The organism is Acinetobacter sp. 12966 (genome assembly GCF_031196995.1).
In the GTDB taxonomy this organism is placed as follows: domain Bacteria; phylum Pseudomonadota; class Gammaproteobacteria; order Pseudomonadales; family Moraxellaceae; genus Acinetobacter; species Acinetobacter geminorum.
Genome location: NZ_JAVIMC010000136.1, coordinates 171,694 through 229,364 on the forward strand (window position 1 = coordinate 171,694; position 57,671 = coordinate 229,364).

The 57,671-nt window shown below is 38.8% G+C and carries 54 protein-coding genes (2 of these 54 only partly in view); 26 read left to right on the forward strand and 28 right to left on the reverse strand.

Annotation, left to right across the window (positions count from 1 at the left end):
* The 5 genes from purH to RFW85_RS19745 all read right to left on the reverse strand — a co-directional run.
* A protein-coding gene (purH, locus tag RFW85_RS19725) for a bifunctional phosphoribosylaminoimidazolecarboxamide formyltransferase/IMP cyclohydrolase (protein ID WP_025465553.1) crosses the window boundary here: on the reverse strand, positions 1-543 show its beginning. 1,032 nt of this gene lie to the left of the window's left edge; 543 of the gene's 1,575 nt are visible here — the first part of the coding sequence; the start codon lies at positions 541-543; its stop codon lies off the left edge, out of view.
* An 85-nt stretch (positions 544-628) separates the two neighbouring features.
* A complete protein-coding gene (gene fis / locus RFW85_RS19730) occupies positions 629-898 on the reverse strand; it encodes a DNA-binding transcriptional regulator Fis (protein ID WP_001086304.1) in 270 nt (89 codons plus the stop codon).
* Positions 899-1,274: 376 nt separating this feature from the next.
* On the reverse strand, positions 1,275-2,120 hold the full coding sequence (locus tag RFW85_RS19735) for a zinc-ribbon and DUF3426 domain-containing protein (protein WP_170249589.1): 846 nt from the start codon (positions 2,118-2,120) through the stop codon (positions 1,275-1,277).
* A 16-nt stretch (positions 2,121-2,136) separates the two neighbouring features.
* Positions 2,137-3,036, reverse strand: coding sequence for a 50S ribosomal protein L11 methyltransferase (gene prmA / locus RFW85_RS19740; RefSeq protein WP_170249588.1), 900 nt, complete (start codon positions 3,034-3,036; stop codon positions 2,137-2,139).
* 154 nt (positions 3,037-3,190) lie between these two features.
* Positions 3,191-3,421 (reverse strand): hypothetical protein, encoded by a 231-nt coding sequence (locus tag RFW85_RS19745; RefSeq protein ID WP_002119672.1) that lies wholly within the window; start codon positions 3,419-3,421, stop codon positions 3,191-3,193.
* A 232-nt stretch (positions 3,422-3,653) separates the two neighbouring features.
* On the opposite strand from RFW85_RS19745, the gene mnmG reads away from it, so the two are divergent.
* Complete coding sequence (mnmG, locus tag RFW85_RS19750) at positions 3,654-5,534, forward strand: tRNA uridine-5-carboxymethylaminomethyl(34) synthesis enzyme MnmG (protein WP_017385460.1); 1,881 nt, start codon at positions 3,654-3,656, stop codon at positions 5,532-5,534.
* A gap of 376 nt (positions 5,535-5,910) precedes the next feature.
* On the opposite strand, the gene RFW85_RS19755 is transcribed toward mnmG, so the two are convergent.
* Positions 5,911-6,918, reverse strand: a complete 1,008-nt coding sequence (locus RFW85_RS19755; protein WP_199976093.1) for a YafY family protein — start codon at positions 6,916-6,918, stop codon at positions 5,911-5,913.
* A 225-nt stretch (positions 6,919-7,143) separates the two neighbouring features.
* Between RFW85_RS19755 and RFW85_RS19760 the strand changes: the two genes are divergently transcribed.
* From RFW85_RS19760 to RFW85_RS19775, 4 genes are read left to right on the forward strand one after another with little or no spacing between them, the layout of a single operon-like run.
* Positions 7,144-8,694, forward strand: a complete 1,551-nt coding sequence (locus RFW85_RS19760) for a circularly permuted type 2 ATP-grasp protein (protein WP_170249587.1) — start codon at positions 7,144-7,146, stop codon at positions 8,692-8,694.
* Positions 8,695-8,715: 21 nt separating this feature from the next.
* Complete coding sequence (locus tag RFW85_RS19765; protein ID WP_170249586.1) at positions 8,716-9,312, forward strand: alpha-E domain-containing protein; 597 nt, start codon at positions 8,716-8,718, stop codon at positions 9,310-9,312.
* Between the two features lie 2 nt (positions 9,313-9,314).
* Positions 9,315-10,094 (forward strand): transglutaminase family protein, encoded by a 780-nt coding sequence (locus RFW85_RS19770; RefSeq protein ID WP_170249585.1) that lies wholly within the window; start codon positions 9,315-9,317, stop codon positions 10,092-10,094.
* Positions 10,095-10,110: 16 nt separating this feature from the next.
* Positions 10,111-10,845 carry a proteasome-type protease gene (locus RFW85_RS19775; RefSeq protein WP_002119721.1) on the forward strand — a complete coding sequence of 245 codons (735 nt, stop codon included), beginning with the start codon at positions 10,111-10,113 and terminating at the stop codon, positions 10,843-10,845.
* Between the two features lie 60 nt (positions 10,846-10,905).
* Here RFW85_RS19775 and alr read toward each other — a convergent pair whose 3' ends face one another.
* The 12 genes from alr to ppsA form a co-directional block, all read right to left on the reverse strand.
* Positions 10,906-11,976, reverse strand: coding sequence for an alanine racemase (gene alr, locus RFW85_RS19780; protein ID WP_170249584.1), 1,071 nt, complete (start codon positions 11,974-11,976; stop codon positions 10,906-10,908).
* A gap of 32 nt (positions 11,977-12,008) precedes the next feature.
* Positions 12,009-13,454: a replicative DNA helicase gene (dnaB, locus tag RFW85_RS19785; RefSeq protein WP_002119718.1), complete on the reverse strand. Its 1,446-nt coding sequence runs from the start codon at positions 13,452-13,454 to the stop codon at positions 12,009-12,011.
* 198 nt (positions 13,455-13,652) lie between these two features.
* The gene (gene rplI / locus RFW85_RS19790; protein ID WP_000382591.1) at positions 13,653-14,099 is read right to left on the reverse strand and encodes a 50S ribosomal protein L9; all 447 of its coding nucleotides are present in this window, start codon (positions 14,097-14,099) and stop codon (positions 13,653-13,655) included.
* An 8-nt stretch (positions 14,100-14,107) separates the two neighbouring features.
* Positions 14,108-14,335 carry a 30S ribosomal protein S18 gene (gene rpsR, locus RFW85_RS19795; RefSeq protein WP_000090661.1) on the reverse strand — a complete coding sequence of 76 codons (228 nt, stop codon included), beginning with the start codon at positions 14,333-14,335 and terminating at the stop codon, positions 14,108-14,110.
* Positions 14,336-14,346: 11 nt separating this feature from the next.
* Positions 14,347-14,730 (reverse strand): 30S ribosomal protein S6, encoded by a 384-nt coding sequence (gene rpsF, locus RFW85_RS19800; protein WP_002119610.1) that lies wholly within the window; start codon positions 14,728-14,730, stop codon positions 14,347-14,349.
* Between the two features lie 180 nt (positions 14,731-14,910).
* On the reverse strand, positions 14,911-15,789 hold the full coding sequence (gene cyoE / locus RFW85_RS19805) for a heme o synthase (protein WP_170249583.1): 879 nt from the start codon (positions 15,787-15,789) through the stop codon (positions 14,911-14,913).
* A gap of 10 nt (positions 15,790-15,799) precedes the next feature.
* A complete protein-coding gene (locus RFW85_RS19810) occupies positions 15,800-16,129 on the reverse strand; it encodes a cytochrome o ubiquinol oxidase subunit IV (protein WP_000094534.1) in 330 nt (109 codons plus the stop codon).
* Positions 16,129-16,749: a cytochrome o ubiquinol oxidase subunit III gene (cyoC, locus tag RFW85_RS19815; RefSeq protein ID WP_086265908.1), complete on the reverse strand. Its 621-nt coding sequence runs from the start codon at positions 16,747-16,749 to the stop codon at positions 16,129-16,131. The genes RFW85_RS19810 and cyoC overlap by 1 nt, the downstream gene beginning before the upstream one ends.
* A 4-nt stretch (positions 16,750-16,753) precedes the next feature.
* Entirely contained in the window at positions 16,754-18,745 is a 1,992-nt protein-coding gene (gene cyoB / locus RFW85_RS19820) for a cytochrome o ubiquinol oxidase subunit I (RefSeq protein WP_005068497.1), read from the reverse strand.
* Positions 18,746-18,748: 3 nt separating this feature from the next.
* Entirely contained in the window at positions 18,749-19,801 is a 1,053-nt protein-coding gene (cyoA, locus tag RFW85_RS19825) for a ubiquinol oxidase subunit II (RefSeq protein ID WP_002119579.1), read from the reverse strand.
* A gap of 316 nt (positions 19,802-20,117) precedes the next feature.
* Positions 20,118-20,873 (reverse strand): RDD family protein, encoded by a 756-nt coding sequence (locus RFW85_RS19830; RefSeq protein ID WP_170249582.1) that lies wholly within the window; start codon positions 20,871-20,873, stop codon positions 20,118-20,120.
* Between the two features lie 64 nt (positions 20,874-20,937).
* A complete protein-coding gene (gene ppsA, locus RFW85_RS19835) occupies positions 20,938-23,325 on the reverse strand; it encodes a phosphoenolpyruvate synthase (RefSeq protein WP_005803576.1) in 2,388 nt (795 codons plus the stop codon).
* Between the two features lie 147 nt (positions 23,326-23,472).
* Between ppsA and RFW85_RS19840 the strand changes: the two genes are divergently transcribed.
* The 6 genes from RFW85_RS19840 to pgaD all read left to right on the forward strand — a co-directional run bounded on the left by RFW85_RS19840 (position 23,473) and on the right by pgaD (position 31,644).
* Positions 23,473-24,309, forward strand: coding sequence for a pyruvate, water dikinase regulatory protein (locus RFW85_RS19840; protein ID WP_002119749.1), 837 nt, complete (start codon positions 23,473-23,475; stop codon positions 24,307-24,309).
* Between the two features lie 138 nt (positions 24,310-24,447).
* The gene (locus RFW85_RS19845) at positions 24,448-25,317 is read left to right on the forward strand and encodes an IS982 family transposase (protein ID WP_170249801.1); all 870 of its coding nucleotides are present in this window, start codon (positions 24,448-24,450) and stop codon (positions 25,315-25,317) included.
* A 360-nt stretch (positions 25,318-25,677) separates the two neighbouring features.
* On the forward strand, positions 25,678-28,116 hold the full coding sequence (pgaA, locus tag RFW85_RS19850; protein WP_170248087.1) for a poly-beta-1,6 N-acetyl-D-glucosamine export porin PgaA: 2,439 nt from the start codon (positions 25,678-25,680) through the stop codon (positions 28,114-28,116).
* Positions 28,116-29,942 carry a poly-beta-1,6-N-acetyl-D-glucosamine N-deacetylase PgaB gene (gene pgaB / locus RFW85_RS19855; protein ID WP_170248088.1) on the forward strand — a complete coding sequence of 609 codons (1,827 nt, stop codon included), beginning with the start codon at positions 28,116-28,118 and terminating at the stop codon, positions 29,940-29,942. The genes pgaA and pgaB overlap by 1 nt, the downstream gene beginning before the upstream one ends.
* Complete coding sequence (pgaC, locus tag RFW85_RS19860) at positions 29,942-31,189, forward strand: poly-beta-1,6-N-acetyl-D-glucosamine synthase (RefSeq protein WP_170248089.1); 1,248 nt, start codon at positions 29,942-29,944, stop codon at positions 31,187-31,189. Before pgaB ends, pgaC begins: the two co-directional genes overlap by 1 nt.
* Positions 31,186-31,644, forward strand: a complete 459-nt coding sequence (gene pgaD / locus RFW85_RS19865; RefSeq protein WP_170248090.1) for a poly-beta-1,6-N-acetyl-D-glucosamine biosynthesis protein PgaD — start codon at positions 31,186-31,188, stop codon at positions 31,642-31,644. Before pgaC ends, pgaD begins: the two co-directional genes overlap by 4 nt.
* 38 nt (positions 31,645-31,682) lie before the next feature.
* On the opposite strand, the gene RFW85_RS19870 is transcribed toward pgaD, so the two are convergent.
* The 5 genes from RFW85_RS19870 to RFW85_RS19890 form a co-directional block, all read right to left on the reverse strand.
* On the reverse strand, positions 31,683-32,246 hold the full coding sequence (locus tag RFW85_RS19870) for a flavoprotein (protein ID WP_309171807.1): 564 nt from the start codon (positions 32,244-32,246) through the stop codon (positions 31,683-31,685).
* A gap of 148 nt (positions 32,247-32,394) precedes the next feature.
* A complete protein-coding gene (locus tag RFW85_RS19875) occupies positions 32,395-33,399 on the reverse strand; it encodes an LLM class flavin-dependent oxidoreductase (protein ID WP_170248092.1) in 1,005 nt (334 codons plus the stop codon).
* A 133-nt stretch (positions 33,400-33,532) separates the two neighbouring features.
* The gene (locus RFW85_RS19880; RefSeq protein WP_170248093.1) at positions 33,533-34,039 is read right to left on the reverse strand and encodes a hypothetical protein; all 507 of its coding nucleotides are present in this window, start codon (positions 34,037-34,039) and stop codon (positions 33,533-33,535) included.
* Between the two features lie 235 nt (positions 34,040-34,274).
* Complete coding sequence (locus RFW85_RS19885) at positions 34,275-34,694, reverse strand: glycine zipper domain-containing protein (protein WP_017398518.1); 420 nt, start codon at positions 34,692-34,694, stop codon at positions 34,275-34,277.
* A 194-nt stretch (positions 34,695-34,888) separates the two neighbouring features.
* Entirely contained in the window at positions 34,889-35,794 is a 906-nt protein-coding gene (locus RFW85_RS19890; protein ID WP_170248094.1) for a LysR family transcriptional regulator, read from the reverse strand.
* 119 nt (positions 35,795-35,913) lie between these two features.
* On the opposite strand from RFW85_RS19890, the gene RFW85_RS19895 reads away from it, so the two are divergent.
* The 3 genes from RFW85_RS19895 to prmC all read left to right on the forward strand — a co-directional run bounded on the left by RFW85_RS19895 (position 35,914) and on the right by prmC (position 38,954).
* Entirely contained in the window at positions 35,914-36,753 is an 840-nt protein-coding gene (locus RFW85_RS19895; RefSeq protein WP_216076507.1) for a type 1 glutamine amidotransferase domain-containing protein, read from the forward strand.
* A gap of 291 nt (positions 36,754-37,044) precedes the next feature.
* On the forward strand, positions 37,045-38,133 hold the full coding sequence (gene prfA / locus RFW85_RS19900) for a peptide chain release factor 1 (RefSeq protein ID WP_170248095.1): 1,089 nt from the start codon (positions 37,045-37,047) through the stop codon (positions 38,131-38,133).
* Positions 38,133-38,954, forward strand: a complete 822-nt coding sequence (prmC, locus tag RFW85_RS19905; protein ID WP_170248096.1) for a peptide chain release factor N(5)-glutamine methyltransferase — start codon at positions 38,133-38,135, stop codon at positions 38,952-38,954. The genes prfA and prmC overlap by 1 nt, the downstream gene beginning before the upstream one ends.
* Positions 38,955-38,961: 7 nt before the next feature.
* Here the strand turns inward: prmC and RFW85_RS19910 are convergent, their stop codons facing one another.
* Positions 38,962-39,990 (reverse strand): AraC family transcriptional regulator, encoded by a 1,029-nt coding sequence (locus RFW85_RS19910; protein ID WP_170248097.1) that lies wholly within the window; start codon positions 39,988-39,990, stop codon positions 38,962-38,964.
* Between the two features lie 169 nt (positions 39,991-40,159).
* Here RFW85_RS19910 and RFW85_RS19915 point away from each other — a divergent pair, with 169 nt between their 5' ends.
* Together RFW85_RS19915 and RFW85_RS19920 are read left to right on the forward strand one after the other, a co-directional pair.
* Positions 40,160-40,930 (forward strand): 3-hydroxyacyl-CoA dehydrogenase, encoded by a 771-nt coding sequence (locus RFW85_RS19915; RefSeq protein WP_170248098.1) that lies wholly within the window; start codon positions 40,160-40,162, stop codon positions 40,928-40,930.
* A 19-nt stretch (positions 40,931-40,949) separates the two neighbouring features.
* Positions 40,950-42,086 carry an acyl-CoA dehydrogenase family protein gene (locus tag RFW85_RS19920; RefSeq protein WP_170248099.1) on the forward strand — a complete coding sequence of 379 codons (1,137 nt, stop codon included), beginning with the start codon at positions 40,950-40,952 and terminating at the stop codon, positions 42,084-42,086.
* Positions 42,087-42,176: 90 nt separating this feature from the next.
* On the opposite strand, the gene RFW85_RS19925 is transcribed toward RFW85_RS19920, so the two are convergent.
* A complete protein-coding gene (locus tag RFW85_RS19925) occupies positions 42,177-42,755 on the reverse strand; it encodes a flavin reductase family protein (protein ID WP_170248100.1) in 579 nt (192 codons plus the stop codon).
* A gap of 170 nt (positions 42,756-42,925) precedes the next feature.
* On the opposite strand from RFW85_RS19925, the gene RFW85_RS19930 reads away from it, so the two are divergent.
* The 9 genes from RFW85_RS19930 to RFW85_RS19970 all read left to right on the forward strand — a co-directional run bounded on the left by RFW85_RS19930 (position 42,926) and on the right by RFW85_RS19970 (position 53,902).
* On the forward strand, positions 42,926-43,702 hold the full coding sequence (locus RFW85_RS19930; protein WP_170248101.1) for a HesA/MoeB/ThiF family protein: 777 nt from the start codon (positions 42,926-42,928) through the stop codon (positions 43,700-43,702).
* A 58-nt stretch (positions 43,703-43,760) separates the two neighbouring features.
* On the forward strand, positions 43,761-45,059 hold the full coding sequence (locus tag RFW85_RS19935) for an AarF/ABC1/UbiB kinase family protein (RefSeq protein ID WP_002119658.1): 1,299 nt from the start codon (positions 43,761-43,763) through the stop codon (positions 45,057-45,059).
* A 15-nt stretch (positions 45,060-45,074) separates the two neighbouring features.
* Positions 45,075-45,455 (forward strand): dihydroneopterin aldolase, encoded by a 381-nt coding sequence (gene folB / locus RFW85_RS19940; protein ID WP_170248102.1) that lies wholly within the window; start codon positions 45,075-45,077, stop codon positions 45,453-45,455.
* Complete coding sequence (locus RFW85_RS19945) at positions 45,412-45,849, forward strand: 2-amino-4-hydroxy-6-hydroxymethyldihydropteridine diphosphokinase (RefSeq protein ID WP_170248103.1); 438 nt, start codon at positions 45,412-45,414, stop codon at positions 45,847-45,849. The genes folB and RFW85_RS19945 overlap by 44 nt, the downstream gene beginning before the upstream one ends.
* Before the next feature lie 258 nt (positions 45,850-46,107).
* Complete coding sequence (gene kdpA, locus RFW85_RS19950; protein WP_170248104.1) at positions 46,108-47,817, forward strand: potassium-transporting ATPase subunit KdpA; 1,710 nt, start codon at positions 46,108-46,110, stop codon at positions 47,815-47,817.
* Between the two features lie 8 nt (positions 47,818-47,825).
* Entirely contained in the window at positions 47,826-49,865 is a 2,040-nt protein-coding gene (gene kdpB, locus RFW85_RS19955; RefSeq protein WP_170248105.1) for a potassium-transporting ATPase subunit KdpB, read from the forward strand.
* 13 nt (positions 49,866-49,878) lie between these two features.
* Positions 49,879-50,481, forward strand: coding sequence for a potassium-transporting ATPase subunit KdpC (kdpC, locus tag RFW85_RS19960; RefSeq protein ID WP_170248106.1), 603 nt, complete (start codon positions 49,879-49,881; stop codon positions 50,479-50,481).
* Between the two features lie 38 nt (positions 50,482-50,519).
* A complete protein-coding gene (locus RFW85_RS19965) occupies positions 50,520-53,174 on the forward strand; it encodes a sensor histidine kinase KdpD (RefSeq protein WP_170248107.1) in 2,655 nt (884 codons plus the stop codon).
* Between the two features lie 11 nt (positions 53,175-53,185).
* Positions 53,186-53,902 carry a response regulator gene (locus tag RFW85_RS19970; protein ID WP_000625746.1) on the forward strand — a complete coding sequence of 239 codons (717 nt, stop codon included), beginning with the start codon at positions 53,186-53,188 and terminating at the stop codon, positions 53,900-53,902.
* Between the two features lie 77 nt (positions 53,903-53,979).
* On the opposite strand, the gene RFW85_RS19975 is transcribed toward RFW85_RS19970, so the two are convergent.
* The gene (locus RFW85_RS19975; protein WP_170248108.1) at positions 53,980-55,404 is read right to left on the reverse strand and encodes a glutamine synthetase family protein; all 1,425 of its coding nucleotides are present in this window, start codon (positions 55,402-55,404) and stop codon (positions 53,980-53,982) included.
* A 407-nt stretch (positions 55,405-55,811) separates the two neighbouring features.
* Here RFW85_RS19975 and RFW85_RS19980 point away from each other — a divergent pair, with 407 nt between their 5' ends.
* Entirely contained in the window at positions 55,812-56,360 is a 549-nt protein-coding gene (locus RFW85_RS19980) for a DUF2799 domain-containing protein (RefSeq protein ID WP_170248109.1), read from the forward strand.
* A gap of 45 nt (positions 56,361-56,405) precedes the next feature.
* Here RFW85_RS19980 and coq7 read toward each other — a convergent pair whose 3' ends face one another.
* Together coq7 and RFW85_RS19990 are read right to left on the reverse strand one after the other, a co-directional pair.
* Positions 56,406-57,041 carry a 2-polyprenyl-3-methyl-6-methoxy-1,4-benzoquinone monooxygenase gene (gene coq7, locus RFW85_RS19985; protein ID WP_170248110.1) on the reverse strand — a complete coding sequence of 212 codons (636 nt, stop codon included), beginning with the start codon at positions 57,039-57,041 and terminating at the stop codon, positions 56,406-56,408.
* A 3-nt stretch (positions 57,042-57,044) separates the two neighbouring features.
* Positions 57,045-57,671, reverse strand: the 3' end of a protein-coding gene (locus RFW85_RS19990; protein ID WP_170248111.1) for an MFS transporter. The gene runs 696 nt beyond the window's last position; the window shows 627 of its 1,323 coding nt (coding positions 697-1,323); the start codon falls outside the window, past its right edge — the gene reads right to left on this strand; it ends in the stop codon at positions 57,045-57,047.

Below are 57,671 nucleotides of genomic sequence, written 5' to 3' on the forward strand. Positions count from 1 at the left end.
GTATTGAGCTGTATGTTCAAATGCTTTAACTGCTAAATCAAAACGTGTTTCATAAGAAAGTGAACCAGCAGTTTTTAATTCATTAATTACAGTGTCGTAATCAGAAGCATTAACTACAATACCTACTGAAGCATGGTTTTTAGCAGCTGCACGAACCATTGTAGGACCACCGATGTCGATATTTTCGATTGCATCAGGAAGAGTACAGTCAGGTTTTGCAACAGTTGCAGCAAATGGATAAAGGTTTACAACAACAAGATCAATCGGATCAATGTTGTGTTCTTCCATAACTGCTTCGTCTAAACCGCGACGAGCAAGAATACCGCCATGAATTTTTGGATGTAATGTCTTAACACGACCATCCATCATTTCAGGGAAGCCAGTATGTTCAGATACTTCTACAACCGCGATATTATTATCTTTAAGCAACTTATATGTGCCGCCTGTAGATAATAGTTCTACCCCTAGAGCTGCAAGGTTTTGAGCAAATTCGACAATTCCTGTCTTATCAGATACAGAAATCAAAGCACGTTTAATAGTCATGATGTTTAATTCAACAATTTCAAGTCTACGGATTAAAACCAATAAGCATAAAAAAATGCCCACGACGTCGTGAGCATTTTATCATTTATTCACTCATTAAACCGTGAGCTTTTAACTTTTTACGTAAAGTGCCACGGTTGAGTCCAAGAATTTCTGCAGCACGCGTTTGATTACCACGTGTATATTCAAGAACTACAGATAAAAGAGGTTTCTCCATTTCTGCTAGCACCATGTCATATACCTGAGATGGTTGCTCACCTTGCAATTGTGCAAAATAATGACGAACTGCGCGATCCACGTGGATGCGAAGAGCAACATCAGATTGTGCAGTAAAAATAGGAGATTTGCTATTCATGCGAGTTAATCCGAAAATCAAATACTAACTTGGGTAAAGTAGTATATAAATGTGGTCTAAAAATACGGAGTCCTGTTTTAGATCCTAAAACAGTGACTCTAAAACATAAGAACAATTAGCTTGCCATATTTCTTCGTATTGAATAAAAAATAAGCGTAACAATAATTAAATATTTGTTACAGCCCCCTCAAAAACAAAAAAAGTTAGGCTATGCGCTTAAAGTAGAAAAGCACACATGCTTAACAGTATTTTTTTGGGATTGAGAGCGAGGAGTATATGAGTCAAAGCTTTCGTGGCGCGTATAATACCATTGTCTAGGAAAAAGTGAGCAAATTAACTGCATTTTTTTTTATTTTTTTTTCACTTTTTTTACATTTTAGGGGTGGACAATTTCTAATCGATAATTTACTAGCCTTTTTTTGCTTTTGTTTAGCTCAAATTGAAATCGAAAAGGAGTGTTTGATGGAATGCGTTGAATACCCCTTAAGTTTTCAACTAGATATTGTTGAGGGGTTAATATGATTTCCTCTGTTTTGTCTGGCTCTGTTGCAAAAATCAACTTTAGGTTAGGAAGCTCAATACTTTTATCATTCTGGTTGAGCAATATGCCTGAGAACTGGGTATGGTTTGTATCGATCTTGCGGACTTTTAACTTTTCTATATAGATAAGTTGATAAAGTTCGGCTGATTTATTGCAATGCAGTATTTGACAAACATAATTAAATGTATGGCTGACGGTTGGGCTTGCATGCATGAGTTTAGGGTTAAACCAGAGAATTTGAAAAGTAAAAACTAAAATTAAAATAAGGTTGGCAGAACTCCAGAGCGTATAGTAAAGCCAACTATGCTTTTTATTGTTGTCTTGTTCTTGTGCGGATGCTTGCTCAGCTAAATTAAGGTTTGGTAGAGCATTAATAGGTTCGTTGTGAAAGTAATTTAAGTTGTTGAGATAGGTTAAAAGATCAATATTAGAATTCTCAACTTTTTGATCAAATATATCTAACACGTGAGAATGCGTCATATACTTTGTTTGCATTGAACCATTAGCTAAAGTATTGGAATTGACCATGACTGGCTGTTCAATATTAATCAGATTGGTTAGTGCATTAAAGGTTGAATCACATTTAGGACAACAAACCATACCCTGAGCGACAGTCAATTGAGTAAGAGATACTTTATAGACTGTTAAACACTTAGGGCAGCGGGTTTGTTTTTCATTCATGAGTTAAAATCTCAATTTATTTTTTACGTTTTCCTGAAATGCGACACCAGTTTTCTTCGCGTTTTTCGACATCTAATATATCAAAAAATTCAGAATAAACACGTGAAACATCAGCAACTTGCTCTTCAATTACGCCGGCAAGTGCAAACTCGCCCTTAGATTTAGTTAAATTTGCAAACTCAGACGCAAGCGCCATTAATGGGCCAGCTAAAATGTTTGCAACTAAAACGTCTGCTTGCTGAGGTTTGAATTCTTGATTGAATTCTTCAGGGAGACCTACATATAGTCGATCTAATACCCCATTAAGTTCAGCATTTTGTTTTGTTGCTAAAACAGCTTGCGGGTCAATATCAGTGGCATATACTTTTTTAGCGCCTAATAATAAAGCGGCTACACCTAAAATGCCTGAACCACAACCATAATCAATTACGATTTTATCTTTAACGTCAGTTTTGCCTAACCATTGTAAGCATAGGAACGTACTTGCATGGTTACCTGTACCAAATGCAAGACCTGGATCTAGCTTAATATTAGTTGCGTCTGCTTCTGGAGGCTCTAGCCATTCAGGTACGATCCAGAACTTTTCCCCAATTTGGATTGGCTCATAATAATCCATCCATGCGCGTTCCCACACTTGATCTTCAAGTTCTTCATGGCGCATAGGAACATCTGGAAGTTGAGCTTTTAAGAAAGCTTCTAAAGTGTCGACATCAATTGGGTCTTGTTCGTCTTGTTGATAGATGCCTGTCACGATCACTTTGTTCCATAAAGGTGTTTCACCAGGTAATGGTTCAAGTAAAGCCTGATCTTCAGCATCATCCAGCGTTACGCTTACCGCACCTAGAGACATTAAAAGTGTTTCTGTGAACTCAACTTGTTCTTGATCAACGGTAATGTGTATTTGTAACCACTTCACGAAAAGGACCTAAAAATTTTATTTAAAGGCGTATTGTAGCGGACTAGATCATTTTAAAAAAGAAAACGGCCCATCTTTAATGGACCGTCTTTGAAAATACTGATGAGATATAGCAGAAAATAAATGGCTTCTTCTATACCTATGTTAAAACAGATTAAGGAGCAGGGGCCTTAAATTGTAACTTACCATTTTCGTTTGGTTGGCAAGTACCGTTAAAGGTTACACCGTTGTGATTGTAAGAAACCCATTCACCTTGCTGTTTTTTTGCACAGACTCGAATTTGTTTTTGCATTTCGGCTTTGCTCGTGTCAGCAGCATGGGTAAAAGTTACGCCTGAAAAACAAATTAGAGATGCAGTTAAGATTTTTAACATGGTCGTTTTCATTTTGTATTCCTTCTCGTTGCGTTAATTTTAAAGTCATAGAAGTGCTGTACGTTTTTTATTCTAAGATGAATTGGTTTTAAAAACATTCACTTTGTATTGAATTCATGAAACAAAATGTCAAATCATGTGGCGTACCGTAAATTATGTGAAGACAATTTTGTAATTATGTACATCAATATGCAGATAATTTTGCTATAATGTTCCGTCTTTTTTTTCTGGTGTTTTTGTACTCATGCACTATCCTAAAGTTTATGATGTTATCGTTATCGGTGGCGGTCACGCAGGTACGGAAGCGGCCCTCGCTGCTGCGCGTATGGGACGACAGACTTTGCTTTTGACCCATAACATTGAGACTTTGGGCCAAATGAGTTGTAACCCAGCAATCGGTGGTATTGGTAAGTCGCATTTAGTACGCGAAATTGATGCACTTGGTGGCGCAATGGCGTTAGCTGCCGATAAAGGTGGTATTCAGTTCCGTATTTTAAATTCGCGTAAAGGTGCAGCTGTGCGTGCAACACGTGCTCAAGCTGACCGTGTTCGTTATAAAGCCGCTATTCGTGATACTTTGGAAAATCAAGCAAATCTTGACATTTTCCAGCAAGCAGCTGATGACCTGATTGTTGAAGGCGATACCGTTAAAGGTGTTGTTACCCAAATGGGTATTCGCTTTGATGCTAAAACTGTTGTGTTGACTACAGGTACATTCTTGGGTGGTGTAATCCACGTTGGTTTAGAAAAATCAAGCGGTGGTCGTGCGGGGGACCCTCCTTCTATTGCACTTGCTCAACGTTTACGTGAATTAAAATTACCAGTGGGACGTTTAAAAACTGGTACTCCACCACGTATTGATGCACGTTCAGTTGATTTTTCAGTCATGATTCCGCAGCCGGGTGATTTTCCATCTCCGGTGATGTCATTCATGGGTGATGCTTCTATGCATCCTGAACAAGTAAACTGTTATATCACTCATACAAATGAAAAAACCCACGACATTATTCGTGGTGGTTTAGACCGTTCACCAATGTACACTGGTGTTATTGAAGGTGTAGGTCCGCGTTACTGTCCATCAATCGAAGATAAAATTCATCGTTTCGCTGATAAAGACTCACATCAAGTATTCTTGGAGCCAGAAGGTCTAGATACACACGAACTTTATCCAAACGGTATTTCGACTTCTTTACCATTTGATGTTCAGTTCGAGCTTGTACGCTCAATTCGTGGTATGGAAAATGCTCATATCTTACGTCCGGGCTATGCAATTGAATATGACTATTTCAACCCGCAAGCTTTGAAATTTACACTCGAGACTAAAGCGATTAATGGCTTGTACTTTGCTGGTCAAATTAATGGTACAACAGGTTACGAAGAGGCTGGTGCCCAAGGTTTACTTGCAGGTTTAAATGCTGCGCGTCGTGCGTGGGAGCAAGAAGAATGGACGCCTAAACGTGACCAAGCTTATATGGGTGTGTTGGTTGATGATCTCATCACGTTAGGTACTAAAGAACCGTACCGTATGTTTACCTCACGTGCTGAATATCGTTTGATGCTGCGTGAAGATAATGCGGATCAGCGCTTGACTTCTATTGGCCGTGAACTTGGTTTGGTTGATGATGTACGTTGGGCTGCTTATTGTGAAAAAATGGAAGCGGTTGAGCGCGAAACCTCTCGTTTACAACATTTGTGGGCAGCACCAAATAACCCTATGGGTAAAAAATTCGTTGAGATGACGGGTGCTGATTTGAGTAAGGAATGTAGTGCGATTGATTTGCTTAAGCGTCCTAATATCACCTTCGGTCAAATTGCTGAACTTACTGGTTCTGAAGTTTCAGAACAAGTGGGTGAGCAAATTGAAATTGCTGTGAAATATGAAGGTTACATTAACCGTCAGCACGAAGATGTTGCTCAATTAAAACGTCTTGAAGAAACCAAAATACCTGCTGATTTTGACTATGATGTAGTGTCAGGCTTATCACGTGAAATCACGCAGAAGTTAAAAACAGTTCTTCCAGAAACTTTAGCTCAAGCAAGCCGTATTCCTGGTGTTACACCAGCAGCAGTTCAGCTTGTAATGATCACAATTCGTAAGAACAATATGATTAAGAAAACAGCTTAATTATTTAAATGTAAAAAAGCCCAGTTAAGACTGGGCTTTTTTATTTCTGTTCAAAAAATATATGGAAACTTCCTAAGGAAGAAAAGAGATTTCGCTTCCTTTTTTTCTTATTTCACATATTTTGAGTCGCCAGTTATATTAAATTCACGTTCAAACAAGAGGGCTTTAATGATGACAATGAAATCAATTCGCTACAATGGATATGAAATGGCATGCCAAAGCTCATGTTCAAAATAGCGCAAAAGAAAGAGCAGATCAGTTTTGGTGGGGGAGAACATCTTGATCTGAAAACAAGTAAAAATATAAGAACAATATAAAATTAAGAAAATTACAATTCAAAATCTAAAGAGAACCTTATGGTTCTCTTTTTTTATATCTATTTACTCTCAGTTTCAATTTCTCGCACAGCATTGTGTACTTGTACTGGTTCAATATGGAGTAATTTCTTACCAAAACTACGTAACCACCATACCAATTGAGATGTAAAAGGTACAGTCGCTGTGACTTCTACAATATTTTCCTCAAGTGGGGTAATTGTTTGATCTTTACTTAACTGACTTTCATAAAAAGTTTTAGCAGTTTGCTCTGTCATGGTTAAGGTGAGCTGAATTGATTCAGTTGGCTGGTTGTAGTCCACTCTAAAGCCTAAAGCACCTGAATCAATATAATGATCAATATCAAAATTAACAGGATGTAGTGCTCGACTGTCTAATACTTTTGCTGATTTAAAACGGTGCAGAGCAAAAGTTTGAACTTCAGTTTTGTCATGTCGTGTGCAAATTAAATAAATTACTGCACCTTTTTGTACCAATGCTAAAGGATTTAAGATATATGTTCGGTCTTCACCCTGATTGACTCGTGCTCGATAAATGCATTCTATTTGCTTGTCTTGGAGCAAGCCTTCATAAATTGCTTGTTGAGCATTTCGATCGACTACAGGTGGAATAAGAGGTTGACTTGCAGGAACAATGCGTACACGGTTAATCCACTGTCTCACATTATTTTGAGTAGAAAGACTTCGTTTGGCTAAATCAAACCATGGTCCCATCTCATCAAGCAGGCTGGGAGGGAGTAAGTGCTTAAGGTGTTCCTCAACCATCATAAAGGTTACTGCTTGAGAACTTGTCATGTGAGGTAAGCTTTGAATAGGTGCATCCGATTGCCACCGCCACCCTTGAGGTACGGCTTTATTGCTCTCTATCGGGAAGCGTTGAGCAATTTGATTTAAGTCACGTTGAATAGTTCTTAAACTAATATCAATACCTTCACGTTCAAGCATTTCTTGTAATTCTCGAGTTCCGATCCATTTACCGGTCGGTAGGCGAGATAAAATCTGCCATTGGCGATATAAACTATTCGAAGTTTCTTTTTCTATTACAGACATAAGCGTAATACATCTATATCCAATTGCTTTGGTGTCAACACAATAAAAAATCTTTACAGATTTAGCAAGTTTGTCAGATTCGGTTTATAGCCCGTTGGGCAAACGATGTTAATATTTAGAAGAAAGTTAGAACAATAATGCCGTAAAAGTACTATAGATATATAAGTGGCACTGAAATTGCTTATTTAAAAATGAAATATAGATAAATGATAAGACGAGGTGGTTATGTCAGAACAAGATCATGAATTACATATTGATAATGATTTTTTTATACAAGAGCAGACAACAACGGCACTCATTAACCCAACCTCTTTTTTAGAACATATTTCTGTGCAAACTAATCTCTTTGAGCAACTCAAATCACAGTTCTTTAATGAGATGCTTGATGATGTAACGTCAAATGGTGCAGCTTCTAAAAAAATTGAACAATGGTTGAGCATCCGTACTTTAGATGAGCTAAAGGAGCTAAATACCCAAGCAAAACAACATTTTCTTTACCATGGGATCACTTTTAATGTTTATGGTGATAAAGAAGGGACGGAACGCACTATCCCATTTGATTTAATTCCAAGAGTAATCGAAAAAAAACAATGGGAAAAGATTGCCTCAGGCTGTGCGCAACGTGTTAAAGCATTAAATTATTTCCTGGACGATATTTATCATGGACAACATATTTTAAAAGAGCAAATTATCCCTGAAGAACAAATTATGGGGAATGATGCTTTCCAGCCTCATATGCTTAAACATTCTTTAAAGGGGAAAATTTATTCACAAATTAGTGGAATTGATATTATTCGTGACGATGAAGGGGAGTTTTTTGTATTAGAAGATAACTTGAGAACACCTTCCGGTGTGTCTTATATGATTGAAAGCCGAAATATTAGCCAGAAATTAATGCCTGAGCTATGTACAGCCAATAATTTACAAGGAATTGAGCATTATCCAAAACTTTTAAAAGAAATATTGCAAGAGAATTCACCTGCCGATCAACCTTTTATCGTGGTACTAACACCAGGACGTTTTAATAGTGCTTATTATGAGCATGCTTTTTTAGCGCGTGAAATGGATGTGCCCTTAGTTACAAATCGTGATTTATTTGTAGAAAATGATCAAGTTTTTGTCAAAACTATTCGTGGGCGTCAAAAAGTAGACGTAATTTACCGCCGTTTAGATGATGATTTTCTAGATCCTTTAGCATTTCGACCAGATAGTGCTTTAGGTGTTGCAGGACTTATGTCTGCTTATTTGCAAAAAAATGTTGTGATTGCAAATGCACCTGGAACTGGTGTGGCCGATGATAAATCTATTTATCCTTATGTAGATCAAATGATTCAATATTATCTGGATGAAACACCAATTCTAAAAAATGTACCTACTTATCAGTGCCGTAAGGAAGAACACTTAGATTATGTACTCTCTAATCTTGATCAATTAGTCGTTAAAGAAGCACAAGGTTCAGGCGGATATGGCATGTTGATTGGGCCTAAAGCAAGCTCATGCGAAATTGATGACTTTAGAAAAAAATTAATTGCTATGCCACATATGTATATTGCACAGCCTACATTAGCTTTATCCGTTGCTCCAACTTTAACGACAGGCGGCGTAGCTGAGCGTCATATTGACTTACGTCCATTTGTATTAAGTTCACCTTATCGTACCGAGATTGTACCTGGTGGCTTAACCCGAGTTGCAATGCAAGCTGGCTCCTTGGTCGTAAATTCATCTCAAGGTGGCGGTATAAAAGATACATGGGTTGTCGAAACGTTACATTCCTGATTGTGGGTTAAGAGGAACTTTATGGTTTTACTCAATTCGAGTGCGCATCAAATATATTGGTTGGGCCGATATTTGATGCGAGTTAAATTTGCAGCCTCTCATTTACCCTTTACAGAAGATGAGAAAGCAACAAAATTTGCAGCAGCATTTGGTTTGGTTATAGAAAATGCAGAATTACTAAATCACTATATGTTAGACAAGAAGCAAACATTTTCATTACTGAACCAGCTCATTATTGCTAAAGATAATATTCAGGAACTAAGAGGTATTTTGTCATCACATGCTTATGCAGAATTAAATAATGTTATTAATACACTTCAACCTCAACCTGATGCATTAAGTAAAGCTGTCGAACAATGCACACAAATACTAGAAGCAGAACATGAGGATGTACGTTTATTTTTGCATTTAGGCCAAAAAATAGAGCAATTTGATATAGAGCTGCGTTTTGGAGAAGATTTATCTGTTCTTGTATTAGAACTAGATTTGGTGGTGCAACAGCTTGCTAATTTGAATTGGGAAAATATAGATGAAAATTGGCAAGTATTAAAGCAGCAACTTACTTGGGATGCTTACTATACTTTTACACAGCAGTTAGAAAATATGTTTAAGGGCTGATTATGAAATTGATGGTTAATCATCAAACGCATTATAGCTATACTGAAACTGCTCGGAACAGCATTCAGTATATTAAAATGATGCCTCAAACATCACCGCATCAACATGTTATAAATTGGGCAATTAGCGTGCCGGGTGATAAGACAATAAAGAGAGATATATTTAACAATGTATGGATGACGGCTAGTCAGCGTTATCCATATCAACATCTGACATTTATGGCTCAAGGCATTGTTGAGCTTCAAAATGTAGAATGGGGTTGTGTTGATCTCTCTACACCTACAAATTTGTTTTTGCAGATGACAGGTGCAACTCGATGTGATTCGGGAATGTTGGACTTTGCCAAAAATATTGTAGTGGCTAAGGACCGACAGCATATTGCGTTATTAAGCGAATATATCTTGCAAAAAATACTTTACCAACCTGAAAGTACTTCGGTTCAGACAACTGCGATTGAAGCATTTCATGCAGGTCAAGGAGTATGTCAAGATCATGCTCACATTTTAATTGCGATGTGTCGTGCGCTACAATTACCTGCACGTTATGTCTCTGGTTATCTATTTGATCAAAACTATCCGCACCTTGCCAGTCACGCTTGGGCGGAGGTATTTTTAGAAAATCAGTGGTATTGTTTTGATGTAAGCAATCAATTGTTTACACCCAAACATCACATCTACCTTGCTGTAGGACGTGACTATCTCGATGTGGCACCTATTCGTGGCGTAAGAGAGCAAGGTGGAGTTGAGAACATGATGTCTGTGGTTCAAGTGTTGGCATGTTGAATGTAAAGAGAATGAAATGACCTATTGTTGTGCGCTAAGATTGGAACAAGGTTTAGTGTTTATTAGTGACACGAGGACCAATGCAGGAGTTGACCATATTTCTGTGTTCCGAAAACTGCATACTTTCGGCGTTACCGGAGAACGTTTTATTGCCTTGCAAACTGCAGGTAACTTAGCAACAACACAAGCTGTTATAGGTCATTTACAAAATGCCCTTACTTTGCAGCAAGAGCCTAACCTATATAGTGTTAATACGATGTTTGAGGCGGCTGAACTGATTGGTAAAACCTTAAAAACTGTTTTAGAGGATATTAGTTCGGACACCCAAGAACAAATGAATTATGCCTGTAGTATTTTGGTAGGTGGGCAGATTAAAGGTGGGGATATGCAACTCTATAATGTCTATCCACAAGGCAATTTTATTTGTGCAACTACAGATACACCTTATTTTCAAATAGGTGAAAGTAAATATGGAAAGCCTATTCTGGATCGAGCTTTATATTATGCAATGCCACTAGACGATGCATTACGTTGTAGCCTGATTTCTTTTGATTCGACTTTGCGTTCAAATGTTTCTGTTGGCTTACCACTTGATGCATTGGTCTACATTAAAGATAGCTTTGTTATCCCCATGGGAAAACGAATAACCGAGGATGATCCTTATTTCTCACAGATTAGTAAGCAATGGTCAGATACTCTTCGTCGGGGATTACAGGAAATGCCAAAGCCTACAGATGATTACTGGCGATAAATTTTGCGTGTTTAAATAAAAAAATCCAAGCATGCTTGGATTTTTTTTTATATTTATTATTTAACTGCTTTTACGAGTGGGGCGATTACTTAAGCGACAGAGTAATTCATATCCTATCGTTCCGTTTGCATCCGCAACATCATCAACTAAGCGATGTGGACCCCAGAGTTCAACTGGAGTGCCTAATTTTACTTGCATGCCTGTCACGTCGATTGCAATCATATCCATACTCACTCGCCCTACAACTGCACAGAGATGTTTATCAATAGCGACATAGTTTTGTTTAACATAAGCTCGTGGATAACCATCACCGTAACCTATAGAAACAATCGCGATATCCATTGCTTGCGTGGCGCAGAAAGTTGATCCATAACCGACATGTTCATTAGTTTGAATATGGTTGAGTGCAATCACTTCTGCTGAAAAAGTCATCACTGGTTTTAAGTCAAGATCATAGACTGTTTGATTTGCAAAAGGTGAGGCGCCGTAAAGCATGATACCCGGACGAACATAATCAAAATGTAACTCTGGCCATTTATAAATGGCAGCTGAGTTACAGCAAGAAGCTAAAACTGGATCACAAGCTTGTTTAACTTGTAGAAATTGTTGTTTTTGTTGCTCGTTAAGTGGATGGTCTACATCTGCATTTGCGAAATGCATCGCAAGTACACAAGTAAATCCTTCAGATTTTAAAGTTTTAATAATTTCAATAATTTCTGGATTTTTAAAACCTAACCGGTTCATCCCACTATTAAGTTTAACCCAGACTTTTAAACTTTGGTTGATGTACGCTTGTTTGTGTTTAATCAACCATTCAAACTGTTGTTGATGGTGAATGACACATTCAAATTTTTGTTTAATTGCAATTGGCATTTCATCTTCAGAAAATACCCCTTCAATTAAAGTAACAGGCTGCTGAAATCCTAATTCACGAATTTCCAAACCTTCTTGTAGGCAGGCGACACCAAAGGCATCTGATGCATTTAAGGCTGCTAAACAGTCTTTGATTCCATGTCCATAAGCATTAGCTTTTACCATACTTACAATTTTTGAATTTGTTGCGAGTTGTTTGACACGGCTTAAATTATATTGAAGTGCATTACGGTCAATATAAACTGTTGCTTGGCGCACCCTCATTTACTCCTTTGGGCTAGAGATAGAGCTTATTCTTCATCATCATATTGGCTGTAATACTCAGGAGAGAGATTACTAAATCGAGTATATTGACCTTCAAAAGCAAGACGAACTGAACCAATTGGACCGTTACGCTGCTTACCAATAATAATTTCTGCAGTGCCGGCTTCTTTTGACTCTTTGTTATAAACCTCATCACGGTAAATAAACATAATTAAGTCGGCATCCTGCTCGATCGCACCGGATTCACGTAAGTCGGACATTACAGGGCGTTTATTTGGACGGTTTTCCAGACTTCGGTTAAGCTGGGAAAGTGCAATAACAGGACATTGCATTTCTTTCGCTAACGCTTTTAAGCTACGTGAAATTTCTGAAATCTCGCCTACACGGTTATCACCCATGCCTGGGACTTTCATGAGCTGCAAGTAATCGACCATGATGCAACCAATTTTACCATCATGCATTTTGGCAACACGACGAGCACGGGCACGAAGTTCAGTTGGAGGCAGAGCAGATGAGTCATCAATATACAAATGCATTTGCTGAAGCTGCAAAATTGTACCAGTTACCTTGGTCCATTCATCTGCATCTAAATTTCCCGAACGTAAATGTCCTTGATGGACTTTACCCATTGCGGAAATAAGACGCATCGCAATTGAGTCTGCTGGCATCTCCATTGAAAAGACCAGAGCAGGTAACTTGTTATATTGCAAAACACTCTCAACCAGGTTCATGGCAAAAGTAGTTTTACCCATCGATGGACGTGCAGCAACAATAATTAAGTCACCAGGTTGCATACCAGATGTTTTGTTATCAAGTTCTAAGAAGCCAGTCGTTAAACCTGTAATATTGCCATCTAATTTTGAAAGCTCATCAAGCTTACTAATTACGTCGGCGGTAACAGAACTAATAGATTTAGGACCAGCATCTTTTTTATTGTTATTGTGCTGTTCTGCTAATGAGAAAATACTTGTTTCAGCTAAGTCTAAAATTTCACTAACACCGCGGCCTTTCGTGTCATAAGCATTTTGCAAAATTTCAGTACTAACTTTAATCATGCTACGAAGTGTAGAAAACTCTTTAATTTTAGTGGCATAAGTTTCTAAGTTATAGAAACTTGAAGGTGAGTCAGCCATAAGCTGCATTAAGTATTCTTCGCCACCAATAGCGTCTAGTAAATTTTGTTTTAAGAGCCAGTCACTTACTAAGACGGCATCATAAGGTGAGTTTTCTTGTGCTAATTTCTCGATTGCACGAAAAATATATTTATGGCGAGTCGCGTAAAAATCATTTTCTTTGAGTACATCATTAACTTGTTCGAAAGATTCGGCAACTGTCATCAGGGCAGCTAGAACAGCTTGTTCAATAGCTAAATTGTGTGGGGGAGTGCGAAACTCTTTAAGTTGGCCTGATTCACTCGTTTTATTTTCTGTTGGAGATGAAAGCGCTAAAGAAGTGGCATTCGCCTGAGACATAATTAGACCTGATGATAAAGAAAGGTGTACACAAAGAGGCTGTAAAGCCGAGAACTATCTTAAAACAAAATTAAATAAACTACCTAATTAAAAAACCAATTAAACTGAAGAACTGATCAGGAATTAATATATCTTATTTTAAAATTTGAAACATAAAAAAAGAGCATGCAAAAGCATGCTCTTTTTTTTGATGAGAAATTACTCAGATACGATAGTAACGAGAACTTCTGCAACAACATCATGATGCAATTGGATTGCGATGTTGAATTCACCAGTGTGACGAAGCGCACCATTTGGTAAACGAACTTCTGCACGGTCAACTGTAAGACCAGCATTCGTTAATGCGTCAGCGATGTCACGAGTACCGATAGAACCGAACAGTTTACCTTCGTCACCAGCTTTAGCAGTGATAACGATGTTAACTTCGTTCAATTGTTCAGCACGTGCTTGAGCAGCAGCTAAAACTTCAGCTTCTTGCTTTTCAAGTTCAGCACGACGAGCTTCAAAAGCAGCAGTGTTAGCTTCAGTAGCTGCAACTGCTTTACCTTGAGGGATAAGGAAGTTACGGCCGTAACCAGCTTTAACTGATACTTTATCGCCTAATTTACCAAGGTTCTTAATGCGTTGTAATAAGATAACGTCCACAGATCACCTCACTTATGGTTGTCAGTGTACGGAATCAAAGACAAATAGCGAGCTTGTTTGATAGCAAGTGCTAATTGACGTTGATAACGAGCTTTAGTACCAGTGATACGGCTAGGAACAATCTTGCCGTTTTCAGTGATGTACTGTTTTAAAGTGTCGATATCTTTGTAGTCGATGTACGCAACATTCTCAGCTGTAAAGCGGCAGAACTTGCGACGACGGTAAAAACGTGCCATTGATGTTCTCCTTATTCAGCTTCTTGAGCAACTTGCTGTGCTTCTTCGCGTTGAGCTTTACGCGCACGCTTTTCTTCAGCACTCTTAGCAAGCAATGACTCTTCAGTGATTGCGTGTTCACGACGGATGATAAGGTTACGAATGATCGCGTCGTTATAACGGAATAATTCTTCTAACTCATCAAGCGTAGTTTGACCACATTCAACATTCATAAGAATGTAGTGCGCTTTGTGAATTTTGTTAATTGGGTAAGCCAATTGACGACGGCCCCAATCTTCTAAACGGTGAATTTGACCTTCAGCTTCTTTGATCTGAGAGATATAGCGTTCAACCATACCTACAACTTGATCGCTTTGGTCTGGGTGTACCAAAAGTACGATTTCGTAATGACGCATTGTCAGCTCCTTACGGTTTAAACAGCCCCTAATAAAAAATTAGAAGCAAGGAGTCATAACTTAATAAGTTATGCCGCAAAATTTGCGAAGGCTGAATTATAGGTAAAAGTTCGACTAAAAACAAATCTTTTGATCAGAAAAGTAAAACTTCTTTACTATAAAGAGGAAATCCTCTCTTGTTTAAAAGAGAGGAAGATTTGGAGCAGGGGATTGATAGGTAAAGCTAAAGCTTAAACTTAACAAGGTAATTAATATGACCGAGTACAGGAAAAAACGTTTAGCCCACAATTGATCATTTTCGGCTTTAAATCCAATAACTGATAAATATAACCAATATGCGGTCAGAGCATTAAAGGTAATTAAAAAGAATACATTGGTATAGCCAAAACAATATAACCCATTCAAAACAGCTGCAAATAATAGGATATAGATTACACATTCAATTTTCGTACGATAAATAGAACGTGCTACAGGCAAAATTGGAATTCCCGCATTTTTGTAATCATCAAAACGATAAATTGCAATTGCCCAAGAGTGAGGCATTTGCCATAAAGCGTATGCTAAAAACAAAAGCAAGGCTGCCACATCAAATTGATGAGTTACTGCTGTATAACCAATAACAGGAGGGCTCGCCCCGGAGATACTACCAATGACGGTTTGATGGATTGAGGTGCGTTTGGTCCACAAGCTATAAAAACCGACATAGACAATAAAACCAATCATTGCAAACAAAAATGCGTAACCATTTACACCAAACCATAAAATGCTAAAACCAATTACCCCAAGCACTAATGCATATATCAGCGCAACAGTAGGAGAGATTGTTTTTTTAACAAGTGCACGGTTTTGTGTGCGCTGCATCTTTGTATCAATATCTTGATCTATAACATTATTAACCACGCAACCAGAGGCCACAACTAAAGTTGTTCCAAGTAAGGTGAGAAGTAATAATGAGATGTCTATAGAGCCTTGGGCGGCTAAGAAAAAGCCGCCCAAGGTGGTAATGAAATTACCGAAGAGAATTCCTGGTTTAGTCAGGAATAGATATTTTTTCAACATGACAATCAGTTTAGATCATCATATTGTAGTGAAGGTAATTCATAATCCACACAGAACCGATTAAAAGCACGGCGATACATAGAATTGTGTAGATGAATGCAATCATATTCCAACGTTGTTCAGATGATGTATTCATGTGTAAGAAGTACACAAGTTGTACAAGAACCTGAGCAACCGCAGTGATTGCAATCACTGTAACTAAAAGACCACGACTGAAACCACCCGCCATCACCATTCCGAAAGGAATGATGGTGAGGATAACAGAAAGGATAAATCCAACAGTGTATTGCTTAAAGTTACCGTGTGACGCACCAGCAGCATTATGCTCATGACTACTCATTAGAGAACTCCCAGTAAGTAAACGACGCTGAATACACAGATCCAAACGATGTCAAGGAAGTGCCAGAACAAGCTTAAGCAAGCAAGACGACGTGTATTCGGTAAAGTCAAACCTTTAGTCTTGATTTGATACATTAATACAAGCATCCACACTAAACCAGAAGTTACGTGGATACCGTGTGTACCAACCAAAGTAAAGAACGATGATAAGAATGCACTGTGAGTTGGACCGTGGCCTTCATGTACAAGGTGATGGAATTCATAGACTTCCATTCCAATGAACGATGCACCAAAAAGGAATGTAATGAATAACCAAGTGATAACTTGATTTACATTCTTTTTATAAGATGCAAGTACAGCAAAACCAAACGTTACCGATGAAATCAATAAGGCAAATGTTTCAGTTAACACGAAGCCTAATGAGTCATGGAATAGGTCATATGCACTTGGAGTTCCTGGTGGCACATGGCTGCTTAATACAGCGAACGCAATGAAGAGTGATCCGAAAAGAATCAAGTCACTCATCAAGTATGTCCAGAAACCAAAAACCGTTAAATCAGTATCATCATGTTCATGATGACCGTCATGGCCGTGGTTGTCGTGATGAAGTACTTCAGCCATTTCCTTAGTCCTTCTTCAAGTGTTTTTCAAGTAAAGCATAGCGTTCGTTTTCAATACGCTCAACTTCAGCAGCAGGAACGTAGTAGTCAACATTCTTAGTGAATGAGCTTACGATCAAGCTAACAACAGCTGCAACGAATGAAACAACAACGAGCCACCAAATATGCCAGATGAGTGCAAAGCCAAGAAGAGTAATGAACATTGCAATGACAAAACCAGCAGCACGATCGGTCGGCATGTGGATGTCTTCATATTTAGTGTTACGTGCGTATGCTACACCATTTTCTTTGTCAGTCCAGAAACGGTCGATACCGCTTGCATCTGGTTCATGCGCAAAGTTATAGAATGGGGCAGGAGAAGAGGTTGCCCATTCAAGCGTACGAGCATCCCATGGGTCGCCAGTAAGGTCCATGTTGTCTTTACGTTGTAAGAAGCCAACGATGATTTGCATTAAGAAACATGCAATACCAATTGCAACAAGAACAGCACCAAATAATGCAATTGCAAGGTACGGATCCCATTCAGGGTTGTCATATGTATTCAAACGACGAGTCATACCCATGAAACCAAGGATATAAAGTGGCATGAATGCAAAATAGAAACCGAAGAACCAGAACCAGAACGCTGCTTTACCCCATGCTTCGTTGAGCTTCCAACCAAACATTTTTGGCCAGTAGTAAATGATGCCGGCAAACATACCAAACACCACACCACCGATAATTACGTTATGGAAGTGAGCGATCAAGAATAATGAGTTGTGTACCAAGAAGTCCGCAGGTGGAACAGCCATAAGTACACCAGTTAAACCACCGATACCGAATGTTACAAGGAAGCCAAGCGTCCATAACATTGGAGTAGTAAAGGTGATGCGACCTTTATACATGGTGAATAACCAAGAGAAGATTTTCACACCAGTAGGAATCGCAATAACCATGGTCATGATACCGAAGAACGCGTTAACGTTCGCACCAGCACCCATGGTGAAGAAGTGGTGAAGCCATACAACAAACGCAAGAACAGTAATCGCGATAGTTGCATACACCATAGACTTGTAACCGAACAACGCTTTACGAGAGAAGGTTGCAACGATTTCTGAGTATAGACCAAATGCTGGTAATACCAAGATATATACTTCAGGGTGACCCCATGTCCAGATCAAGTTCACATAAAGCATTGGGCTACCGCCAAGCTCATTTGTGAAGAAATGGAAGCCGAAGTAACGGTCAAGAGTAAGCATTGCAAGTGTACCTGTTAATACAGGGAATGATGCAATGATTAATACAGCCGTACAAAGTGAAGTCCACGTGAAAATAGGCATGTCCATTAATTTCATGCCAGGCGCACGCATTTTGATGATGGTAACGAAGAAGTTAACACCAGATAAAAGCGTACCTAGACCAGAAACCTGAAGTGCCCAGATATAGTAGTCGACACCTACACCAGGAGAATATTGAATGCCAGATAGAGGAGGGTAAGCCATCCAACCAGTCGCAGCAAACTCACCTAATACAAGTGAAAGCATCATCAAACCAGCAGCACCAGCGAATAACCAGAAGCTTAAAGAGTTCAATAATGGGAAAGCAACGTCACGAGCACCAATCTGTAAAGGTACAGAGATGTTCATCATACCTACAACGAGACCCATTGCTACGAAGAAGATCATGATTACACCGTGTGCGGTGAAGATCTGGTCGTAGTGGTCAGGATGTAGATAACCTTCGCCGCCGCCTTTAGCGAGGAAAAGTTGTAAACGCATCATGATCGCATCGGCGAAACCACGCAGAAGCATGACAACAGATACGATGATATACATGATACCAATCTTTTTATGGTCTACCGTAATAAACCACTCATTCCACAAATATCCCCATTTTTTGAAATAGGTGATACCGCCAAGCACTGCAATTGCACCAATTGCCATAAGGACCATGGTGACAAGTACGATTGGCTCTGTCGGGATAGAGTCCCAACCCAGTTTACCAAAAATCATATCCATGTCTTATTCCCCTTGAGCAGCGTGTTCAGCTGCAGCATGAGTGTCAGCTGTTGCGTGTTCAGCAGAGTGGTCAACACCATGATAGTTACTCATATAGTGGTTGATAATTGTTTCAAACAATTTAGGCTCAACAGTAGAGTAATAAGTCACAGGGTGTGGCTTAGTCGGGAACGGTTTCATAGCTTCAGCTTCAGCAACTGCTTTTTCATCACCAGCAGCTTTAGCACGATTTACTAAATGCTCGATCTGATGCTTAGAACGGTTACCATCACGTAAGGTTGCCAATTCAGCTTGGTCAAGCGTAGTTTTTTGAACTGCTTCTGGGTTAATGGTTGAACCATTACCTGCTTTAACCGCTGCTACCCATTCGTTGAATTGTTGCTCTGTAACACTATGCGCCTTGAAACGCATTTGAGAGAAACCGTAACCTGAGTAGTTAGAAGAGAAACCACGATATACACCAGTTTCATTTGCTAACAAATGAAGGTGAGTTTGCATACCTGCCATTGCATAAATCTGGCCGCCTAACTGTGGAATGAAGAATGAGTTCATTGTAAAGTTAGAAGTGATTTTAAAGCTTAACGGAGTTTTTTCAGGGAAACGTACTTCGTTAACTGTTGCAATGTTTTGTTCAGGATAAATAAAGATCCACTTAAACTGTTCAGCAATAACTTGAATAGTTAAAGGTGCTTTATCTGATTCTAAAGGACGGTATGGGTCATACTTGTGGGAACCCCACCAAGTTAACCAAGCTAAAATACCAATAATAATGACAGGGATACCCCATACTACAACTTCAATTGCAGTTGAGTGTGCCCATGTAGGTTTATAGTCTGCATCTTTATTTGACGCGCGATATTTCCAACCAAACCATAATGCCATGATGATTGAAGGAATCACCACAAGTAACATTAAATAGATCGCAGTCATCATAAGGTCACTTTGACCTTGACCAACTGGACCTTTAGAGTTTAGAAGTACCATATCACCACCACACCCAGTCAAAAGTGCGGCAAGCGTTGATAAAGACAATACAGCTAAAATCGTTTGTCTCATTTTACAACCTCGGTGAAGAGTCCCATTCCCTAATTAAATATGGGATAGCGATTAAAGTGTCGCATGATTGAGAACGCTAATCCTTAAATTTAGACTTCTCAATTATATGACACCGCTACGTTGTAGGGCATTATGCCTCATATCGACAAACTAAGCTATACATAAAGTAGGCTGAAATAATTGTTTTAAAACCCGATTTTTTTTGTAGGGTATCTAATTTCAATAGAGCTTTTATTTAAATATCAACTCACTATAGAAAAAAGGAGGCAGGGCGCCTCCTCTTTTTTTAGACATTAAATGAATGAGTCATTCACTATCATTTGATCACTTTTGTTCTTGCAATTTTGTCATGTAAAGCTTGTCGCTTTTGTCCTAATGCAAAAGCGTAGTCAATAATTGTACTGATCGGCATAAACAGTAAGTTTAATATGATAAAAACAATACTTCTTAATAAGAAGATGCGAGTTAAATTAACCTTGCTATTGTCCTCAGCATCTACAATTTTAATTCCGACGATTTTCTTACCTATACTTTGACCAAACTTTGTTAAAAGAACGGCTTGAATTGCAAGCATAATTACGATGTAAAGAAGCATTGAATGCCAAGCTTCTATTGGAATTAAAGTAAAAAGTTGCTGTTGCAATTCTGCAGCTTTAGTCGATGCGACTTCGGCAGATTGCATCTGTTTTTGCAGCTCGAATAATTGCTTATATTGAGCTTCATTAAAGAAAAAAGAAGGAATTGCAGCGATTGGTAACCAAAGCAATAAATCAATAATTTTTGCTAAAGCCCGAGCTGGAATAGACGCAAGTTCATGAACTTTAGGTTCTACACGAATTTGACGAATAGTTTCATTAGTTGATGTATTCGTATTTATTGTAGGTACAGAATAACCGATAGGTTGATATACAAGTTTACCTTGGGTTAATTCTCCTAAAGCTTTCCATTCTGTCATGCCTTCATGCCAAGCTAAATCAGTTAACAAAATTTGTTGGCTAGCCAACATTTGATTTACTTGTTCTAAAGTATAAGGCCCAGCTTGTTGATTATTACGTGCCAAGTAAATTTGCATAAATAAAAATTCTCTATTCTAAAGATGAAAAAAGACCCACGGATGGGCCTTTTTTTATAACATATTAGATTTGCTTGATTTTTTCTTCAGCAAGGAAGAACCATGTATCTAAAACTGAGTCTGGGTTAAGAGAAACAGATTCAATACCTTGTTCCATTAACCATTTTGCAAGATCTGGATGGTCTGAAGGACCTTGACCACAGATACCTACATATTTACCTGCTTTACGGCAGGCATGGATTGCCATTGAAAGAAGTGCTTTAACAGCTGCATCACGTTCATCAAATAAGTGTGAAACAATACCTGAGTCACGGTCAAGGCCTAACGTTAACTGAGTTAAGTCATTAGAACCAATAGAGAAACCATCGAAGTGTTCTAAGAATTGTTCAGCTAACAGGGCGTTAGTTGGTAATTCACACATCATGATTACTTTTAAGCCGTTCTCACCACGTTTCAAGCCATTTTGTGCAAGTAATTCAATAACGCGTTTCGCTTCAGATACGGTACGTACAAAAGGAATCATGATTTGAATATTGGTGAGACCCATTTCATCACGAACTTTCTTAAGTGCGCGGCATTCTAGTTCGAAACAATCACGGAAGTTATCAGATACATAACGGCTTGCACCACGGAAACCAAGCATCGGGTTTTCTTCTTCAGGCTCGTATAACTTACCACCAATTAAGTTTGCATATTCATTTGACTTGAAGTCAGACATACGAACGATAACTGGCTTGTCACCAAATGCAGCAGCAAGAGTCGCAATACCTTCAACCAATTTTTCAACATAGAAATCTACAGGTGAAGCATAACCCGCTGTACGAGTTAAAACAGCAGCACGAGTTTCGCGAGGTAGGCTGTCAATGTTGAGTAGAGCTTTAGGATGCACACCGATCATACGGTTAATGATGAACTCAAGACGAGCAAGGCCAATACCTTCGTTTGGAATTTGGGCAAAGTCAAATGCACGGTCAGGGTTACCTACGTTCATCATAATTTTGAACGAAAGCTTAGGCATAGATTCAATAGAGTTGCGTTGAACTTCGAAATCTAATGCACCTTCGTAAATGAAACCTGTATCACCTTCGGCACAAGAAACAGTTACTTCTTGACCATCAGTTAATACTTCTGTTGCGTTACCACAACCTACAATCGCTGGTACGCCAAGTTCACGTGCAATAATTGCTGCGTGACATGTACGACCACCACGGTTAGTGATAATTGCAGCAGCACGTTTCATTACCGGTTCCCAATCAGGATCGGTCATATCAGATACAAGAACGTCACCTTCTTGTACTTTGTCCATTTCTTTAATTGAGTTAACAATACGGACTTTACCAGAACCAATACGTTGACCAATTGAACGACCTTCACAAAGAACAGTACCTCTTTGTTTAAGAAGGTAGCGTTCCATAGTACCTACATTTTGGCGGCTTTTTACAGTTTCAGGACGAGCTTGAACAATATAAATTTGACCATCATCACCGTCTTTTGCCCATTCGATATCCATTGGCGCACCGTAATGCTGCTCAATGATAAGTGCTTGTTTAGCTAACTCTTGTAACTCGTGATCATTTAAAGCGAATTGTTGACGATCTTGTTTTTCAACATCAACAACAACAACAGATTTACCCGCAGAACCTTCTTCACCATAAATCATTTTTTGGTGTTTAGAACCAAGGTTACGACGTAAAACAGAATGTCTTCCTGCATTTAATAATGGTTTAGATAGGTAAAACTCATCTGGGTTAACGGCACCTTGTACAACCATCTCACCTAAACCGTAAGATGCTGTGATAAATACAACATCACGGAAACCAGATTCTGTATCAAGTGTAAACATTACACCCGCAGCGCCAGTTTCAGAACGAACCATACGCTGAACACCCGCAGAAAGTGCAACGATGTCATGATCAAAACCCTGGTGCACACGGTAAGAAATTGCACGGTCATTATATAAAGAAGCAAACACTTCTTTAATCGCAATAAGTACGTTATCAATACCGCGAATATTCAAGAAAGTTTCTTGCTGACCCGCGAAAGAAGCATCTGGTAAATCTTCAGCAGTTGCAGATGAACGAACGGCAACCGCGATGTCAGGGTTGCCGTTAGAAAGTGCTGTAAAAGCGGCGCGAATTTCTTGTTCTAAGGTTGCAGTGAGTGGAGTCTCTACAATCCATTGACGAATTTTTGCACCTGTTTCTGCAAGAGCATTTACATCATCGACGTTGAGTTGAGCAAGTTCTGCTTGAATTCGAGCGTTAAGACCACTTTGGTCTAAGAACTCACGATAGGCAGCAGCAGTAGTTGCAAAGCCACCAGGTACCGATACACCAGCATTTGATAAATGGCTGATCATTTCACCCAAAGATGAGTTTTTCCCACCTACGAGTTCGACATCGTGTTTCCCTAATTTTTCTAGACCGATTACGCGCGCTTCCAAAGTTTTCACTCCACTTTTGCAGTATTAATGTCTATCTTGGCATGAAATTATAAAAATAAAGTGCTTAGTTGAGAATTATACTAAGCGACAGTCATGTAAGATCAGTTTACTATAAAGATTATATAGCACTAAGACAAATGTTTAAGGAGAATTTTAATGTCAGAAAGTAAACAATTTAAGCGGAGTGTTTTTTTTATTTCTGATGGAACTGCAATTACTGCCGAGACTCTTGGACATTCGTTATTAGCACAATTTCCCAATGTAGATTTTGATATTCACATCATGCCGTATATTACAACTGAAGAGGCGGCAATGGATGTGGTGGTTGAGATTAATCGATGCCAAACCAAAGACGGTTGCCTACCTTTAGTATTTGATACTTTAGTCGATCCGCATGTGCGGGAGATTATTAATACGGCTAAAGCAGTTAATCTTGATGTCTTTGAAGGCTTAATTAGTAAACTTGAGCAAGAGCTTGGGACACCACCAACAACATTGGTCGGGCAGACCCACGCGGTAACCGATTCTGAATATTATAAAGCCCGTATTGATGCTGTTCATTTTGCGCTTGATAATGATGATGGAGCACGTACTCGTCATTATGACAAAGCCGATTTAATATTAATTGGAGTTTCCCGTTCGGGTAAAACACCGACTTCTATTTACTTATCTCTTCAATTCGGTATTCGTGTTGCAAACTATCCATTAACTGAAGAAGATTTAGATGATAACCGGTTACCAGCAGTATTAAGAGCTCATCGTAGCAAGTTATTTGGTTTGATGATTGATGCTGAGCGTTTGGTCGCAATTCGTAGTGAACGTAAAGCGAATAGCCGTTATGCAAGTTTTAGCCAATGCCAAATGGAGCTAAGAGCAATTGAAGGGATTTATATTTCAGAAGGCATTAAATATTTAAACGTGACCGAAATGTCGATTGAAGAGATTTCAACACGTATTTTACAAATGACGGGATTAAAACGTCGTATTGGTTAATTTAATCAAATGCTTATTTAAACCATTCAATTTTTGTATATTAGTTAACCCGAATCGCGGATAAGAAATTGACTTGAAAAACATAAGGACTAGAGCCATCAGTTGAGTTACCACACCAAACTCACAGCTCTAGTCCTTATGTTCGATAGTACCCAATTATTTTGCGTCATTGATGATTTTTTTCTAAAATTTGAATCAATCTATTGGAAATTTCTAAAACAGAACTTTCAATGCCTAAGATGTCGACCTGCTCAGCTCAGTATTTCTGAAATTATATTTATTGCTGTTTGGTACAAGTGCTCTCATTTCAACAACTTCAAAGCATTCTTTACATCATTAAAACTGGACAAAAAACATTTATTTAAACAGCTTCCTTGTTATCAACGCATGATTCATCTGATCAATGCCCATCAACTGGCTTTACATGCTTTGCATTTCGCTTTGATGAAAGATCAGCAAAGTTCTTATTTATGGATCGATTCAACGACATTAGCTGTCTGTAAAAACCAACGAATACAACGGCATAAATCCCTAGCAGCAATTGCAACCCGTGGTAAAAGTTCTATGGGTTGGTTCTTTGGCTGTAAGCTGCATGTGCTTATGAATCAGTCTGGTGAAATGCTCAGTACAGCTTTATCTAATGGGCATACAGCAGATATTAAAATGGTTGAACAGTTAGTCAAAGGAATGACTGCCAAATTGTATGCTGATCGTGGCTATATTAGTCAAGAATTGCAGAGCACATTAAGAGTACAAAGTATTGATTTAATTACTTATCACCGAAAGAATATGAAATCTATACAGTTGTCAAAAGCAGATGAATACCATCTGAAACAACGCAAGAAAATAGAAACTTTATTCAGTTTGCTGAAAGGGACGTACAATTTAGTGACAACTAGAGCGAGAAGTGTTGCAGGCTATTTAGCTGGTATTTATGCATCTTTATGTGCTTATCAAATATGTCACCAAAATAAGCCGATAATTCGGGTTATGGAAATATCGGCTTAAGCGGGATTCGGGTTAGTTATAGATAAGTTGAATGGTTTTTTTATACATATATCTTAGTGAAAAATAAAAGTTTTAAATATAAAACAAAATGTTATTAAAAGGTTTTTATTGGTTATAAACCCGTGGATATTTTGAAACTCATTTGTAAATTTAAATAACACTATTGAAAAGAAGTGTATATTTTTTATTGTGCTAAAAAATAGTAATTATTTAATTTTTCTAAATATTTTAGAAAATCATCCATAAAAAATCCATAATTTATAAAATGTTAAATGGTTCACACTTTTTTGGTGTTGTGTGATTGATTTTTTATTTTAATTATACTTTCCCACCTCGATATGGGACTATCTGATTATCAAAATGCTAAAAAAATGTGTTTTTTCATTGGTATATATCTTGCCACTTAATTTATATGCCGCTCAAGTGGATGAATTGCGAGAGCAAGCTATTCAGACTTACAAAACTGGACAAACTCAACAAGCAATATTGAAATTAGATCAATTGCTAAATAAATACCCACATGACCAAAAATTGCTAGCTGATTATTTAGTTGTAATGTCAAGTGAAAAAAAAGATCTACTGACTTTTTCTCAGCATTTAGCAAATATTAATTATGTGACTTTTCCAGAATATGGCCAATTACCATTAATACGTAATTTGCGTGATTTTAAACACTTTAAAGATGCAATTGAGTGGTCGAACAAATTTAATATTCACAAGACATCTGATGGGCAGATTTTATTAGCAGTTTTATATGCTGAAGCCCAAGATCCTGTAAATGCTAAGGTACATTTAACAAGTATTAAGAGTAAAAATCTTACAGCTGAGCAATTTGTTCAAATTGCTTATGCATATCGACTCATTAATTCACCAGTAGATGCTTTATCTGTAATTGAGCAAGCTTATCAACAGCAACCAAACTCTTTTGCGGTTTTACAAGAATATAGTTATGACTTAGCGGCTGTAGGTTCATATAAAAAAGCTCAGCAGTTATTGCTTGCCAGCGATAAAAATGCACAAACAGAAGCGCTACAGCACTGGCTAAAAGTCAGTGAGTTTTCTCAACGTGTAAATAATGCAATTACTCGCTATAAATATCTCAATCGAGAAGGGATGTCGGATAGTGAAGGCTTTGCTGAGCTTGATGCTGTGTTGAAACAAGGTGAGCAAATACAGCCTTTGATTCAACCGTCAGACTCCAATTATTTAAGATTTCATTATGACTATTTATATGCTTTGGACTTTCGTGGGCGTAGCCGTACGGTATTAGATGAATTTACTAAATTAAATGTATCGTTAGAAAAGCTACCTGCTTATGTACGTCATGCGATTGCGGATAGTTATTTAGCAGAAAGACAACCGCAGCAGGCTGAACTCGCTTTTAAAACCTTACTTACCGAAAAAAACTATTCAGATATGACGGTATATACGGGGCTTTATTATTCTTATATTGAACAAGAAAAATATAAACAAGCTGAGCAACTTTTGAATGATGTTGATCGGTTGATCCCTACGTATAAATACAGTCAAGCCAAAGGGGTGGATAAATCAAGTCATCCTGATCGTGATGATTATATCGCTTTACAAGGCATGCATTTAGCTTATGCAAATCATTTGGATAAATCAGAAAAGCATTTTCAGAAACAAGTAGATCTTGCACCTGCTAATGAAGGTTTAATTAATAACCTTGCTCGTGTTGAGCGCTGGAGAGATAAGCCATTACAGGCGAAGCAAACAATTGATCGTTTAAATGGCTTAACGCCAGTTGCTAAAGATACGCGTATTAACCAAATGCAAAATGCCCAGGCTTTAGGGAATATTCCTGAGTGGCGCAAAAGCACAGAAAGTCTTTTGCAATATTATCCTGAAGATAGTGGTGTAGTTAAAAGTCGAAAAGAATTAGATGATCGTGATAGAGCAACCATCTCACATTCAACAACTTGGGGTCAAAGTAAAGCAGAGAACAGTGATTCTGTGAGTGGGCAAAATGGTTTGAAAGACCGAGAAATGGAAACACGTATTAATAGCCCTTGGATTAAAGATAATTATCGCCTATTTGCTTGGCATCAAGATCGCTACGGAGAATACCGTTTTGGTGATGTGCATGATCAACGTTATGGTGTTGGTGCTGAGTGGCAAGCAAACCGTAAGGCATTGTCGGCAATCTTGTCGCAAAGTACAGATGGTGGACAAGCAGGCGTTCGTCTTGATTGGTCACAATGGCTAAACGACCACTGGCAATATCAATTGCAATATGACAGTCAGGCTAATATTCCATTACAAGCAATTGATGCTGGTGAGGATGGACAAGCTTACCGCGCCGCTTTGACATGGCAAAAAGATGAGTCACGCCAAATTGGGGCAAGTTATGGCTTAACCGATATAAGCGACGGTAATAAACAACAAGAATTTTCGACCTTTTGGCGTGAACGACTATTTGATGCGCCTCATCATATTACCTACGGAACGGTACGTGGATTTTATGGCAGCAATAGCCAAGATGAGACCGCTTACTTTAGCCCAAGCAATCACTACAGTGCTGAGTTGAATTTAAGCCATGACTGGGTCACTTGGCGAGAATACGAACGCTCATTTAAACAGCATTTTGAAGCTGGAGTCGGGCTTTATAAACAAGCAGATTACTCAGCTCGACCAACATATTCTTTGCAATATCAACATCAATGGCAGCTCTCACGGACTTGGCAACTTAATTATGGAGTTGGTTGGCAATACCATCCATACGATGGTCATGATGAACAACATACCTACGGTATTTTTGGATTTGAAGGGCGTTTTTAATGAATAATATGAAGTCAAAAATGTTGAGCTGTGTGTTTGCTTCAACATTATTACCCGTACAATTTTCCTATGCCCGCATTGATACTGAATTACCAAAAAATCATACGGTTTCTTTAACTTTTCATGATGTACGAGATGATGTGCTAAAGGAAGGTGATCGTGATATTTATGCGATTCAGACCAATAATCTGGCGCAGTTTCTCGATTGGCTTAGTCAGTCGGACTGGAAATCGATTCGTCTAAAAGACATTGAAGAGGCGCGTAAGCAAGGTAAGGAATTACCTCATAACTCTATTCTACTCACCTTTGATGATGGTGCTTTGAGTAGTTATAGCCGAGTATTTCCTTTACTTAAGCAATATCAGATTCCAGCAGTTTTTGCACTTCCAACCAGTTGGTTAAATGGTAATACAAAAGCGGGTTATGAAGCCTATGGTCAAGGTAACTTGGTGAATTGGGCTCAAGTTCGTGAAATGCAAGCATCTGGCTTAGCCGAGTTTGCAAGCCATAGCGATGATTTACATCATGGTGTGTTGGCCAATCCTCAAGGTAATGAGCAACCGGCTGCGACTTCTTATGCATATTTAAAATCGCAATCACGTTATGAAACCGATGCAGAATATCAACAACGCATTTTGCAGGATTTAAAGAAATCTTATGCGGTTTTGAAAAAAGAAGTAGGGGTTAATCCTAAAGCAATTATTTGGCCATATGGTGCCGTGAATGAGCAATTAGAAAAGTTAGCACAACAGGCGGGTTTCCAGTTTTCATTCAGTTTGGGACGTGATGGAATGAATCGCGTAAGTGACTCAACTTTTAAACGTAGCTTAGTCATTGATAACCCAACAGCTGAACAACTGACAGAGGGTATGTTAAATATCCTGAACTTCGAAGAGGCAGATTTATTTAAGCAGCCACGTCATTTTGTGAGTATGGATTTAAAGCACTTAGCAGCGCAACAAAACTCTCAGACTGATGAAAAATTAGGGCAGTTGCTATCAAAACTGTATAGCTTGAAAAACAACGCTTTAATCTTAAAGCCTTTGGAAGATAAAGATGAAGATGGGCAATATGATGTTGCCTATTTCCCTACAAATAAAATGTCTGTTCAACAAGATATTTTAAATCGTAGCTTATGGCAGGCTCAAACCCGTGCAGGCCAATCTGTAATATTAGAATTGCCTGCTTATCCGCAAAAGGATAAACCATTTTTAGCTTCAGATTTGGCTAAAGATATTGCACGCTTTAACAGTAATTTAAGTGGTATTCAGCTTAATGCAGGATCATCTTTAAATTGCGCAATGCAAAAAGTAACAGTGCAAGAAAGCAGTTGCATTGAACAATCAAAACAACTCGAACAACTGAGTCAATTGACTAAAAAAGCGGTCAAACCTTATTTAAATATGAGTAATCAGGCACAGTTTAGTTTATTACTTACACCTGATTTAGACCATATCGAAAATCTACCTGAGCTTATAAAAGCACTTTTGTTAAAACATGATTTAGTCAATTTGAAGTTTGATGTGATTGGTAAGAAAAAACAATTTAATCAGTTGTTAACGCTCTTAAATACACTTAATGAAAATGATAAGCAAAGAATAATGCTGACTTTAGTATTACCAGAAAACTCGCAAAAAAATGCTTGGGAAGAGGTTCAGCAAGGGCTCTTTTCTATTCAGCGAATAGGAATCCAGAAATTCGGTATTGATGGCTATGACTTTGAAAAATCAAAAGATGTTCATCAATATTTATATAATCCGATTAGTCTGAATGCTAGCCCTGTGATGTATCAGCCTTTTGCTGGATTGGTAGAGGGGAAAAAGTAATGAGGGTATTACTCGATATTCTATTTGCTTTTGCTTTTTTATATCCCTTACTGATGGCTTGGACATGGATGGTAGGGGGACTTTGGTTTTTCTTTAAAAGAGAATACCGTGAACAAGCACTTCCCGAACCGACTAGTGAAGGATGCAGTATTATTATTCCGTGTTTTAACGAAGAAGCCCAAGTGCGGCAAACAATTCGTTATGCGCTACAAACCAAATATCCAAATTTTGAAGTGATCGCCGTCAATGATGGAAGTAGTGACAGGACCGCCGAAATTCTCGATGAATTGTCAGCGCAAGATTCACGACTTCGGGTTGTACACTTAGCAGAAAATCAGGGTAAGGCCGTAGCTTTAAGATCGGGAGTACTGGTTAGTAAATACGAATATCTTGTGTGTATTGATGGAGATGCGTTGTTACATCCGCATGCGGTACTTTGGTTAATGCAGCCATTTATTAACTTCCCGCGAATTGGTGCTGTAACGGGTAATCCACGAATTTTAAATCGATCTAGTATTTTAGGAAAATTACAGGTTGGTGAGTTTTCTTCGATTATTGGTTTAATTAAACGTGCACAACGTACATATGGTCGTATTTTTACTGTGTCTGGTGTGATTGCTGCATTCCGTAAAACTGCACTCGTTCGAGTCGGTTTTTGGTCTGACGATAAAATTACCGAAGATATTGATATTTCATGGAAGTTACAACTCGACCATTGGGATATTCAGTATATTCCACAAGCGCTTTGTTATATCTATATGCCAGAGACATTCAAGGGGCTGTGGAAACAGCGTCTTCGTTGGGCGCAAGGAGGGGTGGAGGTTCTTATAGAATATATTCCACAGATGTTTAAATTGCGTGTTCGTAGAATGTGGCCAGTCATGATTGAGGCGCTAGTCAGTATTATCTGGTCTTATGTGATGATTATGATCTTCACGCTATTTTTTGTTGGATTATTTGTTGAACTACCTCAGCAATGGCAGATTAAAACGCTTATGCCACAGTGGTACGGTGTGATACTAGGTGGAACATGTCTGATTCAGTTTTTGGTTAGCTTGTGGATTGATCAGCGCTATGACCGCAGCCGCTTCTTTAGAAACTATTTTTGGGTAATCTGGTACCCATTATTTTTCTGGCTGCTTACTTTATTTACAAGTGTTGTGGCGGTACCAAAGACTTTATTTAACACTAAAAAACGTGCCCGTTGGGTGAGCCCAGACCGCGGCTTCCGTGGAGATAACCCATGAAACCTGAGGAAAACAAGGATATAGAGACTTTAGATATCCCCGAATATATTGATCAACCTGAATATGTGAAAAATAAAACAGCAAACTATACATTGCAAACTATTGGGTGGATTTGTTTGATGTGGTTGCTTTTTCCATTGGTTTCACTGTTTTTATGGGTTTTTGAAGGGCACTTAATTTATGATTATGTCTGGGTTGATCATCTATCAGAAGTTAAGACTTTACTACATTTAGCCCTACTGATCGGAATTAGCGCGCTCATTTTAATTTTGTGGGCAAGTTATAACTGGATTAGGTTTAGTGGTGAGGATCGACGAGCTAAAGCGCCTAATAGTTCTGTTGAATTATTAGCTGCCCAATTCTTGGTTACTCCCGAAATGTTAACTGAGTTGCAAGAAAAACAGCGAATCATTTTGCATTACGATGATCATGGTAATTTGCAAAAATATGAGTAAATAAAAAAGCATGGCCTAAACCCATGCTTTTTTTACTTTTATGGGATTGTTCTGATAATAATATCAACGGGTTGTTCTATACCATCCATGCTGTGAATAGATCTATTGGTAATTTTAACAATTGGCCAAGTTTGTAATTTACAGTTGGTTTTCTGAAGTGCTGCATAATAACTGTCGGATTTAAAAAATACTTTTTTCGTGGTTGCAGTATTGGGAGTCAAAAGACGCTTAAGCCATGGTTCGTTTACTTGAGTTTCTAGAAAACGTAATGCCAGAATGCTTTTAACACGATTGTTAAATAACCTGCGGTTTTTGATAATAAGTGGGTGGGTAATTAACTTATGTGTACCCACCTGACTATGGGGCAAAATAAAATGAGGGGTGATTTGGAAGACAGTCACAAATTTTGCTTGCTGACAGACTTTTTCAAGATGAGTCACGCTATCTTGATTTGTACCAATAATCGCGACAGATGAATGTGAAAAGTCAAACTCTTTAATTGATGTTGATGAAATCACTTGACCAGTAAAATCTTCGAAATCTTGAGAGATATTCTGAAAAATCACTGATTTTGAAGTGTTATTTTTAATATTAATACTCATTTTCCAAAAGTCCTTTTGGTTTTTTAAATCATGATGTTTTTATCGTTTTAATATAAATAACCAAGCAGGAAGTTGGGGTAAAGTCTTTTCAGATAGATGGTCATCCCATACTCGAAATCAATTCAAGTATGGGAACTTGAAGTAGAGTTTAATGTTCTGTTTTTACATTCATGAGTTGTGTGAAGCTTTCTAAACGTTTAACTGTATCGTATACATCACATGTAAAAATAAATTCATCAACATCGTATGTAGCTAATAACTTTTGTAAGCCAGCACGAACCGTATCTACAGACCCAATTTGTGCCATTGCATAGAAGTTTTCGACAGAAAGTTGTTCTGCTGTATTCCACAATCCCTGCATTGATTCAACTGGTGGTTTAAGTTTTAAGCTTTCGCCACGAATTAAGCCTAATACACGTTGGTATGCACTTGTTGCTAAAAACTGTGCTTCTTCATCAGTCTCTGCTACAACAACAGGTACACCCATAGAAACGTAAGGTTTATCTAAATAAGCAGAAGGTTCAAAGTTCTCTCGATAAAGTTGAATGGCTTGACCTAGCATACGTGGTGCGAAATGAGAGGCAAACGAGTAGGGAAGTCCAAGTTTTGCCGCGAGTTGTGCACTAAATAGGCTAGATCCAAGTAACCAAACAGGAACATGTGTGCTTTGTCCCGGTGTTGCAATAATTTTTTGTCCAGCTTGAGGTACATCGAAATATTTTAAGATTTCGACAACATCTCTAGGAAATTGATCTTCGGTTTCTTGATGGCCACGACGTAAAGCTCGCATAGTGAGTTGATCTGTACCAGGAGCACGACCTAAACCAAGTTCAATACGATTTGGATATAAAGTAGCAAGTGTTCCAAATTGTTCGGCGACAACTAAAGGGGCATGGTTAGGAAGCATAATCCCGCCTGAACCTAAGCGAATATGCTGTGTATGTGCTGCAATAAAACCAAGTAAGACAGCGGTAGCTGAACTTGCGATACCATCCATGTTGTGATGTTCAGCAAGCCAGAAACGTTCATAGCCTAGTTTTTCTGCATGTTGTGCCAATTCTAATGCGTGACGTAATGAGAATTCGATGGTTTTATCATTACGAATAGGAGCAAGTTCTAAGATAGAGAACTTGGTATCTTGAAGTGATCGCATGCGATATTCTCGAATAAGGATATATCGAAATAATACGATATATGGGGTGTGATGTATATCGTTTTTTTTCGATATTAAATTTTATCTATCAATAAAAAAGCACCCGAAGGTGCTCTTTTGATTACTCTGTGAATTAGCGGTTTTTGTACCAACCACGGTGTAAGCCATTGTCATGGCGACGGCTACCGCCTTTATAATAACGACGGTCACCATCGTAATATTTACGGTCATCACGATCGTAACGTCCGCGGTCATAACGGTCATCGTAGTTACGATCTTCAGCAACTTTACGACCTAATGCAGAACCACCAGCGGCACCTACTGCTGCACCGATGTATCCACCGTTGGTACCGCCCATATTTTTGCCGACTGTATAACCAGCACCACCACCTAAAGCACCACCAATTGCAGCTTCTGTACGATTACGACGATCACTTGCTGCTGCTGCGCCACCAGCACCACCTAAAGCAGCACCGATTGTTGCACCAGATGTACCACCAATACTTTTACCGATTGCAGTACCCACTACACTACCTAAAGCAGAGGTTGCAGCAACACGTGTGCCATTGTCTGCATGTGCAACTGTAACAATTGAAGATGTTGCAATTAATGCACTAGCTAACCAAATATTCATTTTCATCTTGGAACTCCATGTCCTTTTACTGAAAGGACAGTATTTTTATCTTGAGGTAAATGTAATAAAAAATTTCGTAATAATTATGGAGAACCCAAAAGGCGTTACGATAGTTTTGTGTCTGTTTGTAGTGTTTATATTAATTTATGGATAAACCATGAGCATACGGAATATGAGCGTATAGCTTCATCACAATAAAAAAGCACCCGAAGGTGCTTAAATATCTGTTCGTCAAATTTGATTAGTGATGACGACGGTGTTTTTTCTTCCAGTGTTTAGAAGATTTAGTTGTATAGCGGTCTTTAGAAATTTTATTACCTAAAGCAGAACCACCCGCAGCACCTAAAGCAGCACCGACATAACCACCGTTTGTACCACCCATGCTTTTACCAACGGTGTAACCGGCACCACCACCTAAAGCACCGCCAATCGCAGATTCAGTACGGTTACGACGGTCGCTCGCAACAGCTGCACCACCAGCACCGCCTAAAGCAGCACCGATTGTTGCGCCAGATGTACCGCCCATACTTTTACCAATTGCAGTACCAGCTACACTACCCAAAGCAGACGCAGCTGCTACATGTGTTGTATTGTCAGCATGTGCCACAGTAACCATTGAAGTTGCTAGAACAGCGCTACATAACCAAGCATTTAATTTCATTTTTGACTCCGTGTCCCCAGTTGCAGGACCCTATATCTTTTGTTAGAGCAAATGTAACAAAAGACTTCTCCTTAAATGTGGAGAACCTTGATTCGATTATTGGAGTTTAGTGTCTGGTTTGTATGCTTTCTATTAAAATAGAATATTTAATGCCCATGTAGAAAAAAGTGATTCTAATTTAACTGGCCCCAAGTTCATCTATTCTCAGTTGAGCATAAGAAATCTATAAAAGCTCTTGTGGCAGAAGACATATGTTTATGTTGTGCGTAAAGTAAAGAAAAGGGGCGTGTATGACCTGCATAACCTTCAAGTAAAGGATGTAGTTTTCCTTGTTGAATTTTTTCATCAACAATAAAGCTGTAACTTTGACATATTCCTAATCCACTTTCGGCAAGTGATACTACTCCTAAAATATCTTCTTTTATCAAAATCCTATTTGTTGGTGTCCACTGAATTTCTTGATCTACATTCTTAAAGAACCATGGAATGACCTTACCACTGCTCGGTAATTCAAAAGCAATACATTGGTGATGATTTAATTCTTCCAAGGTTTGAGGAACACCCATACGTTTTAAATATTCGGGTGAGGCAACAAGTTGAAGAGGTGCAAGTTCCAGAGGTCTGGCAATAAGTGTGCTATTAGGAAGCTGACCTTGACGAATAGCTAAATCAAATCCTTCAGCAATTAAATCAACGTTTCGATTAGAAATACTAACTTCAATTTGAATGCTGGGATATTGCAAAAGAAATTGCTGTAATAAGGGTGGGAGGCGATAATGCCCATAGGTGGTAGGTACACTTAATTTAATTTTGCCAGAAATTTGCAGTTGTTCACCCTGAATATCACGCTCTGCATGGTCAATTAACTGAAAGGCGTACTGCATTTTCTCATAATAAAGCTGACCTGCTTCAGTGAGACTCAAATGGCGAGTTGTTCTTCTAAAAAACTGGATACCTAACTTTTTTTCCAGTCGCGTAATTGTTCTACTAATGACTGAAGGAGTCGTGGATAAATAGACTGCAGCCGCACTAATAGAAAGTTTCTCAGCCACAATTAAAAACACTTCTACATCTGCAAGATGGTCAAATTGACGAGACATTTTGTTCTCAAACGCAAAAAAGTTTTGTGTATATGGTTGTTTTTTTACCTTATTGGCAAAAATAGAATATATCCATCCCAGTTATAAATCCAGCAAATGGTTGAAATGAAGGTCGAATTATGAAATCTCTAAATAAAATAATGCTTGCAATAGTTACCGCTTCAGCAGCATTAAGTGCAAATGCTGCTCATGTATTGGTTGTATTGTCTGATGAAGGACAGCTAGAGCTAAAAAATGGTCAAATTTTTAAAACGGGCTTTTATTTAAATGAATTGATGCAGCCTACAAAAATGCTTTTAGATGCAGGCCATACAGTAACTTTTGCTACTCCAAAAGGTAAAGCTCCAACATTAGATGAATCATCAAATAATGCGATGTATTTTAACCAAGATGAAAAAGCATTAAAGCAATATTTAGGTTTATTGCATGATCTAAAATTAACATCTGCTCAAGATTCTCCGGTTGTGAGCCTATCTCGTATTGAGCAAATTGGCGTGGGTCAGTTTGATGCTATTTATATTCCAGGTGGACATGCACCTATGCAAGATCTCTTAAAAGATAAACAACTTGGAAAAGTACTTACAGCTTTCCATAAAGCTGGTAAACCTACTGCGTTGGTCTGTCATGGCCCTATTGCGTTGATGTCTACTTTACCTAATGCCTCGGAAGTAGTTGGTCAACTAGAACAAGGTAAAACAGTGAAAACTGGCGAATGGATTTATAAAAATTATCGGATGACTGTAATTAGCAATCAGGAAGAAGAGCAGGCTAAAGCTTTATTAAAAGGTGGAGAAATGAAGTTTTATCCACAAACGGCTTTACAGTCACTTGGCGGTAAGTATCAAAGTAATACCACTGCATGGACTCCAAACGTAGTAGTGGACCGTGAACTTATTACAGGGCAAAATCCGGCGTCGGCTGTTTTGGTGGGTAAAACCTTATTAGAAAAATTAAAATAAGTAGGTTGGGCAAAGAGGTTTTATCAACAAAGCCTCTATTGTCATATAGAGAAAAAAGATGACTTATTATTTCCTACAGAACAGTCAAATTATAGGCAAGTAAATAAATCTTATTCGAAATCATTATATTTATACGCCTCTAGTTATTGGGAAAGTTGATGAATTGGCTGATTATATATGTCATTTAAGCAGCATAATCTGTAAACTATGCGCTATTTTTACGATTTTGCTTATCTTCTATACTTACATAGCGTTCGATAAGCTTTTTGGACTTTTGAGATATTTCCTCTTATGAAAGCGTCACTCCGTTTACGACTTGATCAACTCTGTGATCGACATGAAGAACTTACTGCATTGCTTGCAGATGCTGAAGTGATCTCCGATAACAAACGTTTCCGTAAATTGTCTCGTGAACATAGTGATTTATCTGAAATTACCGAAGTTTGGGGCAAATACCGTCAAGCAGAAGAAGATATTGAAACTGCTGAAATGATGAAGTCGGACCCAGACTTTAAAGATATGGCAGAAGAAGAAATTCAAGCAAATAAAACATTGCTTGAAGAATTAGAAAGCCAACTCAACATTTTGATGATTCCAAAAGATCCAAATGACTCTAATGCTGCGTATTTAGAAATTCGTGCCGGGACAGGCGGTGATGAAGCTGCGATTTTCTCTGGTGATTTGTTCCGCATGTATAGTAAATATGCCGAATCGCAAGGTTGGCGTATTGAAGTCCTTTCTGAAAATGAAGGCGAGCATGGCGGTTTTAAAGAAGTCATTTGCCGTGTAGATGGTGATGGCGTGTATGGCCGCTTAAAGTTTGAAAGTGGCGCGCATCGTGTACAACGTGTTCCAGCAACTGAATCACAAGGTCGTGTGCATACGTCAGCATGTACAGTAGCAATCTTGCCTGAAATTGACGTTGATACTAACGTTGAAATTAATCCGGCAGATTTGCGTATTGATACTTACCGTGCGTCAGGTGCGGGTGGTCAGCACATTAACAAAACCGATTCGGCAGTGCGTATTACTCACATACCAACAGGTACAGTGGTTGAGTGTCAAGAAGAACGTTCACAGCATAAAAATAAAGCTAAGGCGATGGCATTGTTAGTATCACGTCTTGAAAATGCTAAACGTGCAGCAGCCGATGCAGCAACTTCTGAAATGCGCCGTGATTTGGTTGGTTCTGGTGACCGTTCTGAACGTATCCGTACTTATAACTATCCGCAAGGACGTATGACGGACCATCGTATTAACCTAACTTTATATAAGTTAGATGCCATTATGGAAGGTGATTTAACTGAATTACTTGATAGCTTACATCGTGAATATCAAGCAGATCAGCTTGCAATGCTTGCTCAGGAAAATGGCGGCTAATGAACATTGCTCAAGCGCTTGCAATTCGTGGTGAGCCTGACAGTTATGAACGTCAGGAAAATGCTTGGTTACTTGAGCATTTTCTAAAAATCAATTCGCTTGAATTAAAGTTTAAACTTGAGCAAGAGTTAACAGTTCAACAAGAGCAAGACTACTTGGCTGGGCTTGAGCGTATTCAAAATGGTGAACCTTTAGCTTATGTAACAGGTTCACAGCCATTTTGGACGCTCGATTTAAAAGTGACTTCCGATACTTTAGTGCCACGACCAGATACTGAAGTTTTGGTTGAAACCGTTTTAAATTTAAATTTGCCAAAGAATGCGAATATTGTTGATTTGGGAACGGGCACAGGTGCGATTGCACTTGCATTAGCGAGTGAACGCCCAGATTGGCAAGTAACAGCAACTGATATTTATGCACCTACTTTAGAAGTTGCAAAAGAAAATGCGCAAACGCATGGATTACAACAAGTGAAATTTGCCTGCGGTGCTTGGTTTGAAGCACTCGAACCACAACAATTTGATTTAATTGTTTCTAATCCGCCGTATATCGACCCTGAAGATGAGCACATGCAAGCTTTAGCAACAGAACCGCGCCGTGCATTGGTTGCAGATCATCAGGGACTAGCTGATATTGAAATTATTATTGCTCAAGGGAAAAACTGGTTAGAACTACAAGGCTGGATTGCACTAGAGCATGGCTATGATCAGGGGCAAGCTGTTCGAAAAATATTTGCTGAGCATGGTTTTAGTGAAATTAAAACTATTCAAGACTATGGCCAAAATGATCGAGTCACATTAGCATCATTACTAACAAAATAAGAATAACTTAAACTGTAGAATTCAAGGTAGCTTCTCGATATGCACCTGGGCTGACACCTGTCCATTTTTTAAAAGCACGGTGAAATGCACTTGGGTCATGGAAGCTTAAATCTTCACTAATATCTTGAATTGAGTCATTCGTTTTACTTAAGCGTTCAACAGCAATATCACAGCGGATTTCATTTTTAATTTGTTGATAGCTTACACCTTCATGTTTCAGTCTACGTTGAACGGTGGCTTCTGAAATATTGAGTTGGTGAGCTACATCTTTGAGTTCAGGCCATTGTGCAGGGTGGAGTTTCAATAAATGGCGACGAATAAGTACACTCAAGGCATTTTCATTTTTAAAGCGAACTAAAAGATTTTGCGGAGTTTGCTCTAAAAAATCATAAAGCGCTTTTTTATCTTTTTTAATTTTAATATCTAAATAGTGGGCATCGAACTCAACTCGATTTGCCTCAGCATTAAATTGAATGTCTTCACCAAAACGTACAAGATAATCCTGAATATCCTGAGGTTTAGGACAACGTACCATAATAGTATTTAAACCAATTCGCTGGTCTACCAACCAGCACATCAGTCCGTGTACTAATATTAAAAAGGTTGCATAGGTAAACATACGTTTAGGTTGTTCACGATCATGAATCACTAAATAAGCTTTTTCTTGTTCTCGAATGAGTTCTCCGTGCATATCATCTAAAACAAAGTTAAAAAACTTCAAAATATCGTAAAGTGCTTTTTCTAAAGTTTCAGCCGTACTGACGAGTTTAGTCAGTAATTTATAGCTTCCACGACGCATAGGGTGGCTATCCATCCCAAAAAACTCATCGTTCATGGCATTTGCAAGCTCTATCCACAATTGGGCATATGTTGTAACAGGCACACGTGCCTTTGGAGACATCAGTAATTCAGCGGGGATGCCTGCTTTATTTAGAATTATTTGTGTATTTAGACCTTTGGCATAAGCCGCACTCAGTGCTTCATGTACTAGTGCAATCGAAATTGTGCCTTTACTTAAAGAAGATTGGACAACCATGTCAAAGACTCATATTTTCTTCATATATTTCAAGTGAAATACTACATATTTAAAATTTGGATTGATCAAAAGCTGCAAACATTTTGAGGCTTTTTGAAATTGTATCGGAAAACAACAACTTTTACTCTCACTACTAAGTTTAAAGAACATTTCTATAGGACATTACATAATGAAAATTCAAGGGAAACATTTCGTCATTACAGGTGGTGGCTCAGGTTTGGGTGCTGCAACAGCTGAGTATTTAGTCCAGCAAGGTGCTTCGGTTACCTTGGTAGACATGAATATAGAAGCAGGCGAGCAACAAGCGAAACAGTTGGGGCCAAAAGCTGACTTTGTAAGACTTGATGTAACCGATGAAGCTGCTGCTGAACAGTTCTTTAAAGATATGTTGGTCAAACATGGTCATTTGCATGGTTTGGTTAACTGTGCGGGTATTGGCCCTTCTGCAAAAGTGGTTGGTCGTGAAGGCGTACATGATTTGGCATTATTTTCAAGGACTTTAAATATTAATGTTACAGGTACATTTAACATGCTGCGTTTTGCAGCAGATGTAATGAGTAAAAACACGGTTGAAGAAGGTGAAGAAGACCGTGGTGTGATTGTAAACACTGCGTCTGTGGCGGCATTTGACGGCCAAATTGGTCAGGCAGCTTATTCAGCTTCTAAAGGCGCTATTGTGGCGATGACTTTGCCGATTGCTCGTGAGCTAGCGCGACATGCTATTCGTATTATGACCATTGCGCCAGGAATTATGGAAACCCCAATGCTTAAGGGCATGCCACAAAATGTGCAAGATGCTTTGGGACAAATGGTGCCATATCCATCTCGTTTAGGAAAACCAGCAGAATTCGCCCGTTTGGTGGCACATATTGCTGAAAACTCTTACTTAAATGGTGAAGTCATCCGTCTAGATGGTGCAATTCGTATGGCAGCAAAATAATAAAAATAAGGATGCGGAAATGATCTTAAATGCTGAGCAAAGTATGGTTCAGGAGATGATGCGTAACTATGCGCAGAATCAGTTAAAACCAACAGCCGGACATCGCGATAAAACCCATGAGTTTCCTGCTCAGGAATTAAAAGATTTAGGGGCACTAGGTGCTATGGGCATGACCGTTCCAAATGAATGGGGCGGTGCTGGAATGGACTATGTATCTTTGGTGCTTGCAATTGAAGAAATTGCCGCAGGTGATGGTGCTATTTCGACTATCGTAAGTGTTCAAAATTCATTGATTTGCGGTATTACACTGGCGTATGGTTCGGATCAGCAAAAACAAACCTATTTGCCAAAATTTGCATCTGGTGAATGGCTAGGATGTTTTTGTTTAACTGAGCCTCATGTCGGTTCCGATGCGAGCGCAATTCTATGTAAAGCCGAGCGAGATGGCGACCATTGGGTACTCAATGGCGTAAAGCAATTTATTACCAGTGGCAAAAATGCCCAAGTGGCTTTGGTACTTGCGGTTACAGATAAACAGGCTGGCAAAAAAGGCATTTCGTGCTTTCTTGTACCGACCAATACACAAGGTTATTTAGTGACTCGTATTGAAGACAAAATGGGTCAACATGCTTCGGACACCGCAACCATTACTCTCGAAAACTGCCGGATTCCTTTAGAAAATTTGGTGGGTCAAGAAGGTGAAGGTTATAAAATTGCACTTTCTAATTTGGCGGCTGGACGTATTGGTATTGGCGCTCAATCGGTGGGTATGGCAAGAGCGGCTTTTGATGCAGCTGTGCAATATGCAAATGAGCGTAAAGCTTTTGGAGTCGAATTAGTTCAGCATCAGGCGGTTGGTTTCCGGTTAGCCGATATGGCGACCCAGATTGAAGCTGCGCATCAGTTGGTTTTGCATGCTGCAACTTTAAAAGATGCTGGGCTGCCTTGTTTAAAAGAAGCCTCAATGGCAAAGCTATTTGCATCAACTATGGCTGAGCGAGTATGTTCGGATGCGATCCAGATTCATGGTGGTTATGGCTACGTGAGTGATTTCCCTGTAGAGAGAATTTATCGTGATGTTCGTGTAAGCCAGATTTATGAAGGTGCTTCGGATATTCAACGCTTGGTGATTGCTCGCGAAGTGGCTCAAGTTTAAATATTAGATTTTAAAAAAGAGTCACTGGCTGCAAAAAACCGCAATTGTTATGCGGTTTTTTGCAATTAAATGAAACTCACTTTTTAATGATTAAATTTGAGCTTTGACTTCCTCACCAATTAAATAAAAGGTTCCTCCAGCAATATAGTGCAGACTTCGAAGTTCTTTCGGTGCATCTTGAAAATGCCAGTGCCCATCTCTAAAGACACGGCTATCTGCCCATGCACCTACAACAGAACCAATAAATAAATCATGAGCTGATTGATTATGCGGTTCAGAAATAAGTTTACATACAAGCCATGCGACGCAACCTGATACAAGTGGGCTGGTAAGGCCTTCTTGATAGAATAGCTCAACACCGCAATGCTCAAGTTTTTCTGGATCATCCAACTTACTAATGGTACCAAGTTGATGAGTTAGATCGAGCTGTGCATAGCAAGGAACTTGTAGTGTGAAATAGCCACTTTGCTCAACGAGCTGTCGTGTTTTAGTGCTTTTGTCGAGAACAACGGATACTTTGGCTGGCTTGAATTCTAAGGCACATGCCCATGCGGCGGCCATTACATTACGGTCGTCACCATGTTGTGCGGAAACAAGGACAGTTGGACCATGATTTAACAAACGATAAGCTTTTTCTAACTCTACAGGTGCAATATATGATTGGGACATATTTAGCCTAAGTAATACAGAAAATAGATAGCGTTATTGTTGCAGAAAGTGTGAGAGAAGTAATGTGATAGGGTATTAACCGAATAAAAAAAGTTGTTTCCATTTTATAGCTTTCATAATAACGAACTTAATCATAAAATCACTTGGCTTCTAAGTGAAAGGATTAACGCGTGACCGAGCTTCAAGATATCGATTTTGTAGAGTTAAGTGATGAAGAAATGCATCTCTATAGCCGTCAGATTTTACTTGATGGATGGGATATTGAAGCTCAGGAAAAACTCAAACTTGCTAATGTACTGATTGTCGGTGCCGGTGGAATAGGCTGTACCAGTGCGGAATTACTAGCGCGAGCAGGAGTTGGGAAAATTACATTGATTGATGCAGATACGATCGAGATAAGTAATTTACAACGACAAATCGCATTTGGTCATGAAGATATTGGTCGCTACAAGGCAGAGATTTTGGCTAAACGGTTACAGAAAATTAACCCTTATATCTGTGTTGAATACTACAACGAACGTTTAGACGAACATAACATTGATAGACTTATTGAACACCAAGATGTGGTTTTAGATGGCTGCGATAATTTTACAACCCGTTATCTGGTAAATGCAGCTTGTAAGAAACATCAGGTCGCATTAATTAGCGCTTCAGCAATTGGTTTTCAGGCGCAAATGTTTATGGTTGAAGGTGATTCAGCTTGTTATGAATGCCTTTTTCCGAAAGAACAGCATAGCAATGAAGGGCTGCGCTGTGCAGAGTCAGGGGTACTTGCAACCACCCCTGTAATGATAGCGTCATTACAATCACATCACACTTTGCTGTATTTAGGTTTAAATCGTGTACCTTTAAAGCAGAAACTATTATTGTGGGATGGTTTAAATATGACACAACGTATTGTTAGTTTTGATAAAGATGTAAATTGCCCACTTTGTCAGGCAAGCTAATCAGTAAATTAAACAAAATTTGCTACACTCAACCTGAATGATTTGGTTTTGAAGAAATATGAAAAAAAATATTTTGTTTGATGGGCTACGTTCAGTCGCCCGCATTGGTGAAACAGCAGTGGTTGCCGCCAAAGCTGGAATTAAATACGCAACTGAAAAACCAAGTAATGCCAAACTCATGCGAGAGACTTTTGAGTCCCTTGGTTCAACTTATATTAAGCTTGGTCAGTTTATTGCGAGTACGCCATCGCTTTTCCCACGTGAATATGTAGAAGAATTTCAAGGTTGTTTAGACCAGACACCAACACTACCATTTAGTTATATTCAAGGTGTGCTTGCATCTGAGTTTGAAGGACGTGATTTAAGCCAGATTTTTAGCTACATCGATGAAAAGCCATTAGCTTCTGCTTCAATTGCTCAGGTTCATGCAGCTAAGCTGACTACAGGTGAAGATGTGGTTATTAAAGTACAAAAGCCTGGCGTTGAAACCATTTTATATACGGACTTAAGTGTGGTGCATTGGGCTGCCAAGCTGCTTGAACGCGCAGTACCAAAGATCAAATTCGCAGCTCTTTCAGAAATTGTAGATGAAATTAAAAGCCGTATGGTCCGTGAAGTCGATTTCATTGAAGAAGCACAAAACCTAGATGATTTTGTGGAATATCTTAATATTTCACAAAATAAAGCAGCGACAGCGCCTAAAGTTTATCATCAGTTTTCTACGCGCCGTGTCTTAACTATGCAGCGTTTATACGGTGTGTCTTTGACAGATTTTAGTGTCGTAAAACAATATGCTAAAGATCCATCGCAAGTACTGATTACTGCTATGAATACATGGTTTGGTAGTCTCATGTTGTGTAAGAGTTTCCATGCTGACTTACATGCTGGGAACTTAATGTTGCTTGAAGATGGGCGTATTGGTTTTATCGATTTTGGTATCGTGGGACAGTTAAAACCTGAAGTTTGGACTGCATGTATTGCATTTATGGATGCCTTACAAAAAACTGATTATCAGGCAATGGCTGAAAATATGCTGAAAATGGGCATGACACATAACAAAATTGACGTTCAGGTGTTGGCTCAAGATCTAGAGCGTTTGTTTAATGGCGTATTAATGGCCGATCCGCAACAGATCTTGTCTTCAAATCCAGCCGATTTAAATGACATTATGATGGATATGGTAGGTGTAGGCGAGCGCCACGGGATTAAATTCCCACGTGATTTTGCCTTATTATTTAAGCAAATGCTTTATTTCGATCGTTTTATGCGCGTACTCGCACCATATACTGATATTTATGCAGACCAACGTTTGAAAATGGTTCAAAATATGGAACCTGCTTCGTTATTAAAGCACTAAGGTCAGTTTAAATTTATGGATGCCATTATTATTGAAGGCTTGAAAGTTGAGACAGTGATTGGCTGTTTCAACTGGGAAAGACAAATCATTCAACCTTTAATGTTGGATTTAACCATCCATAATGATTTGAGCCGAGCAGCAGAGTCTGACAAGCTTGAGGACACTCTCAACTATGCGCAGATTTGTGAGTTATCGGCTCAAAACATTCAACAAGCTAAACCTGAATTAATCGAGCATGCAGCACATCTGGTTTTACAATGTTTGTTTGAAACCTTTCCATCAATTGAAAAAATTACCATAACCATCCGTAAGCCAGCCATCATTGCAGAAGCAAATGCTGTAGGAATTCGTCTTGAACGCACCAGAAACAATTTTTGCGCTCGCCCTAGCGAGTAATTTAGACGCAGATCAGCACTTTACTTTTGCTTATACGCAATTGGCAACATTGGGGAAAGTGCAGTTTTCATCTGTTTATCAAATTCCATGCCGAGATGGTATTGGAGATGATTATTGGAATTCAGCATGTCTATTAAAAAGCACTTTATCGTGTGACCAAATTGAATCTTTTCTAAAGAAACTTGAGACAGATTCGGGGCGTGTTCGTCCGTCGCATCATATTTCTTTAGATGTAGATTTGATTGCATGGGGAAGTGATCTGGACCATATGCAATTTAATTTTAAAAAGCTACCTTTGGCACTCGATGTAAAAATTCCTTTATATGAACTTTGGCCTTGTGAGACCTTAAAGGCTGATAGCACACTTTATCCAGTCGTTAATTTTAAAGTTTAATGCCTTTCAAACTAGATTTTACGCAAACTTTACGCGGTCTTTGACTTCCTCAATAGAGAATTTACGGGCATTTTATCGATACTGAAATTCACTAAATTAGTGTTATTTCAGGACAATAAAGATGCTTATAAATTCTCAAATGCGCATCTTGCATCAGTCTGGCATTGTCTTATGCGGACTTAAAACAAATGATATTTCTCTATCTCTCCTTATTTCCAGTTTGGCAAATCAAGCCAAGGGGTATAGAGGAGAATAGCCATGTTAGAACTTATACTTGTTTTATTTATTGCTATTTTTCTAGCATGGTGCCTCAGTAAATATCTATCCAAAGTGATGGCGAATGAGCCGATGTGGGGTGATGGATTATTTCGTTGGATTGAAAATCCTGTATACCGCTTATTAGGTGTCTCTCCACAGCAACAAATGAACTGGAAACAATATTCTCTATCATTTGTTGTGAGCTGTATTTTTCTTGCAGTGGCTATTCTTACTATTTTTATGACGCAAGCATGGCTACCATTAAACCCTAACCATGCACCAAATATGAGTTGGGATTTAGCGTTACACACGGTTATTTCATTTTTAACTAATACCAACCAACAGCATTATTCTGGTCAAGCTCAATTATCTTATTTGTCGCAAATGACAGGTATTGTAGGTTTGCAAGTCATTACTCCAATGATGGGGCTGGCTTTGGTTGTTGCAACATTAAGAGCTTTCTTTTATCAGCGTCCAAGCCATATTACGGCCGATGTTGCCGAGCAGCCAGATCAAATTTTAATTGGGAACTATTGGGCAGATGTAATTCGTCCTACAGTTCGCTTTTTGCTTCCACTCTGTTTTGTCTGGTCATTGTTGCTTAACAGCCAAGGCGTGCCAGCAACTTTCCAAGGTGGGCCAGAAGTACAACTTATTGATAAAGCCAATAGCGTTGAAACTCAAAAAATTCCTTTAGGGCCAGTTGCGCCAATGGTAGCGATTAAGCAATTGGGTAGTAATGGTGGCGGTTGGTATGGTCCAAATAGTTCTGTGCCTTTAGAAAATCCAACACCACTTTCTAATTTACTAGAAATGATTGCGATTTTACTTATTCCAATCACAGTCATTTTTATGGTAGGGCATTTTACTCAGCGTAAAAAATTTGCCTACTTTGTGTTTGGCAGCATGCTTTTCATGTCGATTATTTCAGGTGCAGCTGCTGTCTGGTCTGAGAGTATGTCATCGACAGCATCTCAGCTTGCCGTAATGGAAGGTAAAGAACAACGATTTGGACCAGCAGCATCAGCAGTTTGGGCAGCGCTTACTACACAGGTGAATAACGGCTCGGTCAATATGATGCATGATTCTTCTGCGCCGCTTACTGGTTTAGTCGAACTCATCAACATGCTGATTAATGCGATTTGGGGTGGTGTGGGCTGTGGTCTGCAACAGTTCATGATTTATCTGTTACTCGCAGTATTTATTGCTGGTTTAATGACAGGTCGTACCCCTGAGTTGTTTGGGCGCAAGATTGAAGCCGCAGAAATTAAGTTACTCGCGATTATTATCTTGATTCAACCGCTGGTTATTCTTGCCTTTACTGCATTAACCCTCAGCATTCCGAGTCTATCAGGCATCAGCAATCCAGGACCACATGGTATTAGCCAAGTGTTCTACGAATATGTTTCTGCATTTGCCAACAATGGTTCAGGTTTTGAAGGTCTTGGAGACAACACTGTATGGTGGAATGTCACTTGTAGTATCGCTCTACTGTTAGGACGTTTTCCGACCTTAATTTTGCCATTAATGATTGCGACACGTTTAGCAGCAAAAAGAAAAGCACCCGAAACAGCAGGTAGTCTTCAAGTTGAAACGCCAACCTTTGCTTTAACGCTGATTACGATCGTTGTGTTGCTTACCTTATTACAATTTATGCCAGTTCTTGTCCTTGGGCCTATTGCCGATCAACTTTTGTTGGTTAAAGGCTAAGGAGGCGAGTGAAAATGAATATACAAACTCATGTAAATAGCCATAAAAAAACAATGGCAGTACCAAATTTTGAAGTTTGGAAAAATGCATTTGTGAAATTGCTACCACAACATGCAATTAAAAACCCTGTGATGGCAATTGTATGGCTTGGGACAGTGGTTACTGGAATCAGTACCATTTTGGGTTATACCACACTTTTATTTGGTTTGGCAGTAACAGCTATCCTGTTCATTACCATTTTATTTGCTAATTATGCTGAAGCTGTTGCAGAGGCTAGAGGTCGTGGTCAGGCATCTTCATTGCGTGCAGCAAGAGAAAACTTAACTGCTCGAAGACTCAATTCTTTGACCGACCGTCAAGCGACTCAAGTTGCAGCGACCGAACTTCATTTAAATGATTTTATTGAAGTTCATGCAGGTGAGCTTGTTCCAGCCGATGGTGAAATTGTAGAAGGTTTTGCCACCATTAATGAATCGGCTGTTACAGGTGAATCGGCACCCGTATTACGTGAAGCTGGAACTGACCGTTCAGGTGTTATTGGCGGGACTAAAGTTCTTACAGATCGTATTGTTGTGCAAGTGACTGCGGAATCTGGTCAAAGTTTCTTAGACCGTATGATTGCTTTGGTTGAAGGTTCAAATCGCCAGAAAACTCCGAACGAGATTGCACTTGGCTTTTTGTTAATGGTGATGACACTCACGTTTTTAATTGTCGTGATTAGCTTGCCATTTATTGCTAATTATTTGCATGTTGAACTTGATCCGGTGGTGCTCGTAGCGTTATTGGTCTGCCTAATTCCAACAACCATTGGTGGCTTGTTACCTGCGATTGGTATTGCGGGGATGAACCGTGCACTCAAAGCCAATGTTTTGGCAAAATCAGGTAAAGCGGTAGAAGTTGCGGGTGACATTGATGTGCTTTTACTCGATAAAACAGGAACCATTACCTATGGTGACCGTCAAGCGACTTCTTTTTATCCTTTAACTTCGGTAACCGAGTCTGAGTTGAGAGCTGCTGCTTGGGTAAGTTCACTTGCGGATCCAACACCAGAAGGGAAATCGATTGTTAAGTTAGCAAAAGAGCAAGGTCTAAAACAGCAAGAACCTGAGCAAGCCGAATTTATCTCTTTTAGTGCTTCGACTCGAATTTCTGGTGTGAATTTACCGAGTGGTGACCAAATTCGTAAAGGTGCTTTAGATGCAATCTTGAAGTTTGTAGATGAAGATTATTCTCAAGATTTAGAGTTAAAAGCGCGTGTTGAACAAGTTGCTAAAAAAGGTGCAACACCTTTAGTCGTCGCTAATCAACATCATGTGTTGGGTGTGATTGAACTTTCAGATGTGATTAAACACGGCATTAAAGAACGTTTTGCCCGTTTAAGAGAAATGGGCATCAAAACCGTCATGGTTACAGGTGATAACCCATTAACTGCTGCCGCGATTGCTGCTGAAGCTGGTGTAGATGACTATATTGCTGAAGCAAAACCGGAAGATAAACTGGCCTGTATTCGTACTGAACAACAACAAGGCCGTTTAGTGGCTATGGTTGGTGATGGAACCAATGATGCTCCGGCATTAGCGCAAGCAGATATTGGTTTAGCCATGAATTCGGGCACACAAGCTGCAAAAGAAGCTGGCAATATGGTTGATTTAGACTCTGACCCAACCAAACTACTTGCTGTGGTTGAAATTGGTAAACAACAGTTGATTACCCGTGGTGCTTTAACAACGTTTTCTTTAGCAAACGATGTCTCTAAATACTTTGCCATTTTGCCTGCATTGTTCGCTGCTGCGATTCCACAAATGCAAGTATTGAATGTGATGCACTTAGCAAGTCCAAGCAGCGCGATTTTATCTGCATTAATTTTTAACGCGATCATTATCCCGTTATTAATTCCAATTGCTCTTCGAGGTGTGAAATTTAAACCTTCGACTGCAACTCAGTTACTACGTCGGAATATGTTGATTTATGGGGTGGGGGGTGTGGTTCTACCATTCATTGCCATTAAAGCGATTGATGTTGTGATTGTTCAATTATTTGGTTTGTAATCTGGAGTTTGAAATGAAAACTTATATACAAAATTCAGAAGCAAATTGGGGGCAGACCTTAAGAGCATCTTTCGGACTTCTAATTTTTACCTTAGTTGGTTGTGGTGCTTATAGTGCTATCGCTACTGGCGCTGGACAGGTTTTATTCAATAATCAGGCCAATGGTAGTTTGATTGAAATAGATCATAAAGTTTTAGGGTCAAAATTAGTCGCTCAGCCATTTGTTGGAGAGGCTTATTTTCATCCACGTCCTTCAGCAGTCGCTTATGACCCGATGGCTATGGCAGGTACAAATTTAGCTCGTACTAATCCTGAACTGCAGCAACAAATTGATGCTCAGATTCTTGCTGTGAAAAAACAAGATCACACGGGCAATACACCTATTCCAAGTGATTTGGTGACTAAATCTGGTAGTGGTATCGATCCACATATTAGTCCCGAAGCCGCTCAGTTACAGGTGGCTCGAGTGGCTCAAGCGCGCCATTTAGACCCTAAGATTGTGGAAGGGCTATTGCAAAAGCATATTGAACCGATGCAGTTTGGTGTATTAGGACAAGCTCGTGTTAATGTATTAGAGCTCAATATTGCTTTAGATCAATTACAATCTACACATTAACTTAAAAATAAAGTTGTTAGTTTACCGGATGATATCAAGTGCAAAGCAATCGCGAAAATCAGGCTGAAGCCTTATTAAATCATGTCAACAGATATCAAGCCGGTCGACTAACGGTCTTTTTAGGTGCGGCACCTGGTGTCGGAAAAACCTATGCCATGCTTGCCCGCGCCAAAGAGTTATTTCAACAGGGCACAGATGTTGTTGTGGGTATTGTTGAAACCCATGGAAGAATAGAAACTCTAAAAATTTTGGAAGGCTTGCCTCAAATTGCTAGAAAGGAAATGCAATATCAGGGGCATATTTTAGAAGAAATGGACTTGGATGCTATTTTACTTAGGCATCCGCAAATCGTTTTGGTCGATGAGTTGGCTCATCGTAACGTACCGAATAGTCGTCATGAACGACGGTGGCAAGATGTTAATGAGTTGCTAGACGCAGGTATTGATGTATTCACCACTATAAATATTCAACATTTAGAAAGCTTAAATGATGTGGTCTATCAAATTACAGGCATTCGAGTAAATGAAACAGTACCAGATCGGGTATTTGATCGTATTCGAGACATTCGCTTAATAGATTTACCCGTCAGTGAGCTTATTGAAAGGCTCCATCAAGGAAAAGTCTATGTGCCAGAGCAAGCAAATCTGGCATTACAAGGCTTTTTTAGTATTTCAAATTTAACGGCATTACGTGAACTGGCAATGCAATGCGTTGCTGAGCATGTCGATTCAGACTTAAAAGAGAGTTATGCCTCAAAGGGTTTGAAATCTATATCGTTGCGAAATGAATTGATGATTGCGATAGATGGGCAAGGCTCTTCTGAATATTTAGTGCGAGCAGGCTGTCGTTTAGCAGAACGTAATGGTGCTACATGGACTGTAGTGAATGTTGCTAAAAGTTTGGACTTTGGACAGAGTTCAGGAAATTCATATAAAAAAGAATATATTGAAATCGACCGTGCATTTGAGTTGGCTCGACAACTTGGCGGTCGGACCGAAGTTTTATATGGGCCACGAGTTGCTTCGGTGTTAATGGATGCTGCGCTTGATCGAGGAATATCAAATCTGGTTATTGGCAAAAGTATTTCGCCGTGGTGGTTAAAGTTATTTAAGAAAAATTTAGCCCAGCAATTATTAAATCAAGAAAACTCGATTGCTTTAACGATTTTGCACCCAGAACAGGGCACTAAAAAGATAACTCAACTTGAAAAGCCTTCATTTTTATCATTAAAAGAAAGTGTTTTTGTTTTAGCGGTAACATGTGCCAGCATTTTTATAGCTCACTTTGCCGAAGTTCTCTTAGGTATTGAAGACTTTTCTGTCATTTTCATTATTTCAGTTTTAATTGTAGCGACGAAAACTAGAATGCTCGCTGCTGTAGTCGCAGCTTTAATCTGTTTCTTAGCCTATAATTTTTTCTTTATTGCACCACGTTTTACCTTACAAATTTCAGCACACCAAGGCGTGGTCACTGTTGTTGCTTTTTTTGCGGCTGCTTTAATTGCTGGACGGTTGGCCTCTCAATTACGTCAGCAGGTTTTATCCTTAAAAGCTGCAAATGCTTACACTATGGTAATGCAAGACTTAGCACGTAAACTTTCTAGTGCAGTAAATCTTGAAGAAGTTATGCAAACAGGACGAATGACTTTAGAAACCCAACTTCAAACTAAGGTGTGGATTTCTATTCAAGATAGAGTCATTTCATCTGATATAGAGTTAAACGATAAAGAAAAAGTCGCGGCAGATTGGTGCTTAAAACATCAACAACCGTGCGGACGTTTTACCGATACTCTGAGTCAATCCAACTGGTGGTTTTTACCACTTTTAGAACAAAAAAATAGCCTAGGTATTGTAGGAATTTACTTTAATGATGAAGTGGTTTCCTTAAATTTTGAGCAAAAGAAATTGACTGAAAGTGTAATTGAGTACATTGCACAGGCTGTACTTCGAACCCAATTGGTCAATGAACTTGAACAAGCAAAAGTAACCAGTGAAACAGAGCGCTTACGTTCTGCTTTATTATCTTCGGTATCGCATGATTTGCGCTCGCCACTCGCTTCTATTATTGGGGCAGCAGACACACTTGCGAATTTTAAAGCTGATATGTCCGAACAAGACCAGCAAGATTTACTTGAAACAATTCATTTAGAAGGTGAGCGCTTAGACCGTTATATTCAAAACTTGCTTGATATGACACGCTTAGGTCACGAAGGTCTAACTTTAAAAAGAGATTGGATTGGTGTAGATGAATTAATTGGTTCGGCAACCCGCCGGTTAAAGCGTTATAAACCAGATACGCAAGTGGTAATTCAGTTACCTGAGCAACAGATTAGTTTGTATGTCCACCCAGCACTGGTAGAACAAGCTATTTTTAATGTTTTAGAAAATGCTGCAAACTTTTCACCTCCCGATGAGCCAGTCATGATTCGTGCTCAACTTTTGTCAGAAGATGAAGTAAAAATTGAAATTGAAGATAGAGGTGCGGGAATCCCTGAAGACGAAAGACACCGCATTTTCGATATGTTTTATACTATGGAGCGTGGAGACCGTGGAAAATTCGGTACAGGTTTAGGGCTAACAATTGTAAAAGCGATTATTGGTGCTCATATGGGTACAATAGAAGCATTTTCAGGGCGCCAAAATAAAGGTACTTTAATTCAAATCAAATTACCCATTCATCCAGTAAAAGAATAAGTTGTAAATTCATGATAAGTTCAGAAACATCACCTGTAGAAACACGTATTGTGATTATTGATGATGAGCCTCAAATCCGTAAATTTTTAGACATTGCTTTAAGAACTCAAAAATACAAAACCACGCTCTGTGAAACGGGTTACAAAGGCCTAGAGGCATTGGCAACCCAAGGGGCTGATTTGGTTATTTTAGATTTAGGTTTACCCGATTTAGACGGAAAAGAAGTGCTTCAAGAATTACGTAGCTGGTCGAATGTTCCCGTTATTGTGTTATCTGTACGTGCTGATGAATATGAAAAAGTTGCCTTGCTAGACGCAGGTGCAAATGACTACATGACCAAACCTTTTAGTGTGCAAGAGCTTTTGGCGCGCATACGTGTCATTTTAAGAAATCAACCTATTCAGCAAGAAGCCCATGTATATGACGATGGTTATCTCAAGGTTGATGTCATGCAACGATTAGTTTGGATCGAGCAACAGCCAATTACTTTAACTCGAAAAGAGTTTCAACTTTTGACGTTATTAATGCGCTATCAAGGGCAGCTTTTAACACAGCCTCAGCTTTTAAAAGAGCTATGGGGACCCACCCATCAGGAAGATACGCACTATTTACGTATTTTAGTGGGCAAGTTACGCAGTAAACTGGGGGATAACGCAATTCAGCCACGTTATATTGCTACTGAACCAGGTGTTGGGTTACGTTTTTTAGCTAAACAGAAAAATCATTAATTAGATATAAAAAAAACCTTAGGGTATTTCTCCCTAAGGTTTTGCAAAGTGGTTTATAGTTTTTTTGCTCTTTTTATTTATATATCCCAATGTTGTTCTGCTTCAGTCATTTGACTATAAATACTTTGATATTCAGCCTGTTTAACCGTGTACCAATGTTCGACGAAGTCTGCCCCTAAATACCCTTTTAAAATAAGACTTCCTTTAAATATTTTTAAGGCTTCCGGCTGATTGTTGGCTAATAAAATGTGCTCGTCTGGAAACTTTAAAAGATGTGCAGGTTTTGGCAGCGGTAATTTATGAGATAAGCCATAAGATACGCCCGCTAAAATAGTCGCTGTAACCAGATAGGGATTACAGTCCGCTCCAGCAACACGATATTCTAAGCGTTGATTTTGTACATCTGAGCATGGAATTCGGATTGCAACATTTCGGTTGTTAGTATCCCAATTGGCTTCTAATGGCACGTGATGACCAATTTTAAAACGTCTATAAGAATTAATATTAGGCGCTAAAATCGCCATAGATGCAGGCATTAACTCAATTAGGCCACTAATCGCGCTCAATAATTTGACTGAAAGCTCATCTTTTTCTACTTTTGAACTAAATATATTTTCATGGTATTGATTAAGCATGCTCATATGAAAATGCATACCACTACCAGCCTTTGATAAGTTCGGTTTCGCCATGAAACAAGCAGTTAAGTCATGCTTTCTTGCGACTTGTTTTACAATTCTTTTTAAAGCATTAATTTGATCGCATAGCTTCAAAATGTCATGGCTGTGTCGCAGATTTAGTTCATATTGTCCAGGGGATGACTCTGCAACAATAGCTGTAATTTCAATAGATTGTAGTAGGGCAGCTTTTTCAACTTCATCTAGGACTTGTTGATAATTATTTGGCGCATCTATATCAAAACATTGGTTTTCTATACATGTTTCAGACTGATGTTGAGGTGAGAAAAGATAAAACTCTAGCTCGGCAGCCATTACAGGGAAATAATTATTAGCATGTAACTGATTTAATAATTTTTTTAATATATTACGTGGTTCATAGCGACAGTCTGAACCATCTTCTTCTTGCATTGATAGGTAAAGTTGAGCATTTAATTCTGGGGATAAGGCACTGGGTTGCAAGCTCCCTAAAATGGGCAGACAAAGTCTATCTGGTTCACCAATATATTTTCCCAAGCCTGTTTCTTCAATCACTTTTCCATCAAGGCTCATGGCATAAACAGAAAGAGGAAAATAGCATCCATTCGATAGATTTTTCAGACTCTTAACGTCAATACGTTTGCCACGAATATGCCCGTTTAAGTCATGTAGACAAATATCAATGTGCTGAGTGTGTGGATATAAACTTAAATATTCATCAACTTCTTTTAAAAAAAGATCTGATTGGAAAGTACCAGATTGTGTCGGAGGAATAAAATTATCTGATATTTTAAATGCCTTAAAGTGAGGATCTTTTAAGTTTAAATTTGGGTAAATAAGTGTACTCATTATAAAAAACCTTGGTGGTTATTTAGCTAAAATGCTAACGTAGCCTTTGAAGTTAATCTCGTAAAAAAAGAGTAAAATGATGAAAGGTTTTTTCATGGGGTTTATTATTTTTATTTATTAACAATCAATGCCTTGAGTCTAATTTTTATAATCAATTTTTAAAGTAAAATTAGCGTATAAGAGCAGTCAGTGCATTACAAAATTCTATGGATTTCTCTTTTTTAAATTAAACAAAGCTAAAAATTTAAGCTTCTCATTTGGTGAGATGGTCAAACTGCTTTAAACTTAAATGCTTATCCAGTTAAACATTTATTTATAAATCTTGAATTGAGCAAGGCTTATATAGCACATGTACTGGAATTTTATTTTTTGCGTTTTTTTAAATTTTATTTTTGAGTTCTCTTAATATGAAAAATATCGGTTTAGCCATTTTAGCAATCAGCCTTTCAGGTTGCGCTGCAATGAGCGTAGAAGAATGTAAGACTGCGAATTGGTCATTAGTGGGTGAGAAAGATGGTTCAAAGGGGTCTTCGCCACGTTTAGATCAATATTACAAAGCGTGTGGAAAAGCCAATATTGTTCCAGATCAAAAGTCATATGAACGTGGGTATAAAGAGGGCTTAGGGTATTATTGCCAGCCATCAAATATTTTTTATAACGCTTTAGAGGGTAACGGCAATATTAATGTATGCCCAGTTGAGCAGCGTAATCGTTTAAGACCTTATTATCGAGCAGCTTCCGATTACTACAATGCAAAAGCTGAATATGATCGTTATGAAGAGAAGTTTAAGCAATATTCTGACAGTGCTTATAACGAAAAATTAAAGCCAGAAGAGCGTGAACGTTATCGTAAGCTTTTAAGAGAATTACAAATTGATCGTGACCGCATTAACAGAAACTATTGGAACTCAATTCGCGATATCGAACGTTTCAAATATGATCATGGGTTAAAATAATATTTAAAACAGGATTGATCCGAATGTGATCAATCCTTTGTTTTTTTAAAGATAATAACTGGTTTTTGTCATTAACTTTGAAATAGCAGTCATCGTAATTTTTACTGCATATGGTAATTCAACACCGCCTGCTTCAAGTGCAGTATGACGGTGATGCAATTCATCTTCATTCATTTGCTCTAGAATTTTGCGCGAGCGTTCATCTTGTGCTGGTAACTGTTTTAAATGGTCTTGTAAATGAAGGCTGACTTGACGCTCCGTTTCGGCCACAAAACCTAAACTATATTTGTCACCTGCAATACCCGCAAGTGCGCCCATGCCATACGAAAGCCCATACCAAATTGGGTTTAATAAACTGGTATGACTATTTAGCTCTTTTAAACGAACTTCACACCACGCTAAATGATCTTGTTCTTCAATTGCTGCTTGTTGCATTTCTTTGCGTACATTTGGCAATTTCGCTGTTAATGCTTGTCCATGATAAAGGGCTTGTGCACATACTTCACCACTGTGGTTAACACGCATTAAACCTGCGACATGGCGAGCATCTTCCACACCAAGTTTTGTTTCTACTGTTTCAGCTGGATTTTGACGCTGTGCTGCTGTTGCACCCGGAACAAGACTACGCAATGCCTGATCAAATGAGTTAATAAGTTGATCAATTCCAGTATAGTGGCGCATAAATTAGTCCTCTAAAGAAAGGTGGGCTGTGGCAAGCATTGGTTTTAGTCTAGCGAGAAGCCAGATACTAAAGATTGCACTAAGTACAGCTGTAATAATAAATAGTATTTTAATATCAATTTTTAAAACACTTAAGATCAAGATTGAAAAAAATGCAGAAGAAACCATAAAAACGGCATTTAGGATGTTATTCGCTGCAACAACACGTGCACGATGTGAACGTGGTGAATAAGCCTGCATCATGGCATATAGGGGAACAATATAAAAACCGCCACTAATCCCCAATAAAGTCACAGCAATCATGACATGATAGTAAACCCAGCCTTGGGTGAAAATGTCTTTTAAGGTAAGTAATGCACCGGTTCTTTCTGGTACAAAAGCTAAACTGGCAGCAAGGTAGAGCGCAAAAACAGTAAGGCCAACTGCACCAATCGGCACCATTTTAATGTTGATTTCCGAACCACCAATTTTACGGCAAAGAAGAGAACCCACACCAATACCGACTGAAAAGAAAGTCAGTAACAAGCTAACAACATTTTCTGATGCATGAAGGTTTTGCTGGGTAAGCTGCGGAATTTGAGTTAAATAAGTCGCGCCATAAAACCAGTACCATGAGTTGCCTAGCAAAAT

Excerpts from the sequence above, each read along its gene's own strand:
- fis (WP_001086304.1), bottom strand. The coding sequence starts at position 898 with ATGAATAGCAAATCTCCTATTTTTACTGCACAATCTGATGTTGCTCTT.
- RFW85_RS19735 (WP_170249589.1), bottom strand. The coding sequence starts at position 2,120 with ATGAATGAAAAACAAACCCGCTGCCCTAAGTGTTTAACAGTCTATAAA.
- RFW85_RS19745 (WP_002119672.1), bottom strand. The coding sequence starts at position 3,421 with ATGAAAACGACCATGTTAAAAATCTTAACTGCATCTCTAATTTGTTTT.
- mnmG (WP_017385460.1), top strand. The coding sequence starts at position 3,654 with ATGCACTATCCTAAAGTTTATGATGTTATCGTTATCGGTGGCGGTCAC.
- RFW85_RS19755 (WP_199976093.1), bottom strand. The coding sequence starts at position 6,918 with ATGTCTGTAATAGAAAAAGAAACTTCGAATAGTTTATATCGCCAATGG.
- RFW85_RS19760 (WP_170249587.1), top strand. The coding sequence starts at position 7,144 with ATGTCAGAACAAGATCATGAATTACATATTGATAATGATTTTTTTATA.
- RFW85_RS19765 (WP_170249586.1), top strand. The coding sequence starts at position 8,716 with ATGGTTTTACTCAATTCGAGTGCGCATCAAATATATTGGTTGGGCCGA.
- RFW85_RS19770 (WP_170249585.1), top strand. The coding sequence starts at position 9,315 with ATGAAATTGATGGTTAATCATCAAACGCATTATAGCTATACTGAAACT.
- RFW85_RS19775 (WP_002119721.1), top strand. The coding sequence starts at position 10,111 with ATGACCTATTGTTGTGCGCTAAGATTGGAACAAGGTTTAGTGTTTATT.
- dnaB (WP_002119718.1), bottom strand. The coding sequence starts at position 13,454 with ATGTCTCAGGCGAATGCCACTTCTTTAGCGCTTTCATCTCCAACAGAA.
- rpsR (WP_000090661.1), bottom strand. The coding sequence starts at position 14,335 with ATGGCACGTTTTTACCGTCGTCGCAAGTTCTGCCGCTTTACAGCTGAG.
- rpsF (WP_002119610.1), bottom strand. The coding sequence starts at position 14,730 with ATGCGTCATTACGAAATCGTACTTTTGGTACACCCAGACCAAAGCGAT.
- cyoE (WP_170249583.1), bottom strand. The coding sequence starts at position 15,789 with ATGTTGAAAAAATATCTATTCCTGACTAAACCAGGAATTCTCTTCGGT.
- RFW85_RS19810 (WP_000094534.1), bottom strand. The coding sequence starts at position 16,129 with ATGAGTAGTCATGAGCATAATGCTGCTGGTGCGTCACACGGTAACTTT.
- cyoC (WP_086265908.1), bottom strand. The coding sequence starts at position 16,749 with ATGGCTGAAGTACTTCATCACGACAACCACGGCCATGACGGTCATCAT.
- cyoB (WP_005068497.1), bottom strand. The coding sequence starts at position 18,745 with ATGGATATGATTTTTGGTAAACTGGGTTGGGACTCTATCCCGACAGAG.
- cyoA (WP_002119579.1), bottom strand. The coding sequence starts at position 19,801 with ATGAGACAAACGATTTTAGCTGTATTGTCTTTATCAACGCTTGCCGCA.
- RFW85_RS19830 (WP_170249582.1), bottom strand. The coding sequence starts at position 20,873 with ATGCAAATTTACTTGGCACGTAATAATCAACAAGCTGGGCCTTATACT.
- RFW85_RS19840 (WP_002119749.1), top strand. The coding sequence starts at position 23,473 with ATGTCAGAAAGTAAACAATTTAAGCGGAGTGTTTTTTTTATTTCTGAT.
- RFW85_RS19845 (WP_170249801.1), top strand. The coding sequence starts at position 24,448 with ATGTTCGATAGTACCCAATTATTTTGCGTCATTGATGATTTTTTTCTA.
- pgaA (WP_170248087.1), top strand. The coding sequence starts at position 25,678 with ATGCTAAAAAAATGTGTTTTTTCATTGGTATATATCTTGCCACTTAAT.
- pgaB (WP_170248088.1), top strand. The coding sequence starts at position 28,116 with ATGAATAATATGAAGTCAAAAATGTTGAGCTGTGTGTTTGCTTCAACA.
- pgaC (WP_170248089.1), top strand. The coding sequence starts at position 29,942 with ATGAGGGTATTACTCGATATTCTATTTGCTTTTGCTTTTTTATATCCC.
- pgaD (WP_170248090.1), top strand. The coding sequence starts at position 31,186 with ATGAAACCTGAGGAAAACAAGGATATAGAGACTTTAGATATCCCCGAA.
- RFW85_RS19870 (WP_309171807.1), bottom strand. The coding sequence starts at position 32,246 with ATGAGTATTAATATTAAAAATAACACTTCAAAATCAGTGATTTTTCAG.
- RFW85_RS19875 (WP_170248092.1), bottom strand. The coding sequence starts at position 33,399 with ATGCGATCACTTCAAGATACCAAGTTCTCTATCTTAGAACTTGCTCCT.
- RFW85_RS19880 (WP_170248093.1), bottom strand. The coding sequence starts at position 34,039 with ATGAAAATGAATATTTGGTTAGCTAGTGCATTAATTGCAACATCTTCA.
- RFW85_RS19885 (WP_017398518.1), bottom strand. The coding sequence starts at position 34,694 with ATGAAATTAAATGCTTGGTTATGTAGCGCTGTTCTAGCAACTTCAATG.
- RFW85_RS19890 (WP_170248094.1), bottom strand. The coding sequence starts at position 35,794 with ATGTCTCGTCAATTTGACCATCTTGCAGATGTAGAAGTGTTTTTAATT.
- RFW85_RS19895 (WP_216076507.1), top strand. The coding sequence starts at position 35,914 with ATGAAATCTCTAAATAAAATAATGCTTGCAATAGTTACCGCTTCAGCA.
- prfA (WP_170248095.1), top strand. The coding sequence starts at position 37,045 with ATGAAAGCGTCACTCCGTTTACGACTTGATCAACTCTGTGATCGACAT.
- prmC (WP_170248096.1), top strand. The coding sequence starts at position 38,133 with ATGAACATTGCTCAAGCGCTTGCAATTCGTGGTGAGCCTGACAGTTAT.
- RFW85_RS19910 (WP_170248097.1), bottom strand. The coding sequence starts at position 39,990 with ATGGTTGTCCAATCTTCTTTAAGTAAAGGCACAATTTCGATTGCACTA.
- RFW85_RS19915 (WP_170248098.1), top strand. The coding sequence starts at position 40,160 with ATGAAAATTCAAGGGAAACATTTCGTCATTACAGGTGGTGGCTCAGGT.
- RFW85_RS19920 (WP_170248099.1), top strand. The coding sequence starts at position 40,950 with ATGATCTTAAATGCTGAGCAAAGTATGGTTCAGGAGATGATGCGTAAC.
- RFW85_RS19925 (WP_170248100.1), bottom strand. The coding sequence starts at position 42,755 with ATGTCCCAATCATATATTGCACCTGTAGAGTTAGAAAAAGCTTATCGT.
- RFW85_RS19935 (WP_002119658.1), top strand. The coding sequence starts at position 43,761 with ATGAAAAAAAATATTTTGTTTGATGGGCTACGTTCAGTCGCCCGCATT.
- folB (WP_170248102.1), top strand. The coding sequence starts at position 45,075 with ATGGATGCCATTATTATTGAAGGCTTGAAAGTTGAGACAGTGATTGGC.
- kdpA (WP_170248104.1), top strand. The coding sequence starts at position 46,108 with ATGTTAGAACTTATACTTGTTTTATTTATTGCTATTTTTCTAGCATGG.
- kdpC (WP_170248106.1), top strand. The coding sequence starts at position 49,879 with ATGAAAACTTATATACAAAATTCAGAAGCAAATTGGGGGCAGACCTTA.
- RFW85_RS19970 (WP_000625746.1), top strand. The coding sequence starts at position 53,186 with ATGATAAGTTCAGAAACATCACCTGTAGAAACACGTATTGTGATTATT.
- RFW85_RS19975 (WP_170248108.1), bottom strand. The coding sequence starts at position 55,404 with ATGAGTACACTTATTTACCCAAATTTAAACTTAAAAGATCCTCACTTT.
- RFW85_RS19980 (WP_170248109.1), top strand. The coding sequence starts at position 55,812 with ATGAAAAATATCGGTTTAGCCATTTTAGCAATCAGCCTTTCAGGTTGC.
- coq7 (WP_170248110.1), bottom strand. The coding sequence starts at position 57,041 with ATGCGCCACTATACTGGAATTGATCAACTTATTAACTCATTTGATCAG.